We start from the raw sequence: 49,158 nt of genomic DNA, 5'->3' as shown, positions 1-49,158 counted from the left end.
ACTGGCGCCGCCGCCACCAGGCCCGATCCCAGGCCAGCCACTACCAGCGACAAGCCGCCCAGACATGAAGATCACGATCTACAGCTGGAGTATTAATCCGCGGCGCGGGGAACGGGAGCGGCGGCGGCCGGACACCGGCACGGATGGCATGCCGGCCCCCGCGGTGACCGGGCGGCGCGGACGCGGCGGAGGCGACATGGGGTTCGAGGGCGAGGCCTGGCGAGTGCGCCAGGTTCCGGCGCGGGCGGGCGGACGCGGAGACCGGGCAGATCCTGATCGACGACTCCGACTTCCCCTGGCTGTCGGGCCGGTTCCGCGCAGGCCCGGCCTACGCTGCCGTCCACGAGCTGTTCGCCCGCGAACCCGCCCTCGCGGAACGGGACGACGCGGAGCACTGGACGCGGTGGGAGGCGGCCTGCGCCGAGATCGAACGGCGGGTGCGGCTGGTGTCGCCCGACGGTCCGGTCGCCGAGTTCCTGCTGCGCATCAAGGGCGGCCGGGCCTGGTTCCGGTGGAGCGACGAGCCGTTCGGGCCGGAGCGGGCCGACGGCTGACCGCGGTCACTCCCGGCCGGTCAGCATGCCCTCGGCCTCGGCGAGGATCTCGGTGACCCGCAGTCCGAAGGCGGCGTCGCACGGATGCGGGCGCCCGCCGTCGGCGGCCGCGAGCAGCGCGTCCGCGGCCCGTCGCAGGGCGGGCACGGGCCCCTGCGCCGTCTCCGGAAGGAGCGTCACACCGGCCCCGCCGCGCAGCTCCACCGCGGCACCCGCCGCGGCCGGCGGCGCCGTCAGACTGAGCGTGAGCGTGCTGGACGCCCCGCCCGTGTGATCGAGGACCACGTGGACGGTGTCCCCGGGGCCCGGCGCGGCCGCCGCCACGCGCCGGACGTCACCCAGGACGGGCAGCAGGACCGACAGGGCGTGCGGCCCCACGTCCCACAGGGCGCCCTTCTCCCGCCGCCACGGCGAGTCGGCGAACGGGCTGTCGCCCCCGCTGAACACGGCGCCCAGCCACTGCGCCCGCGCCGTGAACCACCCCTCCAGCGCGGCCTGTTCGGCGATCCACGCCTCGGTCTCGGGCTGGAACCGGGTGGTGAAGAAGACCACCGAGGCGACTCCGGCCGCCCGCACGGCGTCCACCACCGCCCGGCCCTGCGCCACCCTCGCCGCGAGCGGCTTGTCGAGCAGCAGGTGACACCCTGCCCGTGCCGCCCGCACCGCCAGGTCGGCCTGCACGGAGGGGGGCAGCGCGACGGCGACGGCCTCCACGTCGGCCAGCAGGGCGTCGACGTCGTCGTAGGCCCGTGTGCCGTGCCGCTCCGCCAGCTCCTCGGCCGCGTCCGGGCGGCGGCCCCACACCCCCACGAGGTCCAGGTCGTCGTGCCCGGACAGGGCAGGCGCGTGCGCCATGTCCGCCCAGGGGCCGGTGCCGAGCAGTCCGATGCGCATCCCGTCGCCTCTCCACGGTGCCGGTCCCGACGGCGGCCCGCCGGTCTTCCCGCATGGCGGCCGGCGTGCGACAGCCCGGCCGAGGCCGAGGGTGTCACACCGACCGGGCGGACGGACAGGGCGGACGGTGGCGATGGCGCGGCGGGTCCGTGCGCGGCGGCCGCCGCGACGGCGTGGCACGGCGTGCCCCGCCCCAGGGGGACGCCGGTCGCCGGTCGCCGGTCGCCCGCGGGCTCGGCAGGGTCTGTCGTACCGCCGTGGTCCATCCGGGTGGTCTCCGCTCGGCTTGGCTCCGCCCGCCGCCCCGACCGGCTCGGTCCGCCGCCTGGCCCGGCCCCGGCTCGCCCCGTCGCTCGGCCCACCCGGCTCGGCTCGGCCCCGGCTCGCCCCGTCGCTCGGCCCACCCGGCTCGGCTCGGCCCCGGCTCGCCCCGTCGCTCGGCCCACCCGGCTCGGCTCGCCCGGCTCGGCTCGGCCCGCTCCGCCCCGCCGCCCGGCTCGGCCCCGGCCCGCCCCGCCGCTCGGCTCGCTCGGCTCGGCTCGGCTCGCTCGGCTCGGCTCGCCCGGCCCGGCTCGGCCCGCTCTGCCCCGCCGCCTGGCCCGGCTCCGCCCCGCCGCCTGGCCCGGCCCCGGCCCAACCCCGCTCGGCCCGGGCCGCTAGGCCCAGCCCGCCCCACCCGGTCAGGCTCCGCCCCGCCCCGCCGCCCTGCGATCCGGATCGGGCGCCTCTCCCTCAGGAGGCGGGCACCCCGCGCCGTACGAGGCCGGTGATTCTGCCGATCCCCGCGGCCGCCCCGCCCGTCGACAGTGGCACCGCCAACTCATCGGCGAGGCCCGTCCGGCGGATGTCCCGGGACGCGACCCCACGTGTTCCGGGCCGTGTGCGATCACCGGCCGGGGCGCTCGCCACGACCGAGAGGACCACCCCTCGTGCAGCAGAGCCCCCACACCCACGCCACTCCCCGGGCCCCACGTACCGCCTCCCGGGGCATCCGGCGGCGACTCGCCGGCGTGACGGCCGCCGTGGCCGCGGTCGTCGCGCTCGGCACCCTCACCGGCCCGGGCGCCCAGGCCGCCGACAACCCGTACGAGCGCGGCCCGGCGCCCACCGAGTCCAGCATCGAGGCACTGCGCGGCCCCTACTCCGTCGCCGACACCCGTGTCTCCTCGCTCTCGGTCACCGGCTTCGGCGGCGGCACCGTCTACTACCCGACCAGCACGAGCGACGGCACGTTCGGCGCCGTCGTGATCGCCCCCGGGTTCACCGCGTACCAGTCCTCCATCGCCTGGCTCGGCCCGCGCCTGGCCTCCCAGGGTTTCGTCGTCTTCACCATCGACACCAACACCACGCTGGACCAGCCCGACTCCCGCGGCCGGCAACTGCTGGCCGCCCTGGACTACCTCACCGAGCGCAGCTCCGTCCGCGGCCGGATCGACGACAGCCGGCTCGGCGTCATGGGCCACTCCATGGGCGGCGGCGGCACCCTGGAGGCCGCCAAGTCCCGGCCGTCGCTCCAGGCGGCGATACCCCTCACCCCCTGGAACCTGGACAAGAGCTGGCCCGAGGTCGGCACCCCGACGCTGATCGTGGGGGCCGACGGCGACACCGTCGCCCCGGTCGCCTCCCACGCAGAGCCCTTCTACACCGGCCTGCCGTCCGGCACGGACCGCGCCTACCTGGAGCTCAACAACGCGACCCACTTCTCGCCCAACACGTCGAACACCACGATCGCGAAGTACAGCGTTTCCTGGCTCAAGCGGTTCATCGACAACGACACCCGCTACGAGCAGTTCCTGTGTCCGCTGCCCCGCCCGAGCCTGACCATCGAGGAGTACCGGGGCAACTGCCCGCACCGTTCCTGACGCCCCGGCTCCCGCACGGCACCGCCCGGCGGCGGTCGCGGGCACGCCGCGGCCGCCGCCCCCCTGTGCCGCCGCACGGTCCCGGCCGGGACCGGTTGGGCGCCGGCACAGTGCGCGGACCGCTCACACGGCGCAGCACCGCAGGTGACAGCGCCGAAGCCCCGGCGAACCCGGGCGGACCGGTGCCTTCCGCCTCGGGTTACGCGCGCGTAACCTCCCGGGAATGACCGGAGAGACGACCGCACCCCCGGCCGTGCGGATCCACGGCCGGAGCACGCAACGCAAGGCGCTGAGCGCGCTGTTGGACGGGCTGCCCGCCCGCGGCGGCCGACTCGTCCTGACCGGCGAACCCGGACTCGGGCGGACCACTCTGCTCCAGTGGGCCGCCCACTCCTTCCGGGCCGGTCCCGTACTCCGCCTCGGGCCCGGCCAGGTTCCGGACGCGCACGTCGACGCCGAGCGACTGCTCGACACCCTGCGGGCGGCGGCCGGCGCGGCACCCCTGCTCGTCTGCGTGGACGACGCGCATCTGTGGGACCCGCCGGCCCGGACCGCGCTCGGCCGCGCGGCGCACCGCCTGCACACCGCGGGCCGGGTCGGACTGCTCCTCTCCGTCGCCGGAGACCGCGCCGTCGGCCCGGAGTTCGCCCACCTGCCCGTCGTCCGCCTGGACCCGCTGACCCCGCCGCGGGCCGCCGACCTGCTCGACGACATGACCGACGGCGCCACCGCTCCGGCCGTCCGCGAGCAGCTCCTGGCGGAGGCGGAGGGCAATCCGGCCCTCCTCGTCGCCCTCGTCCGCCGGCTGTCACCCGCCGAGCTGCGCGGGCACCGGTCCCTGCCCGGCCCGCTGGCGGACGCCGCGGCCCTCGCCGAGGCCGCGGGCGGCGCGCCGGACGCCCCGTCCGCCCACGCGCGGGACCTCATGCTGACGGTGGCGGCGGCCGTACGGGCCTCGGACGGACCGGACGTCGACGCCGCCCTGGTCCACGACGCACTGCGGCGCCTGCGTCCGGCACCGGGGCCCGGCCCCCGTACGGAACCGCTGCCCGGGCAACTCGTCCTGGCCGGCGACCGGTTCCGCTTCCACAGCCCGCTGGTCCGCCGTACGGTGCACGCCGCCGCCACGCCGGACCGGCGCCGCGCCGTGCACCGCGCCCTGGCCGACGTGCTGGAGAGCGGCGGCCACCGGCTCCCGGGGCTGCTGCACCGCTCCTGGTCACTGAGCGGCCCGGCACCCGCGCCCGCAACGGCGGACCGGCTCACGGCGTTGGCGGCCGACGGCACGGTGCCGGCCTCGAACCGGCTGCGCGCGACGGCGTACGCCCGTGCCGCCGAGCTGACGGCCGACGGAGCCGGGCGGGCGGAGCGGTACACGGCGGCGGCCGAGCAGGCACTGCTCGCGGGGCGCCCCGAGCGGGCCCGCCCGCTGCTCGCCGCGGCCCGAGGCTGCCCCGCTCCCGCCGCCGTTCGGGGGCGGGCCGAACTGGTGCGCGGCCTGACGGAACGCGGGGACGGTCCGGTCGGCGACGCCCACCAGTCCCTGCTGCTGGCCGCGTCCCTGCTCGCCGCGGACGCGCCCGCCGACGCCGCGACGGCCGTGCAGGCCGCCGCCGAAGCGGCCTGGGCGGCGGGCGACCTCCCGGCGTGTCTGGCCGCGCTCGCGCCCGACCCACCGCACCGCGCCGAGACCCCGGCCCAGGGGCCTCGAAGGAGCCGCGAGCACATCGCCGCCCGCCCCGCCGCGGCACACGTGGCCCCCGCCGTGCGTGATCACCGCGTCGGTATGCGGGCGCTGCTCGAAGGACGGCTCGACCGGGCCGGCGCACCACTCGGGCAGGTAGTGGAACGCGGCAGGACCGAGGACCGGCCCGAGGCGCTGCTGCGGTCGGCGGCGGCCGCGCTGCTGCTCGGGGACGTGGACGCCGCCCGCGGCGCCGGGGCCCGGGCCCTGGCCGCCGCCCGGCAGCTCGGGTCGGACGCGCTGGTGCCGCGGGCGCTGGAGTACCTCGCCTACGCCGAACTGCGGGCCGGACGGCACCCACAGGCGCGCACCCACGCGGAGGAGGGGCTGCGCACCGCACTGCGGGCCGGGCAGCGCAACACGGCGGCCCACCACCGGGCAGTGCTGGCGCTCGCGGCGTCGATCGAGGAGGAACCGGACGTCGTCGCCCGGCACGTCGCGGCCGCGCTGGCCACGGCCCGGCGGCACGGGCTGGCCCAGGCGGCCACCCTCGCGGAGTGGGCGGCGGCCCGCGCCGACCTCGGCCGGGGGCGGCCGTTCGACGCCGCGGACCGGCTCGGACTCCTGGTCCTCCCCGGGCCCGGGCGGGGGCACTTCGCGGTGTGGCGGCTGGCCGTGCCGTGCTTCGTGGAGGCCGCGGTCCTCGCCGGACGTCACGAGGAGACCCGTGAGGTCCTCACGGACTTCGCCGGATGGGCGGCGTTCGGCGCCGATCCGCAGGCCGCCGCCCAACTGGCCCGCTGCCACGCCCTCCTCGCCCCGCCGGATCACGCCGACGACCTCTACGGGCGCGCGCTCGCCCGGCACGACGAGGCGGGCGGCGACTTCGAACGGGCCCGCACCGCGCTGCTGTACGGCAAGTGGCTGCGCCGGCGCCGCAGACCCCGTGAGGCCCGGGGCCGGCTCGGCACCGCGCTGGCCGGCTTCGAGCGCTGCGGCGCCGGTGTCTGGGCCGCCCAGGCACGCGACGAACTGCGTGCTCTCGGGGCGGCCCCGTACGGCACCGGCGCCGCGACGCAGACCCGACTCACCCGCCTGACCCCGCAGCAACTGCGCATCGCGCGGCACGTCGCCGAGGGCGCCACCAACCGCGAGGTCGCGCTGACCCTCGCGGTGAGCACCCGCACCGTCGACTACCACCTCCGCAAGGTCTTCGCCGCACTCGGCGTCCGGTCCCGCCTGGAGCTGGCCCGCATGGTCGGGCAGGCGGAACAGGCCGAACACCACGAAAAGACCGGTGCACAACCCTAGGGACCGACCGGACGGTATGCCATCCTTCGGGGCAGGACGAGTCAGGGGGCAGGCCCGGCACGGCGGGACGGCCCGTCGCGGGGCGGCGCCTCCGCAAGCCCTGCCCCGGGGAGGACCGCGATGCAGCACGCCGTACGGTCACGAGCAGCGATCCGCACCGGGCTGACGCCCGTTCCACGACCGCGGACACCCGGCGTCACGTCGTTGATCGACGCCGACGCCCTGCGTGTCCTGCACCGGGCCGCCCGCGCCCTGCTCGACGACCTGCCCGACCTGACGGACCGGCTGGTGGCCCTCCTGGAGGAGCAGGAGCCCGCCTACCGGACGGCCGTCACGAAGGACCCCACCGCCACCTGGCAGGAGGCCCACCGTTCCCTGCGGCACAGCGTGGCCTCGCTGCTCGACCCGCGCGGCGCCCGGGACGCGGCACGGCGCTGCTCCTGGCGGATCGGCGCCGTCCGCGCCGAGCAGGGGCTCCCACTGGACGCCCTGCTGCACGCCTTCCGCCTGGGCGGCTCCCTGGTGTGGCAGCGGCTGGTCGAGGAGACCTCCAGGGCCGCCCCCGAGGACGTGCGGCTCCTCGTGCACGTGGCCGCCGACGTGTGGAACTTCGTCGACGAGCACTGCACCCTCGTCGCGGACGCCTACCGGCAGACCGAGTGGCAGATCGGCCGGCGCCGCGAGAACCGGGCCCGGCTGCTGGCGGCCGGCCTGCTCGACGGCACCGGCCGCATCGCCGACCTGCCCGAGGCGGCCCGGGCCCTGGGCCTGCCGGAACAGGGCCGGTACGTCGTCGTCGCCGTCACCGGCGGGCCCCCGGCCCGGTCCGACGCCGCCCGCGCCGCCGCCGTGCCGTCCTCGGCCCGCGTCCACTGGCACGCCGGTGCGGAGGTCGACTACGGCATCGTCCTGGCGGATGCCCACGAGTCGCTCCCGGACCCGCACGAGCCCGGGTCCGGGACGCATGTCTCCTTCCCCGGCCTCCGGATCGGCGTCGGCAGCCCGGTCGACGGACTCGCCGCCGTCGGGGACGCCCGCAGGCTCGCGGACACGGCCCTGGGAATCTGCCCCGCGGCCGGCGGCACGGTACGACTGGCCGACCAGCTCCCCGCCGCCCTGGTCGTCTCCACCCCCGAGCTGGGCCGGGCCCTCGCCGAGAAGGTGCTCGGCCCCCTGCTCCGCCTGGAACCCGCCGACCGCGAGGTACTGCTGGACACGCTGACCACGTGGCTCGACTGCGACGGTTCCGCCCAGCGCGCAGGTGAGCGCCTCTACTGCCACCGCAACACGGTCCTCAACCGCCTGCGCCGCTGTGAACAACTGACCGGCCGCTCCCTGGCCCGCCCGGCCGACGTCGTCGAATTCAGCCTGGCCCTGACCGCCCGGCGCGTCCTGCGCACCTGAGGACACTGCGGGCAGGACGACGCCCGAAGCCCCGCGTCACCGGCCCGCCGCCGGACGACGCGGGGCTTCCCGCGTGCCGGCCGCGGGGCACGGACGGTCGGTCGAGGCCCGCTCCGGGGGGAAGTGCCGGTCCACGGCTCCCGGGACAGCGCTCCGGGGAACGCGTACGGGCCCGCCCCCCTGCCGGTTGTCCGGCCCTGCGCCTCCGGCCGGGGTCCGGGCGGTGTGCTGCGGCGGGGGGTTTCCGGTCGGGGCCCGGGGCACCGGGCGGGTGTGCTGCGGCTGGGGCTCGCGGTTCGCACCGGCCCGGCGAGCCGCGGCCGGGGCCTCCTGCGGCCTCGGTGCCGCGTGGTGCGTTCTCGGGTGTGGGCTGGGTTTCGTGTGGTGTGGGCTCGGGTGGGCCTGGTGCTGTGTGGTGCGGTCTCGGGTGTGGGCTCGGTTTCGTGTGGAGTGGGTCCGGGTGGGCTCGGTGCCGCGTGGTGTGGGCTCGGGTGGGCTCGGTGCCGTGTGGTGCGGCCTCCGGTGTGGGCTCGGTCCCGTGCGGCCCTCCGGGGGCCCGGCCCGGCCCGGCGTGCCGCGGCCTTCGGTTCGGGACGCTCGGACGGTCCGCAGGATGTCCGGCCGGGGCGGCCGCCCGTACGGGGCGTCGTCCGGCGTCTCGTTCGCCACCGGTCATGGAGGCGCGAAGACGAGCCCCGCCGCCGTCCTTCCTGGGCATCCGCACAGACTCACCGGCCCCGGACTGGGACCCCGCAGCGATCCGGCCCGCGCCCCCTGTACGCCCGCCGGTGCCCGTGCTGTCGTGAGTTCCCCCCATTCACCCGTCACCGTGCCGTTCCGGCGCGGTCCCAAGGAGCCGCGATGCCCGCAGCACCACCGGACGGCGCGCCCGCGCTGCGCGTCGAGAGCCTCGACGTGACGTACGGGCGCGCACTGTCCGCCCTCCGCTCCGTGTCCCTGACCGTCCCGCACGGCGCCGTCGTCGCGCTGCTCGGCGCCAACGGTGCCGGCAAGACGACGCTGCTGCGGGCCGTCTCGGGCACCCTGCGCCTGCACCGCGGCGCGATCACGGCAGGCCGGGTCCGCTACGGCGACACGGTCCTCGACGGCCGTGACCCGGTCGCCGCAGTGCGCGCCGGAGTCGTACAGGTGCCCGAGGGCAGGCGGGTGTTCGCCGGACTCACCGTCGACGAGAACCTGCGGGCCGGCGGACTCGGCCTCAACCGGCGGGCCCCGGCCCAGGTCCGCGAGGCCCGGGAGCGCGTCTTCACCCTGTTCCCGAGGCTCGCCGAGCGCACCCGGCAGGCGGCCGGCCTGCTGTCCGGCGGCGAGCAGCAGATGCTGGCCATCGGCCGCGCCCTGATGGCGGCCCCCCGCCTGCTCCTCCTCGACGAGCCCTCGCTCGGGCTCGCACCGATGATGGTCGACCGCATCGCCGAGGTCGTCCGCGAGATCAACACCCAGGGCACCGCCGTACTCCTCGTCGAACAGAACGCCGGCATGGCGCTGTCCCTCGCCGAATACGCCCACGTCCTGGAGGTCGGCGAGGTCCGGCTGTCCGGCGAGGCCGCGGAACTCGCGCGCACGGACGCCGTGCGCCGCCTCTATCTGGGAGACACCACCGACGGCAAGGGGGCCGCGTGACCACCCCCGCCGCGCCCCCCGCGCTCGACGTACGGGGTGTGACCGTGCGTTTCGCCGGCCTCCTCGCGCTCGACGACGTCTCCTTCACCGTCGCCCCCGGCACCGTGCACGCCGTGATCGGTCCCAACGGCGCGGGCAAGTCCACCTGCTTCAACGTCCTGTCGGGCCTGTACCGGCCCACCGCCGGCACCGTACGGCTCGGCGACGCCGAACTGACCCGGCTCGCCCCGCACCGGATCGCCGCCCTCGGCGTGGCCCGGACCTTCCAGAACATCGTCACCACCCAGGGCACCGTCGCCGACAACCTGATGCTCGGCCGGCACGCCCTGTCCCACGCCGGGTTCGCCGCCGCCGCCCTGCGTCTGCCGCGCGCCGTGCGCGAACAGCGCGAACACCTCGTCAAGGCCCGCGAGATCGCCGAACTCACCGGCCTGGGCGCCCACTTCGACACACCTGTGGCCCTGCTGTCCTACGGCGACCGCAAACGCGTCGAACTCGCCCGCGCCCTCTGTCTGGAGCCCCGTGTGCTGCTGCTCGACGAACCCGTGGCCGGCATGAACGCCGCCGAACGCACCCGCACGGCCGAGGTCGTCCGGGAGATCCGCGCCGAACTCGGCCTGTCCGTCGTGCTGGTCGAGCACGACATGGGCCTGGTCATGCGGCTCGCCGACGAGGTCACCGTCCTCGACTTCGGCCGGGCCATCGCCCACGGCACCCCCGACGAGGTCCGGCGCGACCCCGAGGTGCTCCGCGCCTACCTCGGTACCGGCACCACGGGGGAGGACGCGGCATGACCGGCTTCCTCGACAGCCTTCTCAACGGCCTGGCCCTGGGGTCCGTCTACGCCCTGATCGCCCTCGGCTTCGTCACCATCTTCAAGGCCTCGGGCGTCCTGAGTTTCACCCACGGCTCGCTGCTGCTGCTCGGCGGGTACCTCCTCGCCGTCCTGCACGACGACATCGGCTTCGCCGGGGCGCTCGCCGTCGCGGTCCTCGTGACGGCGGCCGTGGCCGGCCTGCTGGACCGGGTGGTGCTGCAACGCGTGGGGGGTACCGATCCGCACGCCGCGCACGTCCAGACCATCGTCACCATCGGCATCGACATCGTCCTGGTCACCGACCTCGCCCGGCGCATCGGCGGCGACCTGCTGCCGCTCGGCGACCCCTGGGGCGCCGCCGTGACCGACCTGGGCCCGGTGACCGTCGCCGACAGCCGCATCGCCGCGATCCTGGTGTCCGCCGTCGCCATCGGCGGCGCCTTCGCCCTCTTCCGGTTCACCCCCTGGGGCCTGTCGCTGCGCGCCGCGGCCGAGGACGGCGAGGCCGCCGCTCTCATGGGCGTACGGCTCACCCGGGTACGCACCGTCGCCTGGTGCCTGGCCGGCGGCCTCGCCGCACTCGCCGCCGTCTTCCTGGTCGCCTTCCCCGCGCCGGGACTGGAGCGCACCACCGGGCAGATCGCGCTGAAGGCCTTCCCGGCCGCCATCCTCGGCGGCATGACCTCCCCGGTGGGCGCCCTGGTCGGCAGCATGCTGATCGGCCTCACCGAGGCCTTCGTCGCCGGCTACCAGTCCGACCTGCACGTCCTCGGCGAGGGCTTCGGCGACGTCGCGCCCTACGCGGTGATGGTGCTCGTCCTGCTGGTGCGCCCCGCCGGACTCTTCGCGGCGAAGGGAGCGGCCCGTGTCTGACCTCCGACGCCTCCGGCCGCTCCTCCTCAAACGCGGCCCACTCCTGCTGCCCGCCCTCCTCCTGTGCGCCCTGCCCTTCTACCTGGACGCGTTCTGGCTGCGCATCGGCCTGTTCTCCATGGCCGCGGCCATCGGCGCCGTCGGGCTCGGCCTGCTCAGCGGCACCGCCGGACAGCTCTCCCTCGGGCACGCCTTCTTCCTCGCCGTCGGCGCCTACGGCTACGTCTGGCTGGCGGGCGAGCCGGGCCCCGGTCTGCCGCCCGCCGTGGCCCTCGTCCTCGCCGTACTGCTCGCCGGCGCGGCGGGCGGCCTGTTCAGCCCCGTCGCCGGCCGGGTGAAGGGCGTCTACCTCGGCGTGGCCACCCTCGCCCTGGTCTTCCTCGGCCACCACGTGCTGCTCACCGCCGACTCCGTCACCGGCGGCTTCAACGGACGCTCGGTGCCGCCGCTGGAACTCGGCGGCCTCACCTTCGCCGAGACCGGCCCCGCACTCACCGTCCTGGGCGTGCCGTTCGGTGCCGAGGAGCGGCTCTGGTACCTGGGCCTCGCCCTGTTCGCCGTCACCTGGTTCACCGCGCGCGGACTGCTGCGCGGCCGACCCGGACGTGCCCTGGTCGCGCTGCGCGACAGCGAGACCGCGGCGTCCGTGATGGGCGTGCACGTGGCCCGGTACCGCTCGGCGGCGTTCGTCGTCTCGTCGATGTACGCGGGCCTCGCCGGCGTCCTGCTCGCGCTCTCCTTCCGCCGCGTGGTGCCCGACTACTTCTCCCTCGCGCTCTCCGTCGACTACCTCGCCATGATCGTCATCGGCGGTCTCGGCTCGGTGGCCGGAGCCACCGCCGGAGCCGTCTTCGTCACCGCGCTGCCCCTGCTGATGACCCGCTACGCCGACCAGCTGCCCCTGGTGGCGACGCCCGGGTCCGGCGGCGGGTCGATCGGCCCGACCGAGGCCTCCCGCTACCTCTACGGCGCGGCGATCGTCGTGATCCTCCTCTACGCCCCCGACGGCCTGCACGGTCTGGCCCGCCGTACCCGGGCCCGCCTGCGCCGCCGGCCACCCGTCACCGGCCCTCCCGGCACCGGACCCTCGCCCGGAGCCGCCCACGCCGGCCCCGCCACCACCGCCACCACCGCCACCACCGCACGAGCCAAGGAGCACACCCCGTGAACGTCACGCACCCCAGGCCCCGCACCACCCGGACCGCCGCCCTGGCGGCGGCACTGGCCGCCGTGCTGCTCGCGGGCACCGCCTGCAGCTCCAAGGCGGACGGCGGGAGCACCGACGACGCCGCCGACGGCATCAAGGCCGGCCCAGGAGTCAGCGACAAGACCATCAGACTCGGCGCGCTGACCGACCTCACCGGCCCCTACGCCACCCTCGGCAAGAGCATCGTGCAGGCCCAGCAGATGTGGGCCGACGAGACCAACGCCGCGGGCGGCATCTGCGGACGCCAGGTGGAGATCGTCGTCAAGGACCACGGCTACGACGTGCAGAAGGCCGTCACCGCCTACGCGGACATCGCACCGGACGTCGTCGCCCTGCCCCAGGTCATCGGCTCCCCGGTGGTAGCCGCCCTGCTCGACGACATCGAGCGGGACCACATGCTCACCTTCCCGCAGGCCTGGGCGGCCTCCCTGCTCGGCCGGGACTCCGTCCAGGTCCTCGGCACCACCTACGACCTCGACATGATCGCCGCTGTCGACTTCCTCACCCGCGCCAAGAAGCTCGCCAAGGGCGACACGATCGGTCACGTCTACTTCGAGGGCGACTACGGCGCCAACGCGTTGGAGGGCTCCAAGTGGGCCGCCGAGCAGGCCGGGATGAAGGTGGCGGGACAGAAGATCAAGGCCACGGACACCGACCTGACCGCGCAGGTGTCCGCGCTGAGCAAGGCCGGGGTCAAGGCGATCCTGATCAGCGCGGGCCCCGCCCAGACGGCCTCCCTCGCCGGCGTGGCCGCCGCCCGCGGTCTGAAGGTGCCGATCGTCTCCAGCGCGCCCGGCTACGCCCCGCAGTTGCTGAAGACACCCGCGGCGGCGGCGCTGGAAGCCATGGTCCACGTGGTCAGCGCCGCACCGGCGGTCAGCTCCGACCTCCCCGGCGTCAAGAAGATGGTCGCCTCCTACACCAAGGAGTACCCGGGTGAGCCCGTCGACTCCGGAGTCCTCTCCGGATACAACGCCGCCCAGCTGATGGGCACCGACCTGAAGAAGGCCTGTGAGGGCGGCAGCCTCACCCGGCAGGACGTCGTCAAGGCGCACCGTTCGCAGAAGAACGCCGACACCGGACTCGGCACCCCGCAGAACTTCACCTACGTGACCACTCCGGCGAGCCGGTCCACGTATGTGCTGAAGCCCGACGCCGAGGCGGCCGGGGGCCTGGTCGGCGTGGAGGAGGCCCACCAGGCCCCCGGGGTCGACGCGTACCTGGCAGCCCGCGGCTGATCGACGTGAGTGACCGTCAACTCCACTGCGCCGCAGTGGGGTTGACGGCCGCAAGATCCGCCCCCTGGTTTGGCTGACCACCGGGTCCGTAGGATGTACTGTCTGTCATGCCAGTCCAGTTGGCGCCCGTACGGAGCTGGGGGAACGATGCAAGCCGACAAGCAGCTGTCCACGGAGATCGACGCCAATGTGCCAACAGCGGCACGTATGTACGACTTCTATCTGGGCGGCAAGGACAACTACGCGGCGGACCGGGCGGCCGTCGGCGAACTCGACAAGGTCGTCCCCAGCACCCGCAGGCTGGCACTGAACAACCGGCGCTTCCTGCAGCGGGTCGTCCGCACCCTCGCCGAGGACTACGGCATCCGCCAGTTCCTCGACCACGGATCCGGCCTGCCCACGCAGGACAACGTGCACCAGGTCGCCCAGCGCGTCGCCCCCGACTCCCGCGTCGTCTACGTCGACAACGATCCGATGGTGCTGGTCCACGGCCGGGCGCTGCTCGACCAGAACGACCAGACCGCCGTCATACACGCCGACATGCGTGCGACGGAGGAGATCCTCCATCACCCGGACACCGAGCGCCTGATCGACTTCTCGCAGCCGGTCGCCGTGCTGTTCAACTCGGTCTTCCACTGCATCCCGGACAGCGACACCGACGGTCCCAAGGCGGTCGTCCGCCGGGTGACCGAGCGGCTCGCGCCGGGTAGCTTCGCCGTGATGTGCCAGCTGGTCAGCGAGGACGCCGAGGTGCGGGCGTCCGTCACGGACTTCATGGACAAGGCGACGCAGGGCCACTGGGGCCGGGTCCGGGAGCCGAAGGACGTCGAGGCGCTCTTCGAGGGCATGGACATCCTGGAACCGGGTCTCGTGGAGGTCTCCACCTGGCGCCCGGACACCGAGGTGGCGCCGCGCCAGCTCACCGACGAGTGGATCGAGTTCGGCGGGGTGGGCCGTCTGCGCTGACGGGCCGATCACCCGCGCAACGGAGGAGGGGCCACGCGCATCGTGCGTGGCCCCTCCTCCGTCGCCGCTTCGCCGCTACTTGTCGGTGTAGCGCGTCGCCATCGTCTCGCGCAGGCGGTCCAGCGACTCGCGCGGCGTCAGCGCCTCGTCGGCCAGCCGGTCGAGCGCGACCCGGTACTCCTCGGTCTCGTCCCGGTCCTCGAGGAAGTTGGCGCTCCTGATGTGCTCCAGATAGACCACGTCCGGCAGTTCGGTGCCGCCGAAACGCAGATAGGTGACCGGGATCGCGGGCGCCGACGCGTTCGTCACGTCCAGCGGCACGATCTGCAGCGTCACACGGGGCTGCTCCGCCATGGTGACGAGATGCGCGAGCTGCTCGCGCATGACCTCCCGGCTGCCCAGCACGCGCAGCAGGACGGACTCGTCGATGATCGCCCACAGCTGCGGCGCGTCGTCGCGCCGCAGCAGCTCCGTTCGGTGCCGGCGCAGCTCCACGCGCCGACGGACCTCACCGGCGGGCGCGTTCGGCAGGCCGCGCTCGACCACGGCCTCGGTGTAGGCCTCGGTCTGGAGCAGTCCGGGGACGTACTGGATCTCGAATGTCCGGATGGTGGTCGCGGCCTCCTGGAGACCGACCAGCCGGTCGAACCACTCGGGCATCAGCCGCTTGTCGTACCGCTGCCACCAACCCGGTTCGCCGGCGCGCTGCAAGAGCTTGAGCAGGACCGAGGCCTCGTAGGCGCCGGTGCCGTACTGCTCCAGGAGCGCGCGGACGTCGGTCTCCGTAGGGGGCCTGCGGCTCTTGCCCGACTCGATGCGCGAGAGCTTCGCGGCACTGAATCCCAGCTCGCGTGCGGCCTGGTCCTGGGAGAGGCCGGCGTCCTCGCGGAAGCCCGCCAGCTGCACTCCGACGAGCATCTTCAGCAGAGTAGGAGCCGGCTCGGCCCGGTCAAGGTAGGGCTCGAGACGGGAGATGCGATGCGACGCGGCGGACATCCTGACTCCCAGCAGACCGGCAGACTTGAGGGAAAGACTATCTCATCCCATCGGTGCCTGCCGCATCCGCCTGTGGAAATCGGGTAGTTGAGTTCCGCTTCGCTGCCGTCGCGTCTTCCCGGCGGGCGTTCCGCCCCCCTCCCGTCCTACAGCAGGTGGTCGAACTCGCCCTCCTTCGCCCCGGCCAGGAACGCGGCCACCTCCGCGGGGGTGTACACGAGTGCGGGACCGTCCGGATCCCGGGAGTTGCGCATCGCGATCCCTCCGTCCACGAGGGCGACCTCGACGCAGTTGCCCTCGGCGTTGCTGTGCCGACTCTTCTTCCAGCAGGCGTCCAGCAGACTTGCCTGCACTCCGTTGCGCACTGGTGGCACCGCGGTCTCCTTGCCGTTCGGGGGAGCGGACCGAGTCCCGTCGGTCCCCGAGCGCTCCCATCCGACTTTTTTCGCGCAATTTCTCGTGCAATTGCACGCGAGCGCTCTCAGCGTGGATAATAGCCGTGGCGTCAACCCCTCGGTCGTCGCCCCGTTCTGACGTCGCATCAGGGAGATGCTGTGCCGTCACCTGCGCATCCAACGCTCCGGTCACCCGGCGAACCCGTGTCGGAGGCGGACGCGACGAGCCGTTCCGGAGGGCTTCCGCACGTGGTGCGGGAGACCTGCGACCGGATCGACCGGACCTTCTCCGCGCCCTGTGCGGCGGGTCCCGTCCCGGGAGACCGGCAGGCCTCCGCCGTGCTGCCCGTGGCGTGCAGCAGGGAGGGGTTCGCCCGGGCCCGCGCCTTCACGCGGGACACCCTGCGCGGGTGGTCCCTCGACCACCGCGGTGACGACGCGGTCCTCGTGATCACCGAACTCGTCTCCAACGCCGTGACACACGCGGTGCCGCCGGCGGCCGCCGGCACGCCGGAGGTCGGGCTGGGACTCGTCCTCGGCCCCGGCCACCTGACGCTGACGGTCTCCGATCCCGGGGACAACGCGCCCGTGTTCCATCCGTCCGACCACTCCGCCCTCCAGGAGCACGGACGCGGCCTGTGCATCGTCGACGCACTCGCGCAGGAGTGGGGCTGGACCCCGCGTCCTCCGCTGGGCAAGACGGTCTGGGCCAAGTTGTCGACCCGCCCCCTCACCTGACCCGACTGCCGCGGAAGGGCCCCACACCATGCGCAGCGCTCCGACACCGAAGCCGAGCATCCAGCGCACCGACTGTCAGCCGCAGCCGCCCGGCTCGCCCCGCACCACCGGCCTCCTCGCCGGGCTCGACGGCGTGCCCTGGAGCGAGATCCAGGACTCCACCGGCTCGGCCGCGGCCATTCCCCGGCTGCTGCGCAAGGTCGCCCGGGGCGACGCCGAAACCGCCCGCGCCGCCCTCGGTGACCTGCGCAAGCGCATCTGCCAGTACGGATTCGTCGTCGAGCAGGCGACCGCCGCGACCGTCCCCTTCCTGTGGGAGCTGGCGCAGCGGCCCCAGGTGAGCTGCCGGGCGCAGATCATCCAGCTGCTCAAGAACATCGCCGACGCCCGGCAGTGGGAGACCACCGCCACCGCCTACCCCAAGCTGCTCAACCACCGTGAGAACCCGGTGGCCTGGGAGCGCGCGGCGCGGCAGGCGGTCCGCGCCCGGCGGGGCGAACTGGAGCGGCTGCTCGCCGACGACGACAGCGAGATCACCCGCGCCACCACCGAACTCGCCCGCACGCTCGGAGACTGAGACCCGCGCCCTCGACGTGGGAGAAGGCGCGGGTCAGCCTGTGGACCAGCACCGGGATCATCATGTTCATCCTGGTGGTCAACTACCCGCTGCACCCGCTGTACGTCCGTCTCCTGTACGGCAGTCTGGGCCGCATGGGCACAGCCCTGCGCTCCGCGTTGTGCACGCGCGTGCAGCAGCTCTCCATCGGCTACCACTCGCGGGTCAGCGCGGGCGTCCTTCGGGCCAAGGTGGTCCGCGACGTGGAGACGGTGGAACAGATGGTGCGGCAGACCGCCGAGACCGGACTCGGTGCGTTCACCGTGCTCACCGGCGGCCTCGTCATCATCGCCGTGCGCACCCCGGAGTTCCTGCCGGTCTTCCTCGTCGTCGTCCCCGCCGCCTCCCTGCTCGTGGCCCGGCTCCGCGCCCGGCTGCGCACCCGCAACGAGCGCTTCCGCCACGAGGTGGAGACCCTGTCCTCGCGGGTCACGGAGAAGACCCGGCTCATTCCCGTCACGCGTGCCCACGGCCTGGAGGGCAAGGCACTGCGCCGCATGGACGGCACCCCGGACCGGCTGCGGCATCGCGGTGCCCGTCCTCGGCTTCGCCAGCGCCGCCGCGATGGGTGTCCTCGGTGACGCCTGGCTGATCACGTCCGTCACCCTCACCGCCGTGGCCGCCGGTCTCCTGGTCGCTTTCGTCCTGCCCCGCCAGGATGAGCTCCTGGAGCGGCTGGCCGACCGGCAGCCCGTCGAACGGGCCGCCGCCCGGCTCGCCATGATCACCGGCCTGTTCAACCTGCTGTGGGCCACGGTGACCGTCCTCATGATCGTGCGGCCCGGCTCCACGACCGGCGCCTGAGTCGCCGTTCACATCCCGGCGGAATGCGCACCGCCGCGTGAACGGGCGCCTAGACTGCTCAGTCGCGCCTCCGGACGGGGGCGGACGACACGAAAGGCGCGTTGACGGGTGTTCCAGGATTCCCCCATCTACGACCGACTCGTCGCCGAACGCGGTGACGTCCCCGAGCAGGTGCGGCGGGACGCCGAGCGTGTGAGCAGGGAACTGGAGGTGGTCATGCGGCCGTTGCACGCCCCCGGACACCTGCCCGGCGCCGAACGCCGGCCGTCCCCGGGCGCCGGCTGGCAGCGCACAGCCCTGCTGCCCGGCCCGCGCCCGCACTGACGGACCCCGTCGCGGCGGGCCGCTCCGCGACGCGTGGCCCCCGGCGGGCGCACCCACCTCACCCCACGGCCGCCGTGCCGGGACCGGCCGCGTCCACCGGGTCGGCCCCGCCGGGCCGGGCCAGCCACTGGGCGATGGTGCGGGCGATCGGCTGGCCCGTGTCCACCTCGACGAAGCCGAACTGCCCCGACTGGTTGCACTCGAGGAACCACCAGGTGCCGTCGCCGTCCTCGGCGAAGTCGAAGGCGCCGTAGGCCAGTCCGGCCGCCTGGAGGTAGGCGCGGATTCCCTCGGCGACACGCGGCGGCACCTCGGCGTGCCGCCACGGCTCGTCCGAGGCCGCGAAACGGACGTCCACCTCGTCGGGGTCCAGGCTCGCGAGCGCCGTCTTCCGGGCGGCCAGCAGCGCCTCGCCGACGGCGGTCAGCCGGATGTCGGCACGCTTGGCGACCCGGCGTTGCAGCAGCGTCGGGCCGTGGGCGACGGCGGAGAAGTCGGCCTCGGGCGGCACCCGGCTGGTCGGCACTGCCAGGGGCGGGTCCTGCGGGTGCGCGCCCGAGACCGGCTTGACCACCAGGTCCGGGTAGCGCTCCGCGAACTCGCGCGCCGCCCGGGGAAACGTCGTGATCAGAGTCGCCGGAACGGGCAGCCCGCACTGCTGGGCGAGCCGCAGCTGCCAGGGCTTGTACCGGGCCCGGTACGCGGCGTCCGGCTGGTTCATCCAGCGTGCGCCCGAGCCGCGGAGCATGCCGTAGAGCGCCTGCCCGGCCTCCTCGGTCAGCCACGCGGACGGTTCGGCGGCCCGCGTGGCCGCGCCGCCCGGCCTGCGCACCCAGACGGACCGCAGCCCGCCGATGCTCACCAGACGTCCCCCGGACGACAGATGGCCCCGGAAGGAGCCGTGCACGAACTCGCCGGAGAGCGCGACCGAGTCGGTCAGATCGGCGGGGTCCAGGCGGACCACCGGCACTCCCGACGCGTTCAGATGCACCACCACCATGTCCGCGGTGACGTCCTCTTCACTGGTCAGGATCAACACGGTCATTCTCGACGGCCCGTGTTCAGTCGTCGAAGTGAGTCTTCGACCCCGCGGTGGAGGTCGTGGTCCCCAGCTCTCTCAGCAGCGCGTGGTCACAGGCGGCCACCCGCCCGTCGTGGAGCACGTTCAACTGCAGCCCGGAGTCGTAGACGTACGGAGTGGTGGCTTCCAACTCCACTGCGGGCCGTGCGTAGTTGAGCGCGAACGGTTGCATCGTCTCTCCCTAGTCGGTGCTGCGCCGATCAGGTGACGATCCCTTGACGCCGTCACCTGGTCCGCCGACTTCCTTCGGCTTCCAGAGACTTATACGAATCGAACGGGTGAATGGTTTCCTCACGCAGCGTAATCACCGGGCGGGTCGGCGGGCCGTCGCCGGTCCGCGGTCCCGCGCCGGCCGCCGATCGCGCCGCGCGTGGAGCGCAGGGCGAGAAGCAGCACACCGATGTCGTCCAGGTAGACCGGGTCGGGCAACAGGTCGGCCGGGAGCACCAAGTAGAGGACGGCGCCCCAGAAGACCCAGCGCGGGCCCGTGGGGAGCCCGGCTCGCCTGAGATCCCGTCGGGTGCGGACCAGACGCACCAGGACGGCGACCGCCCCCGCGAGGACGACCGCCGCGAGCAGCGCCGCCACGACGATCACTGTGGTCGTATCCACGGAGCCCCTCCTCCGGCGCGCGGTACGCGCCTCCCTACCCGGATGCCCGCTCCGGGCGGCGGCAAGACCGGCGGGCGGGGTCTCTCATCCCTGTGGCCCACTCCAGTGGCACGGCGTGGTGGACGTGCCTAGTAATGGCAGCACAGCGCGAGTCGCTTGTCGGGGACGCAGGGCGGCCGCACCCCCACCACACGGAGAGATCATGACCACTGGCTCTTCATCACCCCGCTCACCCGAGTACGCCATATCCGCCCTGGACCTGCCCACCGGGGAAACGGCCACGACCACCGGCAGGGTGCGGCCGCCCGGCGCGAGTCCCGGGGCCCGGGCCGCCGGTCGGCGCTCGCCGGACCGGGAGGGCGACGTCTGGGACGTCGAGCTCGGCGACGCCGACCTTCCCGAGCTGGAACCCGACCCCGAACCCCACCTCACCGACCCCGACTTCGCCAGGTCCGGCCCCTACGAGCCGGGTCCCCGCGAGCCGGGCCGCCCTCGCGAGCCGGGCCCCCGTGAAGCCGAGGCCCACTCCCGCGCCGACGACCACGACGCACCGCAGTCGTACGGTGACCCCGTCGGCGACCTGGTGCGCGCCGCCGTGGCCGACCGGCCACTGGAGGAGGTCGTCGACCTGATCACGACGCTGGAGCAGTCCCCGCAGTACGCGCAGGCGACGATCGACGCGCTCCGCGGCGTCGGCGTGCACCGGTCCGTCGAGGACGTCACCCGGCTGGTCGGCCTGCTGACCCGGCCGCCGCGCCACTCGGACAGCGCGGACGAGGCGATCCGGGCCGCGGCGGAGTGCCGCTCCGTGGAGGACGTGACCCGGCTGATGGCGCTGCTGCACCGCACGCCCCTGGAACCGCACTGCGGACAGGAGGCCGTGCGGGCCGCGGCCACCGGCCGGCCCGTCGACGAACTGGTCGAACTGATCGGCCGGCTCGCCGAGGCCGGGCACGTACGGCCGGAGCGGCCCGACGCCCGGCAGCTGCGGGCGGCCGAGGACGGGACCGACGAGGACGACGGACGCAAGCCCGCCGCCCGACCGGCGGGACTGACCGGCGCGTTCACCGGAGGGGACCGCCGCGGCCGCGAGCGCCGCAAGCCGGCCCGTCCGTCCCGCCGGGAACGCGACCGCGGCAAGGCCCGTGCCCCGCGCGAGCGTGACGGCCGTGCCGCGCGCGAGCGCGACAAGGTCCGTGCGGCGCGTGAGCGTGACCGCGCGGCACGCCGGGGCGCAAGGGGTCCGGCCTGGCCGGCCTGGCTCACCGTCGCGGTCCTGGCCGGGTGCGGTGTGGCCTACTTCCCGCTGCACCGCGCCGACGCCTCCGCACCGGCCTACGGAGTGGCCCTCGGCCTGTCTGCGGTCTGCCTGGTGCTGGCCCTGCTGCTGACCGTGCGGCCGGCCGTACCGCTGCTCGCCGCGGCGGTCGTGGGACCGGCGGCGCTGGCCGCCGCCAAGCTCTACGGCAGCGCCACCCCCGCGGCGCGGGTCTCCCCGGTCACGGATCTCACGCTGGCCACCGCCTGGGTCGCGGTCGCGGTGGCCGTGGTGGCCTCGCTCGTCGCGCTGACGGCGCTGTGCGTGCGGGTGGCCTCCCCGGCCTCGGCCCGGCGCGGGCCGGCCCGCCGGGTGGCCGTGGCGAGCCGCACCGCCGCGGACTGAGTGCCGCCTGCCCGAGCAACCGCCGCGGACTGAGTGCCGCCTGCCCGAGCACCCCGCGTGGTCCGCGCCGGAAGAACGTCCGGCGCGGACCACGCGACCGTTCTCAGACCCCCAGCGTGCCCGCGGGATGCCCGTGTTCGAGCAGAGCGGTGAGCACCCGGTCCGGAGTGAGCGGCAGCTCCCGGAAACGGATGCCGGTGGCGTGATGGACGGCGTTGCCGACGGCCGCCGCCGAGCCCACGATCCCGATCTCGCCGATGCCCTTGCTGCCCATGGGGTTGAGGTGGTCGTCCTCCTCCTCGATCCAGTGCGCCTCCAGATCCGCGACGTCGGCGTGCGCGGGCACGTGGTAGGACGCCAGATCGCGCTCCACGAAGTCGCCGAACTCCGGGTCCATCGTGCTGCCCTCGGTCAGCGCCATGCCCAGGCCCATCGTCATGCCCCCGATGAACTGGGAGCGCGCGGTGCGGGCGTTGAGGACGCGCCCCGCGGCGAAGACGCCCAGCAGCCGGGTCGCCCGTACCTCACCGGAGACGGTGTCCACGGTCACCTCGGCGAAATGGGCACCGAACGCGTGCCGGGCGAAGGGACTTTCGGCGTCCGCGGTCCCGGAGGTGTCGGCCTCGGCCACGACCCCCTCGTCGGGCAGCGGCCCCGAGTGCTCCGCCAGCCGGCCGGCCAGCCGGACGCACGCCTCGTGCACCGCCGACCCCCAGGACGCGGTGCCCGAGGAACCGCCCGCCACCGGGGCGAAACCGATGCCGCTGTCGGCGACTTCGACCCGCACCCGGTCCAGCGGGACCCGGAGGGCGTCGGCCGCGATCTGCGCGAGCACCGTCCGGGCGCCCGTGCCGATGTCGGTGGCGTTGACCCGCACCAGGAAACCGCCGCCGGGCAGGGCCCGCGCCGAGGCGACGCACCCGGAGACCAGGACGGGGTAGGTGGCCGCGGCGACCCCGCTGCCGATCAGCAGGGGCCCGGCGGCGCGGGACCGCGGACGGGGATCGCGTTCCTCCCATCCGAAGCGACGGGCCCCCTCGCGCAGACACTCCGCCAGATGCCTGCTGCTGAAGGGCTTCCCGCTGTCCGGCTCGGTCTCCGGTTCGTTGCGGATCCTCAGCTCCACCGGGTCGGCACCGAGTGCGGAGGCCAGTTCGTCCATCGCGGACTCGAGGGCGTACATGCCGGGGCACTCGCCCGGGGCGCGCATCCAGGACGGTGTGGGCACGTCCAGCGCCACCACGCGGTGGAGCGTACGCAGCGCGGGAGTGCCGTACATGACGCGGGCGGGGACCGCCGCCTGCTCCACGAACTCCTTCACCCGCGAGGTGTGCGTCGTCACCTCGTGCACGAGGGAGGTGAGCCGGCCCTCGTCGTCGGCGCCGAGGCGCAGCCGGTGCAGGGTCGGCGCGCGGTGCCCGACGACGGCGGGCAGACAGCGGCGCGGCAGCGCGACGGTGACCGGCCGCCCGGTCTCGCGCGCCGCCATCGCGGCCAGCACCACCTCGGGACGCGGCGTGCCCTTCGAGCCGAACCCGCCGCCCACGTGCTCGGCGCGCACCGTGACCCGGTCCTCGGGCAGCTCGAACACGCGCGCCAGTTCCTTCTGCACCGCCGTGGTGCCCTGGCTGGAGGAGTGCACGGTCAGCCGGTCGCCGTCCCACTCGGCCGTACTGGTGTGCGGCTCCATCGGGTGGTTGTGCAGCGGCGGCACCCGGTACTCGACGTCCAGCCGGGCCGCCGAGGAGGCGTAGGCGCCGTCCGGGTCGCCGTGCCCGGCGACGGCCGGAAAACCCCCGTTGGCCGACTCGGGGACGTACGCCTCGGGGTGCGAGGCGGTGAGCGTCACGTCGTGGGGTTCGCTCTCGTACGTGATCCGGACGGCGGCGGCACCGGCACGGGCCGCCTCCAGCGTCTCGGCCACCACCAGGCCCGCGAACCAGCCCCGGTGCGGGACGTGCGGGCTCTGCAGCACGGCCAGCGTGGGGTCGTCCGGGTCCCCGAGCCGTGGCGCGTTCTCGTGGGTGAGCACCGCGAGCACGCCGGGCAGGGCGAGCGCGGGTGCGGTGTCGACGCCGGTCACCCGGCCGCGCGCGACCGTCGCCGGTACGGGCCAGCCCTGGGCTCGGCCCGGCGCGTACTCGGCGGCGTACCGGGCGGTGCCGGCGACCTTCTCCCGCCCCTCCCGGCGCTCGGCCGGAGCGCCCAGGACGGCATCGGTGGCGGTCATGGAGTCCTCCTTGTGGACGCCGGGGTTCAGGTCGTGGCGGGCGGGGCGAGCCGGCCCAGTACGTCCAGGGCCAGCCGGCGGGCCAGCGGCACCTTGTAGGCGTTGTCCCGCAGCGGTTCGGCGGCGGCCAGCTCCAGGTCGACGGCGTGCTCGAACGCCGCCGTCGTGGGCGCCGCGCCCACCAGCGCGTCCTCGGCCCGCCGCGCCCGCCAGGGCCGGTGCGCCAGTGCCCCGAAGGCGATCCCGGCCCGCTCCACCACCCCGTCCGACAGGTGCAGTACGACGGCGACGGAGGCCAGCGCGAAGGCGTACGACGCCCGGTCGCGGGCCTTGCGGTACGCCGAGGGCAGCCCGGCCGTGGCCGCGGGCAGGACCACGCCGGTGACCAGCTCGCCGGGCTGGATCTCCGTGTCGCGCTCCGGGTGCAGGCCCGGCAGCCGGTGGAAGTCGGCGGCGGGCACGCTCCGGGTGCCCTCGGGGCCGTGCAGCTCCACGCGCGCGTCGAGGGCGGCCAGCGCCACCGCCATGTCCGACGGGTGGGTGGCGATGCACTGGTCGGAGTGGCCGAGCACCGCGTGGTCGCGGTGCACGCCCTCCAGGGCGCCGCAGCCGGTCCCGGGCTCCCGCTTGTTGCACGGCTTGGACAGGTCCTGGAAGTAGGGGCAGCGGGTGCGCTGGAGCAGGTTGCCTGCGCAACTGCCCGGAGGCACCGGCCAGCAGCGCCTGGGACAGTGCGGGGTAGCGGTCGCGCACCACGGACTCGGCCGCGAGGTCGCTGTTGCGGACCATCGCGCCGACCCGCAGCGAGCCGTCGGCCAGCTCCTCCACCCCGTCCAGCGGCAGCCGGGTGACGTCGACGAGCGCGGCGGGCGTCTCCACGCCGAGCTTCATCAGGTCGACGAGGTTGGTGCCGCCGCCGAGGTAGCGGGCGCCCGGGTGGGCCGCGAACGCGTCGGTGGCCTCCTCGACGCTGGCCGGGCGTACGTAGGCGAAGGGCTTCACGGGATCACGTCCTCGACCGCGTCGGCGATGCGCGGATACGCACCGCACCGGCACAGGTTGCCGCTCAGCCGCTCCCGGATCTCCTCCCGGCCCAGCGCGACGGGCTCCCCGGAGGGCGCCGCCGGGTCGGTGACGCGGGACGGGTGCCCGGCCGCGGCCTCGGCGAGCACGCCGACCGCGGAGCAGATCTGGCCCGGGGTGCAGTACCCGCACTGGAAGGCGTCGCGGTCCAGGAACGCGCGCTGCATCGGATGCGGTTCCCCGCCGTCCCCGGCGAGACCCTCGACCGTGGTGATCTCACGGCCGTCCAGGGCGACCGCGAACAGCAGGCAGCTGTTCACGCGCCGGCCGTCCACCAGGACCGTGCAGGCACCGCACTGTCCGTGGTCGCAGCCCTTCTTGGCGCCGACGAGCCCGAGATCCTCCCGCAGCAGGTCCAGCAGGACGCGGCGGTGGTCGACGGTGAGGGTGTGCGGTTCGCCGTTGACGCGGAGCGTGGTCTCCGAGCGGGAGGACTCCGGTGGGCGGGAAGCGGTGGCGCTCTCGTGCTGGCTGTCCATGGCGTCGGTGACCTTCCGGGACGGGCCGTGCTCCTGTGCCGTCCGCGTATCCACCCCGCGCCGGATGACACGTGAGGGTGCCCTCAGCGGAGCGGTGTCCGCGACCGCCCCGCCTGCGGAGCCGTCGAACCCTCCCGGCGTGCGGGTAAGCCGCCGGAGAGGACGTCACCGGCGCGCGGCGCCCGGCAGCCGTCAGCCGCCGGTCCCGGCCTCGGTCCCGCTCCCGGCCCGGGTCCCGGTGGACGGTCCGGTCGCGTCCCGGCCGGCGGGGTCCGGACGTGACATCCGGGCGGACGCCCTGAACCTGTCCAGCGTGCGGGTCAGACCCCGCAGCGAGGACGCCGTCGGTGCCTCCGACGGCGGTGGCCCGGCCGGTGCAGCCCCGGCGGACTCCCGGTACACGGCCAGGGCCTCGGCGGCGCGTTCGGCCGCCTCCCGGTACAGGTCCCGGGACCGGGTCATGGCCTCCAGCGCCTCGGAGTACATCGCGACCAGCTTGCGCTCGCGCTCCAGCTCCTCCCGCAGCGTCAGCAGCCGCCAGTCCTCCCGCAGGGAGTCCAGGGCCCCGGCCGCGTCGCCGGGCAGCGGCCTGGGCAGTGCGGCGAAGGACGTCACCGCCGTGAGCAGGCCGGTGGGCTCGGATCCGTCCAGGAAGACGGTGCGGACGGAGAAGTCCACGGCGGCGTAGTCGGCAGGGGCCGGGGTGCCGGGCAGCACCACGGCGCCGCCGCGCGGCACCTGGACGCCGAAGTCCTCCAGAGCCCAGTTCACGACCCGGAGCTGCTGCGGCGCGGCGCGGTGCTCGACGACCCGGTGCCGCAGTCCGGGCGGCAGCCGCTGCGCCAGCGGCACGCGGCCGCGGTGGTCGGGCGTCATCGCCTCGTGCACGACGACGTGGATGTTCCAGGGGCTGCGCCCGGCCGCCTTGAGCAGCCGGCGTACGGCTCTGTCGTCGTCCGGCAGGGTGTTGATGCCGCGCAGCCGCAGTCCCGTGGCGGCGTCCCGGTCCCAGGTGACGTCCGGGTCGTCGGGCCAGAACATGGTGGCGGGGGAGGGCCAGGCCACGTCCCAGACCTCCTCGGCCTCGGCGAGCAGCGTCCACTCCTGCCCGCCCGCCGAGCCGGGCTCCAGGATCAGCCTGGCCCGCACGGTCACCGCCCCTGGAGCCTTCCAGCGCGCCTCGAAGATCCGGAAGCCGGGGGTCCCGTCGGTCCGCGGCCCGGAGGCCGGGGCCGCCGCCGGTTCGTCGGGCGGCTCCAGGAAGTCGTCGACCACGTGGTCGTCCTTGAGCCGCTGCAGCGTGCGGCGGACGGTGTCCTCGGCCGCGGAGCCGACATGGCGGCCGCGAGCGGCCCACAGCGTGGGCGGAGTCGTGGGGCGAGCGGTGGCGGAGGTCGGCATGAGTCCATCGGGAAGCAGGGGCACGGACGAAGGCAAGTATCGTCGCCGCAGGTCAGCCGAGAGCACCCGGGGTGCGCCGACCGGGCGTGCCGCGGCGCGGTGCACGGTGCGGTCGGCGGGGCACGAGTGCTTCCCGGGCGAGGGTGGGCAGGAGCGACCCGACCGACCGTACGGCACGAGAAGGAGCGACGGATGAACCTGGACCTCGGTGGACGCACCGCACTGGTGACGGGCTCCTCGCAGGGGATCGGGGCGGCCATCGCCGCCGGGCTGGCCGGGGCCGGCGCCACCGTGGGCGTCAACGGGCGCGACGCGGGCCGCCTGGAGGAGAGCGTCGTGAAACTGCGGGCCGAGGTGCCGGACGGGGTGTTCGTGCCGGTCGCGGCGGACCTCGGCACCGAGGAGGGCGCCGAACAGGCCCTTCGGGCACTGCCCGAGGTCGACGTCCTCGTGAACAACCTCGGCGTCTTCGGCGCCGCGCCCGCGCTGGAGATCAGCGACGACGAGTGGCGCCGCTACTTCGAGATCAACGTCCTGGCGGGCGTCAGGCTGACGCGCGCCCATCTCCCCCGGATGAGGGAACGCGGCTGGGGCCGGGTGCTGTACATCGCGAGCGACTCCGCCGTCGTGATCCCGGCCGAGATGATCCACTACGGCGTGTCGAAGACCGCTCTGCTGGGGGTCGGGCGCGGCTTCGCCAAGGAGGCGGCGGGCAGCGGCGTCACGGTGAACTGCGTCATCGCCGGGCCCACCCGCACCGAGGGCGTCGAGGACTTCGTGTACCAGCTGGTCGACCGCGACCTGCCCTGGGACGAGGCCCAGCGCGTCTTCATGCGCGAGCACCGCCCGCAGTCCCTGCTCCAGCGGCTGATCGAGCCGGAGGAGATCGCCAACCTGGTGGTGTACCTCAGCTCCCCCCTCGCGTCCGCGACCACCGGGGCGGCCGTCCGAGTGGACGGCGGGTACGTCGACTCGATCCTCCCGTAGCGCCGCGGCGTCACTCGTCCTGAGCCGCGCGCCGTCGGTCCGCGTCGTTCCAGGCCCGGGTGTCGCGCGGCTCGACGTACGGTTCGTCGTCGGGCGGGTGGCCGCCGTCGATGACCCGCTGCCGGGCCAGCTCGGCGTCGAACTCCAGACCGAGCAGGATGGCCAGGTTCGTGACCCACAGCCACACCAGGAAGACGATGACACCGGCCAGGGTGCCGTACGTCTTGTTGTACGACCCGAAGTTGGCCACGTAGAACGCGAACCCGGCGGAGGCGGCCAGCCAGATCAGCAACGCCACCACGCTGCCGGGCGAGATCCACCTGAAGCCCTTGAGCCGGGCGTTCGGAGTGGCCCAGTACAGGATCGCGATCATGAACGTGACGAGCACGACCAGCACCGGCCACTTGGCGAACGACCACACCGTCAGCCCGGTGTCGCCGACCCCGAGCGCGGTGCCGGCCTGCTGGGCCAGACCTCCGGTGAACACGACGATGAGCGCGCTGACCACCGCGAGCACGAGCAGCACCACGGTCAGGGCCACCCGCAGCGGCAGCACCTTCCACACCGGGCGTCCCTCGGGGACGTCGTAGACCGCGTTGGCGGCGCGGATGAACGCGGCCACGTAACCGGACGCCGACCAGACGGCGCCCACCAGACCGACCACCGCCAGCACGGAGCCCAGGCCCGCCTTGGCCTGCAGTTGCTCCACGGCGTTCGTGATCACGTCCCGCGCGGAACCGGGCGCGAGATTCTGCAGGTTGTCCAGGATCTCCTGGGTGGCGGACTGCCCGACGATGCCGAGCAGCGAGACCAGCACCAGCAGGGCCGGGAACAGCGACAGGATCCCGTAGTAGGTCAGGGCGGCGGCGCGGTCGGTCAGCTCGTCGTCCCTGAACTCCGCGATCACGCGCCGCGCCAGCGCGGACCAGGAGCGTCCGGGCAGCTCGGTGGGGGAGTCCGGAGCGGCTTCCTCAGTGGCGGCGTCGGGACCGTAGCCCTCGTCCGCCGGCCTGTCCGCCGCCTTGTCCGTCGCCTCGTCCGCCGGCCTGTCCGCCGCCTTGTCCGCCGGATCGTCCTTCGTGTGCTTCCCGCGATGGGGGAGGTGCAGTCGCGCCATGCCCTGCGGGTTGCCCGTCTCGGCGTATGCAAGCCTGCCCCGTGCGCGTGATGCGGGCAGCGTGTGCGCCGGGCACCCGAGGCGGGGCCGTCCCACCCCTGGTCCGGGCGGCGCGCCGTCCTCACCATGGACCGCGCGGGCAGGCACGCCCACCGTCCGCGCCGGGGCGGTCCCGCCCGCGCCGCCCGTCGTCACGGCCTCGCACCGGGCCCGCACCACGACCCCTGGAGCGGCCGAAATGCCGCAGTATGCCGCAGCGCGCGCACGTTCCCCTGGAAAATGCCAAAGCGCTCACCGGATGCGTGCACTTTCCGTAGTCTCGGCGTCACGTTCGCGGTACAGCCGTGCAGGGGAGGGGATCCGGCGTGCCCGGAATCGACGAGAGTCTGCTGGAAGCCATGCGACTGCCCGGCGCGCGGGGCGCGTCGCTGGTCGACTGGATCAGCGGGCTCGCCCTCGGCACCGTCGGTGAGGCCCCGGGCGGCGACTGGGAGGCGACGGCCGCCGAGACGGCGGAGCTGGGCCGGCACGTCGCGGAGAGCGGCTCCCTGACGGCGGGCGGCGTCCCGGGAGCCGCCGTCGGGCCCGGGAAGGAGCCGCCGGTGGAGGACCTGATCGCCACCACCGGCGACGCCTACCACCTGCTCAGGTTCGTCAGCACCCCGTTCGACAGCACCGTCTTCCTCCACCTGTGGCTGGACCGCAACGACGGAAACCTCGCCCTGGCCCGCATCCGGCTGGCCGAGATGGCGGATCGTCTGGTGCTCGGGTGACCAGGGTGACAACCACCTGGACCACGTGCGAGACGACGTCGGACGCCCTCGCCGCCCTCGCGGCCGAAGGGGCGACCGGTGCCCTGTCGGGCGAGCGCGGCATCGTCTACCTCTCCGCCGGCCGTGTCGTGCACGCGGAGTCGGCCTTCACCCCCGACCTCGGCGCGCTGCTCACCCGCAGCGGTGCCGTCCCCCCGGACGGCTGGTGGGAGGCGGTCGACCGGGGCGGAACACAGCACCGGGTCGGCCACCGGCTCGTGGACAGCGGCCGGCTCACCGCCGGCGCGCTGGAGGTCTGCCACCTGGGCGCGCTGTTCGACGCCGCCTACTTCGTCCTCGCCCACGACACGCGCGCGCGGCGCTTTCGGCCCGGCGCCGTGCACTGGCTCGGCGCGGTCAGGGCCGTGCCGGTGGACGCCGTCGTACGGGAGTCCGGGCGACGGCGGGCCCTGCTGGACCGCATCTGGCCCGACCCCGCCATCGACACCGTCCCCCTGGCCCGGGTGCCGGGCACCGACACCGCCGACCTGCCCGTGCGGCGCGGCCGCACCCTCACGCAGGTCGACGGCGTCCGCACCGCCGCGGAGATCGCCTCGGCGCTCGCCTGCCGCACCTACCACACCCTCGTCGAACTGCGCCGCCTGGCCGCCGACGGCCTCGTCCGTGCCGCGCCACCCCCGGCGCCGCCCCTCCCAGCGGGCCCGCAACCGCGCACGGTGGTGTGGGACGACCCCGACACGGCCCTGCTGCGACGGCTTCGCGACGCCTTGGAGGCCCTGTGATGCGCGCGCGCCGCCGACGCGACGAAAGGAGACTGCTCATGGCCGTCGAGAGCGACGTCCTGGACGAACTGCACCGACTGCGCAACCGCGTGCCCCAGCTGACCGGGTCGCTCGCCGCCACCGTGGACGGGCTCGTCCTGGCCCACGACGCGCCCGGCACCGAACCAGAAGGCCTCGCCGCGCTGACCGCCGCCGCCCTCGGCGTGGCGCACCGCATGGCCGAAGCCACCGCGCGTGGCGGGTTCCGCGAACTGCTCCTGCGCGGGGACGACGGTTACGTCGCCACCTACGCCGCCGGTCCGGCCGCGGTGCTCACCCTGCTCGCCGACGGCCGGGTCAACGTGGGCCGGCTGCATCTGGAGGGGCGGCGCAGCGGCGCGCGGATCGGGGAGCTGGTCGCCACCCGTGCCGGACAGGCCCGCGGTCGTCCCCCGGCCGCGGAACACGTCGCGACGCTCCCCGCGGACACGGCCCGGCCCATCGGCACCCTGCCGGTGCGCACCCCGCAACGGCCCGCACACCCACCAGCCCCCCAGGTCGGCGGCCACCGCCGGCCCACCTGACCCACCGATCGCGCACCGATCACGTCCGGAAGGGAAACCACCATGGCCAACCTGGAGACCTCGCTCAAGGAATGCCTCAGCTCCATCGACGGAGCGACCGCCGCCGCGCTGGTCGACTACACCAGCGGGATGGCCCTCGGCACCCTGGGCGGCGGCAAGGACTTCAACCTGGAGGTCGCCGCCGCCGGCAACACCGACGTCGTGCGGTCCAAGCTGCGCACGATGGAGCACCTCGGTCTGAAGGAGGAGATCGAGGACATCCTCATCACCCTGAACACCCAGTACCACATGATCCGCCTGCTCAAGGGCCGCGGCGGCAACGGGCTGTTCCTCTACCTGGTGCTCGACGCGAGCCGCGCCAACCTGGCGATGGCCCGCCACCAGCTGCGCCGGATCGAGAACGAACTGGAGGTCTGACGCCGACCGCACGTTCACCCGTCGCGGGCCCGGCGGGACACCTCCCCGCCGGGCCCGGCCGTCGCGGCCGCCCCCGGTCCGGTTCGCCTACGGACTCGGCTGAGACCCGTCCGTCACCGAGAGGGCCGCCCGGCGCCCTCGCGAGAGGACGCCGGGCGCCGGCCACCGGGGCTCAGGCGCCGCTCTCCCGGAGCATGTCCTCGCGCTCGACGTACTTCACGCGCTCACGCCCCTGCGGCTCGCCCAGAGCCTTCTCCGCGGCGTCGAGGCGGTACCAGCCGTCCCAGGTGGTGAAGCGGACGTTCCGCTCGGCGAGGAAGGCGTCCACGGCCTCCGGAGCGGGCGAGGCGGGCGTCTGGAGACGGCCGTTAGCGTAGTCGTCCAGCAGGTTGGACACCGTCTCGTTGGCGTCGCCCTTGGTGTGGCCGATCAGACCGACCGGACCGCGCCGGATCCAGCCGGTGACGTACGTCGAGTCCAGGTGCTCGCCGGACTCCTGGACGACCCGGCCGCCCACGTCCGGGACGGTGCCGGAGTCGATGTCCCAGGGCAGCTTGGGGAGCTGGTCGGACAGGTAGCCGACGGCCCGGTAGACGGCCTGGACGTCCCAGTCCTTGAACTCGCCGGTGCCCCTGACGTTGCCCGTGCCGTCCAGCTCGGTGCGCTCGGTGCGCAGACCGACGACCTTGCCGTCCTCGCCGAGAATCTCCGAGGGCGACTCGAAGAAGTGCAGGAACAGCTTGTGCGGCCGGTCGCCGACGTCGCGGATCGCCCAGTTCTCCAGGGTCTTGGCGACCATGTCGGCCTGCTTGTTGCCGCGCCGAGTGGCGATCGAGCTCTCGTCGTAGTCGATGTCCTCGGGGTCGACGACGACCTCGATGTTGGGGGAGTGGTCCAGCTCCCGCAGCTCCATCGGGCTGAACTTCGCCTGCGCGGGTCCGCGACGGCCGAAGACGTGTACCTCCAGCGCCTTGTTGGCCTTCAGGCCCTCGTAGACGTTCGGCGGGATCTCGGTCGGCAGCAGCTCGTCCGCGGTCTTGGCGAGGACGCGCGCGATGTCCAGGGCGACGTTGCCGACACCGAGGACGGCGACCCTCTCCGCCTCCAGCGGCCAGGTGCGCGGGAAGTCGGGATGGCCGTCGTACCAGGCGACGAAGTCGGCCGCGCCGTACGAGCCGTCGAGGCCGATGCCGGGAATCGACAGATCGCGGTCGGCCGTCGCGCCGGTGGCGAAGATCACGCCGTCGTAGAAGGCGCGCAGGTCGTCCAGGCTGACGTCGGTCGGGTAGCCGACGTTGCCGAAGAGGCGGATCTGCGGCTTGTCGAGCACCTGGTGCAGGGCCGTGATGATGCCCTTGATCCGCGGGTGGTCGGGCGCGACGCCGTAACGGATGAGTCCGAACGGGGCGGGCATGCGCTCGAAGATGTCTATGGACACACCGGGTTCGGCGGCCACCTCGGACTTCAGCAGGGCGTCGGCGGCGTAGATCCCGGCGGGGCCGGATCCGACGATGGCCACCCGCAGAGGGCGGGGCATGGTGGGGTTCCCTTCGAGCGGTGACAGATCGACTCTCGGGGAAGCCTAAGCTAAGGCAAGCCTAAGTCGGTACGCGGGTCCGCTCTATGAGGTCATAAGGATGCCTTATGGGATCTCGCGGTCCGGTTTCGGGGTCCGCTCGGGCTCCGGCGGGCCCGGGGCGGGCCCGCGGACCGGCACCGCGGGCCGGGCGGGGGCCGGGGCGCGGGTTTGAAGCCCCGGTCACGGGTGACGCAGGCGTGGGACGCGACGACGCGTCCGTCTCACGAGGGGAGCCCGAGTGCAACGTCCGGACGACGGCCTGGACCCCAACCGGTGGCGGGCTCTGTGGGTGACCCTGGTCGCCGGTTTCATGACCCTGCTGGACGTGACGATCGTCGCGGTGGCCCTGCCTTCCATGCAGCGGGGACTGCACACCTCACCGGCGGCCGTGCAGTGGGTCGTCTCCGGTTACGCCCTCGCGTTCGCCCTGACCCTGGTGACCGCGGGCCGGATCGGCGACGCGTTCGGCAGGCGCCGCGTCTTCCTCGCCGCCCTGGCCGCCTTCGTGCTCTGCAGCGCCGCGGCGGGAGCCGCGCCCGGCATCGAACTGCTGGTGGCCGCCCGGCTCGCCCAGGGGGTCGCCGCGGGCAGCATCGCGCCGCAGAACTCGGCACTGATCCAGCAGCTGTTCCGGGGTGCGGAGCGCGGGCGCGCGTTCGGACTCTTCGGTGCCACCGTCGGGATCTCCAGCGCCGTGGGCCCGGTGGCCGGGGGACTGATCCTGGCGCTGGCCGGTCCCACGGGCTGGCGGTGGATCTTCTACGTCAACGTGCCGGTCGGCGCGCTCGCGCTCCTCCTCGGCTTCCGCCTGCTGCCCCGGGTGGCGCCCGGCGGCCGGGGACGGCTCGACCCCGTCGGAGTGGCGCTCCTCGGCGCGGGCATCCTGGCGCTGATGCTGCCGCTGGTCCTCGCCGAGGGCGGCGGCCTGACCCGGGCGTGGTGGCTGTTCCCGGCGGGGGCGCTGGTCCTGGTCGCCTTCGCGCGGTGGGAGCGCCGCGTCGCCCGCCGAGGCGGTCAGCCGCTCCTGGAACCGGGCCTGCTCACCGAGACCCGCGGCTACGCCACCGGAGCGGGGCTGGCCGCCCTGTACTTCGTCGGGTTCAGCGGTGTGTGGCTCGTCTTCGCGCTCTTCTTCCAGAACGGGCTGGGCTACTCGCCCCTCGTGTCCGGCCTGGCGGTGACCCCGTTCGCCGTCGGATCGGCCGTCGCCGCGGCCGTGGCGGGCCGGCTGGTGGAACGGCTGGGCCGGCTTCTGACGGTCTGGGGGCTGGTCGCCGTCATGGTGGGTCTGGGCACGACCGCGCTGCTGCTCTGGCTCGCGCCCGCCGGCCTGGCCGCCTGGCTCGCCGCCCCGGCCCTGCTGCTCGGCGGGCTCGGCAGCGGCTGTGTGATCTCCCCGAACATCACGATGACCCTCCGCGACGTCCCGGTGCGGATGGCGGGCGCCGCCGGGGGCGCCCTGCAGACGGGGCAGCGGCTGGGCGGCGCCGTGGGCACCGCCGCACTGCCGGGGCTCTTCTACCTGACGCTGAACGCCACCCACGACGACTACCACGAGGCGGTGGCCCTGTCGGTGGGCACCGGTGTCGCCGCCATGCTGTGCGCGCTGACCGTCGCGGTCCGCGACTGGTGGCGGGACCGCTCCGGCGGCGACCGGCACCGCCCGCCGGAAGCGTCCCACAGCCACACGCACGCCGGTCAGCACTGACCCGCTCCCCGCCGCCGCTCTTCGGACGCCCTCAGCGGCGCTTGCCGAACCTGCGCAGCATCTTCTGCGCCTGCGCGCGACGGCGCGGGTCCGCGGCCGCCCGGCGCACCTGCTCGGTCGCCCGACGGCCCTGGGGGCTGCGTGCGAACTGCTTGATCCGGTTCAGTACTCCGGCCATGACGTTCCTCCGAGTCGACGACGAACTTGCTGTTCTGTCCGTGCTCGTACCCGGGCGGCCCCCCGGCACCCCTGTCGGCCGTCCGCAGGTTTGCCTCCGCCGGGCCGGGCGACCCGCAAGGGCAGGACCTGGCAATCGCGAGCGAACGCCGAGAGGTGAACACTGTGGCCGGCAATGAGAAGTCGAAGGCCAAGACGGAGCAGGCCAAGGGGAAGGCCAAGGAAGCGGCCGGCCGGGCCGTCGGCAACGAGCGGATGACGGCGGAGGGCCGCACCGAGCAGTCCAAGGGTGACGCCCGGCAGGCCAAGGAGAAGGGCAAGGACGCGTTCCGGCACTGACACCGGAACGGATCCGGCGGCACACGGGCCGCGGCACCCGGCGTACGGCCGGCTCCGCGGCCCGCGTCGTGCCCGGTGGCCCCGGTCGGAGGCCGATGGCCTCACCGAGGCCGCGGGGGTCAGCCGATGTGGTAGCCGTCCCCGTACACGTGCCAGTCCAGCGGTGGTTCGAGGTCCAGGTTGCCCTCGTTCAGGAAGACGCGCTGCGCGGTGTCGACCCGGCTGGTGTCGCTGTGTGCCTCCTCCTGCCTCATGGCCCACACCCGCTCGTCGAGGAAGGCGTGCAGGTAGGCGACCTCGTCGCCGCCCCGGGCCGGCGGCAGGGCCCGGCCGAGGGCACGCCGACGGATGCTGCCGAAGCTCAGGCGGTCGCCGCCGTCGCCGTGCATGACGATCGCGTCGTAGTACGCGAACTGCCCCAGCGTGCGCAGCCCGTCCTCCTTGCCCCGCCGTACGGCCGGGCCGAAGTAGACCCGGTCGCGTTCGTCGTCCTGTGCCCGGCGGAACTCCGGGTCGCCCGCGGCCCGCCGCCAGTCGTCAGGGAAGCCGGGGTCGAGGCCCTCGTGCGAGTCGGAGCCGTCCACCCGGCGCAGCGCCGGCAGGTAGGGCGCGAGCACGTTGCCGGGACTGCGGTCGGCGTACAGCTCCACCAGGCCGAGCATGTCGCCGGTGCCGGAGCAGAAGCCGACGATGCCCGCGGTGTAGCCGCGGCCGTCACCGATGTCCTCGATGTACCGGTACTGCGCCTTCCAGTCGAGCGAGGAGTTCTCCGCGCTCGACACCAGTTGCATGGCGATCTCCTTCTTCGCCGGGTCGTCGAGCCCCGCCGCGCGCGCGGGTGTCGCCGCGGCCCGCGAGGGGGTGAAGAGGGGGACTGCCGCCAGGGACGCGCATGCCATGGCGAGCACGGTACGGCGCGAGGTGCCTGGGGGGCGCGCCGGGTCGGGGAACGGGTGCCTCACGGAATCTCCAGGGTGTGGTGGGGGGTCGGGAGTGCCGGGCACTGATAGGAAAGTTTCCTACCAGACAATCGGCGTACCGGGCACCCTCCACGCGCGCAATTGGTACGGACCGGGGGCCACCGCGCCCCTCGCGTCCGTCAGGACACCGGCTGCTCCGCCCAGATGACCTTGCCGGCCGGCGTGTAGCGGGTGCCCCAGCGCTCGGCGAGCTGCGCGACCAGGAACAGCCCGCGCCCGCCCTCGTCCGTCATGGCCGCGTAACGCAGATGGGGCGAGGTGCTGCTGCTGTCGAACACCTCGCAGATCAGGCTGCGGTCGCGCAGCACCCGGACGTGGACGGTCTCGCCGCCGTAGCGGATCGCGTTGGTGACCAGCTCGCTCAGGATCAGCTCCGTGGTGAAGGCCAGCTCGTCCAGCCCCCACTCGTCCAGTCGCCGGGTGACCTGTGAACGCACCTCGGCGACCGCCGCCGGATCGTTCGGGACCTCCCACTCGGCGACCTGGTCGGGGCCGAGGGCGCGGGCGCGGGCGACCAGCAGGGCGATGTCGTCGCCCGGCCGGTCCGGGAGCCGGGCGTCCAGGACGGTGCGGCAGGTCTCCTCGGGCGACTCGCCGGCGCTCTCCAGAGCCCGGCGCAGCTGTTCCAGGCCGACGTCGATGTCGTGCTCGCGGTCCTCGACCAGCCCGTCGGTGTAGAGCACGAGCCGGCTGCCCTCCGCCAGCCGCAGTTCGGTCATCTCGAACGGGAGTCCGCCCAGGCCCAGCGGAGGACCGGCGGGCACCTCGGGGAACTCCACGGTGCCGTCGGGCCGGATCAGGGCGGGCGGCGGGTGGCCCGCCCGGGCGATCACACAGGTGCTGGAGACCGGGTCGTAGATGGCGTACAGGCAGGTCGCGCCGGTGACCGGGGCGGCGCTGTCGTCGGCCGCCTCGTCCTGGTCGATGCGGCCGACCAGCTCGTCGAGGAGCCCGAGCAGTTCGTCGGGCGGCAGGTCGAGGGCGGTGAAGTTGTGCACCGCCGTCCGCAGCCGCCCCATGGTGGCCGCGGCGTGCAGCCCGTGCCCGACGACGTCGCCGACCACGAGCGCGACCCGCGCCCCGGACAGGGGCAGCACGTCGAACCAGTCCCCGCCGACCCCCGCCTGCGCGGGCAGGTAACGGTAGGCGACGTCCAGGGCGTTCTGCTCGGGCATCCGACGGGGCAGCAGACTGCGCTGGAGGGTCACCGCCATGCTGTGCTCGCGGGTGTAGCGGCGCGCGTTGTCGATCGAGACCGCGGCCCGCGCGACCAGTTCCTCGGCGAGGGCCAGCTCGTCCAAGTCGAACGGCTCGGGCTTGACCGAACGCCAGAAGCTGACCACGCCGAGCACCAGGGTGCCCGCGCGCAGCGGAACGGTGATCAGCGAGTGGACGCCGTACTCCACCACCTGCGCGGAGCGTTCGAAGTCCTGTGCCCGCCAGCCCGGGGCCTCGCCGAGGCGGGGCTCCAGGACGGGCCGGCCGGTGTGCAGGGCGCGGCCCTGCGGGGAGGAGTCCACGTAGCGGATCCGGCGGCCCACCGGGTAGAGCAGGACCTCCTCGCTGATGCCGCTGAGCGCCGTACGGCGCAGCGGCGTCGCGCCGTCCGGCTGGCCGCCGGCCAGCACGGTGTCGAACAGGTCCACGCAGACGTAGTCCGCGAACCGGGGCACGGCCAGCTCGCCCAGCTCCTCGGCGGTGCGGGTGACGTCCAGGCTGGTCCCGATGCCCACGCCGGCGGCGTACAGGATGTCCAGGCGCTCGCGCGCGGTCTCGGCCCGGCCGGACAGCGCCCGCAGCTCGGTGGAGTCACGGAGCGTGGCGACGCTGCCGGCCGGACCGCCCCGCACGTCCGTGGGCCGTTGGTTGATCGCCAGCAACCGGTCCTTGACCAGGCGCACCTCGTCGGTGGCGGCCTGGCCGGAAGCCAGCAGCTCCGCCGTGTCGGACGGCAGCCCGAGGTCGCCGACGTGCCGGCCCTCGGCGTCGGCGGGCAGGGCGAGCAGGCGCCGCGCCTCGTCGTTGGCGAGCAGCAGCCGGCCCTCCGCGCCGACGATGAGCACGGCTTCGCGGACGCTGTGCAGGACCGCGTCGTGATGTTCGTACATCCGGGTCATCTCGTGGGGACCCAGGCCGTGCGTCTGCCGCAGCAGCCGACGGCTCACGAGGGCCGTGCCCCCCGTCGCCAGGGCCAGCCCGACGGCCGCCGCGCTCAGCACGAGCGGCAGCTGCCGGTCGGCGACACCGCCCACGTTCTCCGTCGTGATGCCGGCCGACACCAGGCCCACGACCGTGCCGTCGGGTGCCTCGACGGGCACGATGGCCTGCACCAGCGGACCGATGGTCCCGTCGATCTCCTCGGTCACCGTCTTCCCCGCCTGCGCGGGGGCGATGTTGCCGACGAACTTCTTGCCGATGCGATCCGTCTTGGGATGGGTGTAGCGGATGCCGTCGGCATTGGTGACGACCACGAAGTCGACGCCCGTGGCCTTGCGCACCGCCTCGGCCCGGGGCTGGAGCACCGCCGTGGGGTCGGGACTGCGCAGCGCCTCACGGATGCCGGGGGAGTTGGCGAACGTCGCGGCCACGGAGACGGACCGGTTGCGGGCCTCCACCGTGCTGTCGTGCCGCACCTGCAGCACCAGCGAGACCGCCGCGGCCACCACGAGCAGCAGCACGATGACCACGTTCATGACGAAGACCTGACCGGCCACGCTGCGCCCGGACAGCGCCCAGCGCAGCGCCGAGGCGTGCCGCCCCGCGTCCGCTCCCCGCCGTGACCGGTCCGCGTCCTGCCGGTGTCGGGCGTGCGGGCCGCCGGGACGACGGGGTGACCGTTCTCCCGATCGACCCATCAGTCGGACCATGTGCCCATGTCTACACTGCCGGGCCCCAGGAGGCGAGGGCCGCCCCCCGTGACGGAGCGGCAGGCCGGTCCGGGCCGCTCGGGCGCTCTCACCGGGGGTTCCCGGGGCGTGCGCGGCGGGTGGCGAGCAGCAGGGCGATGTCGTCGGGGCGGTCCGTTGTGTGGCGGGCGGTCACGATGAGCCGGTCCGCGACGCCCGCCAGCGAGCGGCTTCCCGGCCGCGCGGCGGGTGCGCCCTCCCTGGCCAGGGCCAGCCGCAGGGCGGTGATGCCGTCGTCGATGTCGGTGCCGGGCCGCTCCACGAGACCGTCCGTGTAGAGGGCGAGGACGGCACCGGGCTCGACCCGGAACTCGGCCAGCGGATAGGGCGCGCCGGGCTCCACCCCGAGCACCATCCCGCCGGGCAGGTCGAGGGTCTCGGTGCGTCCGTCCGGGTGGCGCAGCAGCGGTGGCGGGTGTCCCGCGCGGGCCGCGCGGGCCTGTCCGGTGGCCGGGTCGAGCCGGATGTAGCAGCAGCTCGCGAACAGGCCCGGGTCCAGGTCGGCCAGCAGGTGGTTCACACCGCTCAGCACCTCGTCGGGCGGACGGTCGCCGAGGGCGAAGGCGCGCACGGCGCTGCGCAGCTGCCCCATGGTGGCCGCGGCCTGCACACCGTGTCCCTGCACGTCCCCGATGACCAGGGCCATGCCGTCCCCGGAGGCCACCACGTCGTACCAGTCCCCGCCCACGTCCATGCCCTGGGTCCCGGGCAGATAGCGTCCCGCGGTCTCCAGCAGGGGGTGCGCGGGCAGCCGCCGGGGCAGCAGCACCTCCTGCAGCCCGCGGGCGAGTGCGGTCTCGGACTCGTAGCGCCGGGCCTTCTCCATGGCGTGCGCGATGAGTCCGGCCAGGGCGGTGAGCACCGTGCGCTCCTCGGTGCTGAAGCCCCGGGAACGTTCGAAGCCCAGGATGCAGGAGCCGACCGGGCGCCCGGAGGCGATCAGCGGCAGGAACGCGCGGGCGCCCTCGGTGGCGTCCAGCGGGATGCCCGGGTAGGCGTCGGCGAGTGCCTGCATCGAGTCGAAGAAGAGCGGCCGGCCGCTGGTCAGCGTCTCGACCCCGGGCAGCCGGGCGTCCAGCGGCACCCCCTCGAAGGGTGCGAGGAAGCCGGGTGGGAAGCCCGTCTCCCAGGCCAGATGCAGGTGGCGGTCCTGGAGCAGGTAGATGGCGAGCCGGCGGCCGCCGAACGCCGACAGCAGCTCCCGTACGACCACGGCGGACACCTGGCGGGCGGTGACGGCCTCGGTCAGGGCCACGGCCAGCACGATGGGGCGGTACTCCGGTGCCGTCGTGGCGATCGGCGGCGCGGGACCGTCCGCCTCGGACGCGGTCTCGGGCCCGCCGTGCTCGGCCGCGGCGGGCCGGGGCCCTCCGTGGCCGGGCGTGCCGTCCCCGGGCGTGAGACCGGCGGACGACTCGGCCACCCGGTTGGCCGGGCGGAGCGTGACCGTCAGGAAATCCGGCCCCGGGTACACGCAGACGGCGAGCCAGTCACCCTCGTACGGCCGCGGTGCCGTGCCGCGGGTGTCTCCGGGCGGCCGCCGGACGTGGAAGCGGACCGGCTCGGGGGAGAACAGCGCGCCGCGGAGATGGTCCTCGTAGGCGGCCTGGCCCAGCCAGGGCACGGCCTCCCACAGGGAACGGCCGAGCAGCCCCGCCCGTGGCCGGCCCAGCAGCCGGGCGGCGCGCGGGTTGGCGTAGACGACCGTGCCGAGCCGGTCCACACAGAAGACGCCCTCCGGCAGCAGGTCGGCCGCGGCGTCGGCCACCGTGCCGGTGAACGGGTCGCGCACGGCGCCCCGCACCGGGCCGCCCCCGGGTGGTGCGGAAGGCGGTCGCCACAGCTCCACCAGGCGCAGCGCACCGTCCGCGGTACGCACGTACAGGGGCAGCTGCGGCGGCCTGCCCGCGGCCGTGTCCCGCAGGGCCGCGGCGACCCGCTGTCCGTCGGCGGGGGCGAGGGCGCCGGTGAGCGTCTCCTCCGTCGCGCCTCTTCCGGCGAGGCCGGCCGTGAGGCCGAGCAGGGCGCACAGCGGCCCGTCGAGCGTGACGGCGCCGGTGGTTGGATCCCAGCCGAAACCTCCGGCGCGCCGCGGAAGCCGCCCCGAGGCGGGCGGCCGCACGCACAGCGGTTCGCCCTCCCAGGCGACCGGCGAGGCGCCGGGGTCGGCGTCGAGCCGCTCCAGGGCCGCGCCCAGGTCCTGCGCCAGCCCGGCCATCCGGTCCGCGCCCTCCAGCACCTCGGCAGCGTCCGGGGCCGGGGGGCGCAGCACGGTCAGGACGCCGTACGTCTCGCTCGCCCCGGCGACGGGCACGTACAGGGACCCGAAGGGGAAGGGCAGGCCGGCCGCGAACTGCGGGTACCGGCGCATGGTCTCGGTGGCGTTGGGCAGCACCACGCGCACGCCCAGCCGGTAGGCGTCGGCGACCGGAAACGGGCTTTCGGCGTGCAGGCGCCACCAGGGGCGGAACAGCGGGCCGGGCAGCCCGGCGAGGACGGCCAGCCGCAGCAGGCCGGGGGTGGGGGAGCGCAGGTAGACGCCGCCCACATGGCCGCCGGCCGCGCCGATCGCCCGGGTGGACGCGTCGATGAGCAGCGCCGTCAGCCGTCCGGGCATCCGGGCGGTGTTCTCGGCATTCTCGGCGCCCGTACTCATCGGCCCCACCTCGTCCGTGCGCCGCCGCGCGGGCGACACAGCAAGAATGCGCCACCACCCCCGGGTCGCGCACGCGGTGGGGCCGCACGGGTGACCGCGACGGGGCCGTTGACCTCGCGGACGGGAGTCCGTAACCTCCTCCGCGACATTCGGAAAGAGTGCCGAAACTTTCGAACGCTCCCCGGCCGTACTCGGCGGCTATCGACGGTGCCCGGCGATCTCCGCCCTTCCGAACGGCCCCGCACACCGATTCAAGGAACGGGATGACATGAACATGACCTTAAGGCGCCTGTCGAGAGCGGCCACCGCGGGTTTCGCGGCCGCGGCCGCGCTGACGGCCGCGGCCCACTCGGCCGAGGCCGCCGACACGCTCGGGTCCGCGGCGGCCGGCCAGGGCCGCTACTTCGGGACCGCCGTCGCGGCGAGCCACCTCGGCGAGGCCGACTACGTCTCCACGCTGGACCGCGAGTTCGGCTCGGTGACGCCCGAGAACGAGATGAAGTGGGACGCCACCGAGCCCAGCCGCGGCAACTTCTCCTTCGGCGCCGCCGACCGGATCGTGGACCACGCGCAGAGCCGGGGCATGGACGTGCGCGGCCACACCCTCGTCTGGCACTCCCAACTGCCCTCCTGGGTCGGCTCCCTGGGCGCCTCCGACCTGCGCACCGCGATGAACAGCCACATCAACGGCCTGATGGGCCACTACAAGGGAGAGATCCACAGCTGGGACGTCGTCAACGAGGCGTTCCAGGACGGTGGAAGCGGCGCCCGGCGCAGCTCGCCCTTCCAGGACAGGCTCGGCGACGGCTTCATCGAGGAGGCGTTCCGCACCGCCCGCGCCGCCGACCCGGCCGCCAGGCTCTGCTACAACGACTACAACACCGACGGCGTGAACGCGAAAAGCAACGCCGTCTACAACATGGTCAAGGACTTCAAGTCCCGCGGCGTGCCCATCGACTGTGTCGGTTTCCAGTCCCACTTCAACAGCGCCTCCCCGGTCCCGTCCGACTACCGGCAGAACCTCCAGCGCTTCGCCGACCTGGGCGTCGACGTGCAGATCACGGAGCTCGACATCGAGGGCTCCGGCTCGGCCCAGGCGGCCGACTACACCAAGGTCGTCGAGGCCTGCCTCGCGGTGGACCGCTGCGCCGGCCTCACCGTCTGGGGTGTCACCGACAAGTACTCGTGGCGCGGCAGCGGCACCCCGCTGCTGTTCGACGGCGGCTACAACGAGAAACCGGCCTATGGCGCCGTCCTGTCCGCCCTCGGCGGCTCCGGCGACCCGGGCGACCCCGGCGACCCCGGTGACCCGGGGGACGGCACCGCGAGCTGCACGGCCACGTACACCAGGACCGCGGAATGGAGCAGCGGCTACAACGGCCAGGTCACCATCACCGCGGGCAGTGAGCCGATCAGCTCCTGGACCGTGACGGTCACTCTGCCCGCGCAGCAGTCCGTCCTGTCCCTCTGGAACGGCACGCCGACCCGGAACGGCAACGTCGTGACGGTGCGGCCGAGTTGGAACGGCGCGCTGTCGGCCGGCGCGTCGACCGGTTTCGGGTTCACCGTGGCGAAGAACGGCAGCGACGCCGCCCCCTCGGTCGGCACCTGCACCGCCTCCTGACCCCCGGTCCGTACGACCACGTTCGGCGCCGTCCCTGTCCCGCACCGACCGGGACGGCGCCGTTTCCGGCGCGGTCGGTCCGGTCCCGTGCGGAGAACGGCGCGCCCGGCGGAAGTTGGGGCAAAGGAATCGTGGAAAGCCTCCTGGTGCGTATCGTGAGAGCCGGGACCTTCGCTCCCTCGACTCGGCCCCGGACCGGACGGTGAGGCTCGGCATGACTCCGGCACACGGACCCGATACCGCGGATGCCTCCGTCGTGTCCGCGGTGGTGGAGTTCAGGGGCGGATCGGCGATGATCCCCGCCTCCAGGGACGTCGTGCACGGCTTCGTCGCACGACTCGCCGAGAAGGGCGTGGACCTGGCGGACACCTTCCTGGACGCCGCCCGTCTGGTCGCGAGCGAACTGGTGACGAACGCGCTGCGACACGCGCCCGGCCCCTGCCGGCTGGAGCTGACGCTGGTGGGCGACCACGTGGAGATCGCGGTGTCGGACACGGGGGAGGGCTTTCCCACGTTCCTGCCCCGCGATCCGCTGCGGGTCGGCCGCCACGGCCTGGAGATCGTGACGCGGCTGTGCGGCGAGGTCATCACCAAACCGCACGAGGCGGGGAAGACGGTGTACGCGCGCCTGCCGCTGCTCTGACCGCTTCAGGCGGCCAGGGCCTGTCCGGTGCTCGGGTAGCAGGGAATCAGCGCGTCGACCCCCACCAGCCGCAGCACGCGTTCGACCGCGTCGCGCGGAGCGGCGAGCCGGAACCAGACACCGCGGGACTGCTGGTGGCAGGCAATACTCGATACCGCCAAATACTCTCGCGCCGGAACACTGAGAGTGACTTTCCTTGGTCAGCGACTCGGGGGTCCTGCGCCCACAGGCCCTCAGGATTGCTACGAAGATCGGAAGCGCTGCGTTCAGCGGGTCAGACAGCTCCGGTCAGACCAGCCGCGTCGCCGATGGCCCTGAGGTCGTCTGTCCACGGTGAGCCGACCATCAAGGCGTTGAAGGCAACCACTCCGAGGTAGAGGAAAAAGAAGGCGACGTAGGGTGATGCCTTCATGGGATCCCCCTCAATGTTGTATGTCGGGGTGAGGAACAGCCGTATGTCGTCGTCCGACTCTTCTCAGAAGCACCCCGTTGCCGTGAGGGTGGCGTGTGAGAGCTGTGTTTCGCTGAGTCAGGACTCAAGCAGCCCGCCGCCAAGCCGGTCAAGCAGCTTCTTCATGAGGTCGAACTCGTTGGTTGGGTTCCCTGGGATGTCGGCGTCTCGAACGGCGTCAGCGGCCCCCGTGTCGTACTGGTATCCGGCTGCGTCCGCAGCCCTTCGAAGGCCGCCATGCGTGTACTGAAATGCCCTGTTCATTGGCTCCACGGCATCATCGCCGTCCTGGACGAGCCACTGAAGGTGGCCCACCCCTCTCTGTCAGCCTTGGGTGAGACCTCCCGCTTCGTCGGTTCAGCCTGGGAGGGCACGACACGAGGGCCATCCCCCTCATGATCAGCACCGGCCCCATCGGGTTCTCGCGTGCTGGGCTCTCCCCGGCTCTGCGTACCTCGGCGGCTCCGCCCCGCCAGGTTCGGAGCCGGTGGGCAGTCGGGAGGCGTGGATGCCGGTTTCTCGCGCCCTCCCCGAACGACAACGCCGGCTCCCACGACCTCAGACCAGGTCGTGGGAGCCGGCGTCGCGCACGGCCCCGAATCGACCGACAGCGTCCGCTTCGGCGTCCAGGGCGACGTGCGTGAACAGCAGCGGCGGGGGCGAGTACGGGGCCTGCCGCGTGGCCTCGCCGGTGCCCCCCGGGTCGCGGGTGCTGCCGCCGTTGAACCACCAGGCGGCCCGACGGCGGGAGAGCGGACGGCGGGCGGTCCGGTCGGGTGCGGTCAGGGAGCGAGCACGACCGTCTTGCCGGACAGCCGACCGGCGCCGGCGTCCTCATGCACGGCGGCCAGCTCGGCCACCGGGCGGTGGGCGGCGACGTGGACCCGCAGCTTGCCGGCATCCACCTTGGCGACCAGCTCGGTCAACTGGGCTCCGTCGCTGCGGACCCACAGGCTCGCGCTGCGCACTCCCCGGGCGGGGTCCTCGGGAACCGGGCCGGCCGTGCTGGCGGCGACCCCGCCGTCGGCGACGTACTTCGTCAACTGCGCGAGCTCCTCCGGGGAGAGGCGCACATGGTTCACCACGACCTGGAACGGACCGCCCACGGCGGCTGGGCCCGCTGCAGGGTCGAGCGGGCCGACGACCCGGTCCGCGCCGTAGCCCCGAAGGCGGTCGGCGTGCTGCGGCCCGTCCACCGCGGTCACGTGCGCTCCCGCGTCGACGGCGAGCTGCACCACGAGGCTGCCGACCGCGCCCCCCGCCCCGTTGACCAGGACGGTCTGACCGGACTTCAGCTCGGCGAGCTCGAACGCCGTCTGCCAGGCCGCCAGGCCGGTCAGCGGCAGCGCCGCGGCGTCGACCAGTTCGGTCGTCCGGGGCGCCGGGGCCAGGGACTTAGCCGGGACGAGCGCGTACTCGGCGGCGCCGCCGGCGGAGTCCAGGGGCAGCATCGCCACGACCCGGTCGCCGACCTCCACGCCGGCCACGTCCGTGCCGAGTTCGGCGACGGTGCCCGCCAGGTCGATCCCCGGTACGTACGGGAGAGTGATCGGGATCATCTCGGCCAGGAAACCGGCGCGGATGTGGTCGTCGACCGGGTTGAACGACGTGGCCGCCACCCGCACCAGCACCTGCCCGGTGCCGGGGACCGGGCGGTCGACGTCCTCGTAGCGCAGGACCTCGCTGCTGCCGAACTCGTGGAAACGTATTGCCTTCATGGCACTTTCCTCCAGGGTGTATCGATGACGTCGCCAGGGATGAGGCGATCGGACGGGAAGGCGGAGCGCGTCGAGGCGCTCAGGTCAGCTGAACCGACCGGGTGGAGTTGCCCATCACCATGCGGTCGATGGCGCTCACGGCGCTGCCGGGGTCATCGGCGGCGCCGACTGTGAGCAGCAGCGGGACGAAGTGGTCGGCCGTCGGATGGGCGACCGCGGCGCCGGGGGCCTTGTCGCGGTAGTCGGCGAGGGCGTCGACATCGCCCCGGGCGAGGGCGTCAACGGCCCATTCGTCGAAGGCCGTGGTGTCGGCGGCGAGTTCCGGCCGGCGGAAGACGCTGAAGCTGTGCGTCATGAAGCCGGAACCGAGAACGAGGACGCCTTCTTCGCGCAGGGGCCGCAGGCGCGTCCCGAGATCGAGCAGGGCGCCGGGGTCGAGGCTCGGCATCGACAGCTGTACGACCGGGACGTCGGCCGCGGGGTACATAGCCATGAGCGGGATGAAGGCGCCGTGGTCGAGGCCGCGGCCGGCGAACTCGTGCACGGGCGTTCGGCCCAGCAGGCCGGTGAGTCGCCGAGCGAGGTCGGTGGCGTCCGGGGTCGCGTAGGGAAGGGTCTTGTAGCGGGGGTGGAAGCCGCTGAAGTCGTAGTGGAGCGGGGTGTCGGCCGCGGCTGCGGATATCGCGACCGGTGCCCGTTCCCAGTGGGCCGAGATGGCGACGACGGCCCGAGGCTTGGGCATCGACCGGGCCCAGTCGAAGAGGTCGCCGAGCCACTGTGGATCGTCGAGGGTGAACGGCGCCCCGTGGCTGACGAAGAGGCTGGGCAGGGGGCCGTCGGAGGGGTTCCACACCCGTTGCTCGCGCGCCTGTGGCAGGACCCGGGCAAGGAGGTCGTCGTACGCCGCGGCCGGTGTTCCCGACGGGAAGGCGGAAGTCAGGTCGTTCGGGGAGGCCAGGCTGCTCGTGGTGGTCATCGGAATCGTCTCCTTCACTTGCCTTAGCAAGTACTTTGACTTGCTTAGGCAAGTCAGAAGGTAGCCCACCAAGAGTTGCCCATGCAAGTGATACGAGTTGCCCGGGCAAGTATGATGGGGCTCATGGATACCCAGTCACCCTGGCTCGACGACGACCAGCAGGACCTGTGGCAGGCGCTGCTCACGGTCGTCATCGCCCTCCCGGCGGCCCTCGACCGCCAGTTGCAGCGAGAAGCGGGCATCTCCAACTTCGAGTACGGGGTTCTGGCCCAGCTGTCCATGGCCGACGAGGCCACCATGCGCCTCAGCGATCTGGCCCGGGTCTGCAACAGCACCCAGCCCCGCCTGTCGAAGGTGATGGACCGCTTCGAAGCCCGCGACTGGGTCGCCCGCCGGCCCGACCCCAGCGACGGCCGATACACCCTCGCCGCCCTGACCGACGCCGGCCGGCAGAAGCTCGTCGAGAGCGCGCCGGAACACGTCGCGCAGGTGAAGCGGCTCGTGTTCGACCCGCTCAGCGCCGCTCAGCGCCGCCACCTCGAGGCCGCACTCACCCGCATCGCCGCCACCGTGCGCCAAGAGCTCGAAGGAGGCTGAGCGCCGTCCTCGGGCGGGGCCTTCTGTCAGCCCGCGACGCCGAGGTCTCGCGGTGGCGGCCCGGTCGCCGGTCCGCACTGTCTGTACGGCGGCGGCGAGCAGGGCGCCGTCCGGGGTCGGCGGGCCTTCAGGGGCACGCTCCGGTGGGGTGGCGCGGCGGGGCCGGTGGGCGGCCGCCCGGGTGACGAGGGGGGCCTGGAGATGACCGCCGCCCCCGGCCTCACCCTCACCGCGGCATCCTCGACTCCGTGAGGAGCGACCGCGCACCAGGATCGTCGCCGTCCGGCCGTCCCTCGCCCGCCGGGGCGCGTTCCGTCCGCGAGGGCGCGTTCCGCCCACGGAAGAGAGACACGCCGTTCCCCGGTCCGATCCGACGTGGGTCTCAACGCCTCAAGGATCAGGGGGAACGACGTGTCTCACGTTTCCGTGGAACCCATACCGCTCACAGATGCCGCAGGAGAGCACAGAGTGGATCTCTGTACGGTGTTGGACGGTCTACTTGGTGCCCTCGCGCGTGCCGTCGAAGTCGGTCGGGAGCGGGTGCACAGGCGGTGACTCCGCTGTCCAGCAGCCCGGTTAGCGCCTCCAAGCCGGAAATGGCCAGCTTGTCGAACTCTTCTATCTGGTTGGGTTGCATACGCAGGATGGTGCCTCCCCCGGATTCCAACAGCAACGAAAATGCCGCAGCTACTCAGGACCCGTCATTGCCTGGGCCGCTTTGAGACGACTGGCAACGTAGCTGGCCCGGTCTCCCCCGTTGAAGGTGTGCCAGGTGTGTGCTGTGCCGTCGGCAGAGCCGAGAATGTCGGCGAGCATCTTCCAGTGAACGGCACCGACCAGGGCAAGCCAGGCGCCGTTGCGGGCCTTGCTGACACTGGGGACGCCCAGGCGCTTCAGCCGTTTCTGCAGAGTGCTGGAGTGCATGGGCTGGTCGGGGCGAAGTCCGGGGAAGAGGAAGGGCGTCTCCCGTGTCCTGAGCGGCGCCGCCAGCGGGCGTCTCTCGTTGATCAGCTGCTGTAGCAGTGCCGACAGCCGGGGTCGCAGCCAGAGGGGATCTCGACCGAGCTGGAGCCCGAGGACGCCGGGTTCTTCCGGGTGGACCCGGACGTGGTCGGTGGTGAGCTTGACCAGTCGGTCGGTTCGTTGCCCGTATTGCAGAACAAGGCAGCCTGCAACACGGTCGAGGATGGGCTGGGTGAACCGCCCCGGGTTCGGTAGAGATCTCAGATTGTGGTGATGACCTGGGGTTTCGTGAGTTCGGTGTAGTAGTTGGCTTCGTATTCGACGGG

43 protein-coding genes and 5 pseudogenes are annotated in these 49,158 nt (G+C 73.9%); 26 read left to right on the top strand and 22 right to left on the bottom strand.

Going from position 1 to position 49,158, the window contains the following annotated elements; translation table 11 throughout:
- The first annotated feature begins 196 nt into the window (after positions 1-196).
- A pseudogene (locus tag ACGFYH_RS32300) lies at positions 197-554 on the top strand (hypothetical protein).
- Between the two features lie 6 nt (positions 555-560).
- Here the strand turns inward: ACGFYH_RS32300 and ACGFYH_RS32295 are convergent.
- On the bottom strand, positions 561-1,448 hold the full coding sequence (locus ACGFYH_RS32295) for a Gfo/Idh/MocA family protein (protein ID WP_393806722.1): 888 nt from the start codon (positions 1,446-1,448) through the stop codon (positions 561-563).
- 929 nt (positions 1,449-2,377) lie between these two features.
- Between ACGFYH_RS32295 and ACGFYH_RS32290 the strand changes: the two genes are divergently transcribed.
- The 9 genes from ACGFYH_RS32290 to ACGFYH_RS32250 all read left to right on the top strand — a co-directional run bounded on the left by ACGFYH_RS32290 (position 2,378) and on the right by ACGFYH_RS32250 (position 14,454).
- Entirely contained in the window at positions 2,378-3,310 is a 933-nt protein-coding gene (locus ACGFYH_RS32290) for an alpha/beta hydrolase family protein (RefSeq protein ID WP_393806721.1), read from the top strand.
- Between the two features lie 223 nt (positions 3,311-3,533).
- On the top strand, positions 3,534-6,305 hold the full coding sequence (locus ACGFYH_RS32285; protein ID WP_393806720.1) for a LuxR C-terminal-related transcriptional regulator: 2,772 nt from the start codon (positions 3,534-3,536) through the stop codon (positions 6,303-6,305).
- A gap of 120 nt (positions 6,306-6,425) precedes the next feature.
- Positions 6,426-7,709, top strand: coding sequence for a PucR family transcriptional regulator (locus tag ACGFYH_RS32280; protein ID WP_393806719.1), 1,284 nt, complete (start codon positions 6,426-6,428; stop codon positions 7,707-7,709).
- 861 nt (positions 7,710-8,570) lie between these two features.
- Positions 8,571-9,353, top strand: coding sequence for an ABC transporter ATP-binding protein (locus tag ACGFYH_RS32275; RefSeq protein ID WP_393806718.1), 783 nt, complete (start codon positions 8,571-8,573; stop codon positions 9,351-9,353).
- Positions 9,350-10,147 carry an ABC transporter ATP-binding protein gene (locus ACGFYH_RS32270; protein ID WP_393806717.1) on the top strand — a complete coding sequence of 266 codons (798 nt, stop codon included), beginning with the start codon at positions 9,350-9,352 and terminating at the stop codon, positions 10,145-10,147. Before ACGFYH_RS32275 ends, ACGFYH_RS32270 begins: the two co-directional genes overlap by 4 nt.
- Positions 10,144-11,043 carry a branched-chain amino acid ABC transporter permease gene (locus ACGFYH_RS32265; protein ID WP_393806716.1) on the top strand — a complete coding sequence of 300 codons (900 nt, stop codon included), beginning with the start codon at positions 10,144-10,146 and terminating at the stop codon, positions 11,041-11,043. The genes ACGFYH_RS32270 and ACGFYH_RS32265 overlap by 4 nt, the downstream gene beginning before the upstream one ends.
- Positions 11,036-12,211, top strand: a complete 1,176-nt coding sequence (locus tag ACGFYH_RS32260; RefSeq protein ID WP_393806715.1) for a branched-chain amino acid ABC transporter permease — start codon at positions 11,036-11,038, stop codon at positions 12,209-12,211. Before ACGFYH_RS32265 ends, ACGFYH_RS32260 begins: the two co-directional genes overlap by 8 nt.
- On the top strand, positions 12,208-13,488 hold the full coding sequence (locus ACGFYH_RS32255) for an ABC transporter substrate-binding protein (RefSeq protein ID WP_393806714.1): 1,281 nt from the start codon (positions 12,208-12,210) through the stop codon (positions 13,486-13,488). The genes ACGFYH_RS32260 and ACGFYH_RS32255 overlap by 4 nt, the downstream gene beginning before the upstream one ends.
- Positions 13,489-13,635: 147 nt before the next feature.
- Positions 13,636-14,454, top strand: a complete 819-nt coding sequence (locus ACGFYH_RS32250) for an SAM-dependent methyltransferase (protein ID WP_393806713.1) — start codon at positions 13,636-13,638, stop codon at positions 14,452-14,454.
- A gap of 75 nt (positions 14,455-14,529) precedes the next feature.
- Here the strand turns inward: ACGFYH_RS32250 and ACGFYH_RS32245 are convergent, their stop codons facing one another.
- Positions 14,530-15,450: a helix-turn-helix domain-containing protein gene (locus tag ACGFYH_RS32245; protein ID WP_393806712.1), complete on the bottom strand. Its 921-nt coding sequence runs from the start codon at positions 15,448-15,450 to the stop codon at positions 14,530-14,532.
- Between the two features lie 146 nt (positions 15,451-15,596).
- Positions 15,597-15,824, bottom strand: a complete 228-nt coding sequence (locus ACGFYH_RS32240) for a DUF397 domain-containing protein (protein ID WP_055421265.1) — start codon at positions 15,822-15,824, stop codon at positions 15,597-15,599.
- 180 nt (positions 15,825-16,004) lie between these two features.
- Here ACGFYH_RS32240 and ACGFYH_RS32235 point away from each other — a divergent pair, with 180 nt between their 5' ends.
- The 5 genes and pseudogenes from ACGFYH_RS32235 (at position 16,005) to ACGFYH_RS32215 (ending at position 18,327) form a co-directional block, all read left to right on the top strand.
- Entirely contained in the window at positions 16,005-16,583 is a 579-nt protein-coding gene (locus ACGFYH_RS32235; RefSeq protein WP_393806711.1) for an ATP-binding protein, read from the top strand.
- 28 nt (positions 16,584-16,611) lie between these two features.
- A complete protein-coding gene (locus ACGFYH_RS32230) occupies positions 16,612-17,160 on the top strand; it encodes a hypothetical protein (protein ID WP_393806710.1) in 549 nt (182 codons plus the stop codon).
- A 38-nt stretch (positions 17,161-17,198) separates the two neighbouring features.
- Positions 17,199-17,738, top strand: a pseudogene (locus tag ACGFYH_RS32225) (ABC transporter transmembrane domain-containing protein); the annotation flags it as partial.
- Positions 17,716-18,003 (top strand): annotated as a pseudogene (locus ACGFYH_RS32220) (hypothetical protein); the annotation flags it as partial. The pseudogenes ACGFYH_RS32225 and ACGFYH_RS32220, both read left to right, overlap by 23 nt.
- 108 nt (positions 18,004-18,111) lie before the next feature.
- Complete coding sequence (locus ACGFYH_RS32215; RefSeq protein ID WP_393806709.1) at positions 18,112-18,327, top strand: hypothetical protein; 216 nt, start codon at positions 18,112-18,114, stop codon at positions 18,325-18,327.
- Between the two features lie 58 nt (positions 18,328-18,385).
- On the opposite strand, the gene tgmB is transcribed toward ACGFYH_RS32215, so the two are convergent.
- From tgmB to ACGFYH_RS32200, 3 genes are all read right to left on the bottom strand, one after another.
- Complete coding sequence (gene tgmB / locus ACGFYH_RS32210) at positions 18,386-19,372, bottom strand: ATP-grasp ribosomal peptide maturase (RefSeq protein ID WP_393806708.1); 987 nt, start codon at positions 19,370-19,372, stop codon at positions 18,386-18,388.
- Positions 19,373-19,388: 16 nt separating this feature from the next.
- Positions 19,389-19,580, bottom strand: a complete 192-nt coding sequence (tgmA, locus tag ACGFYH_RS32205) for a putative ATP-grasp-modified RiPP (RefSeq protein ID WP_393806707.1) — start codon at positions 19,578-19,580, stop codon at positions 19,389-19,391.
- A gap of 119 nt (positions 19,581-19,699) precedes the next feature.
- Positions 19,700-20,020 (bottom strand): YkvA family protein, encoded by a 321-nt coding sequence (locus ACGFYH_RS32200; protein ID WP_393806706.1) that lies wholly within the window; start codon positions 20,018-20,020, stop codon positions 19,700-19,702.
- Positions 20,021-20,222: 202 nt separating this feature from the next.
- Between ACGFYH_RS32200 and ACGFYH_RS32195 the strand changes: the two genes are divergently transcribed.
- Complete coding sequence (locus ACGFYH_RS32195) at positions 20,223-21,683, top strand: hypothetical protein (RefSeq protein WP_393806705.1); 1,461 nt, start codon at positions 20,223-20,225, stop codon at positions 21,681-21,683.
- 103 nt (positions 21,684-21,786) lie between these two features.
- Here ACGFYH_RS32195 and ACGFYH_RS32190 read toward each other — a convergent pair whose 3' ends face one another.
- The 4 genes and pseudogenes from ACGFYH_RS32190 to ACGFYH_RS32175 form a co-directional block, all read right to left on the bottom strand.
- On the bottom strand, positions 21,787-23,913 hold the full coding sequence (locus tag ACGFYH_RS32190) for a xanthine dehydrogenase family protein molybdopterin-binding subunit (protein WP_393806704.1): 2,127 nt from the start codon (positions 23,911-23,913) through the stop codon (positions 21,787-21,789).
- Positions 23,914-23,939: 26 nt separating this feature from the next.
- Positions 23,940-24,915: pseudogene (locus tag ACGFYH_RS32185) on the bottom strand (FAD binding domain-containing protein).
- Entirely contained in the window at positions 24,912-25,475 is a 564-nt protein-coding gene (locus tag ACGFYH_RS32180) for a (2Fe-2S)-binding protein (protein WP_393806703.1), read from the bottom strand. Before ACGFYH_RS32180 ends, ACGFYH_RS32185 begins: the two are co-directional and overlap by 4 nt.
- 192 nt (positions 25,476-25,667) lie before the next feature.
- Entirely contained in the window at positions 25,668-26,876 is a 1,209-nt protein-coding gene (locus tag ACGFYH_RS32175; protein ID WP_393806702.1) for a hypothetical protein, read from the bottom strand.
- A 192-nt stretch (positions 26,877-27,068) separates the two neighbouring features.
- On the opposite strand from ACGFYH_RS32175, the gene ACGFYH_RS32170 reads away from it, so the two are divergent.
- Positions 27,069-27,863, top strand: coding sequence for an SDR family NAD(P)-dependent oxidoreductase (locus tag ACGFYH_RS32170; protein WP_393806701.1), 795 nt, complete (start codon positions 27,069-27,071; stop codon positions 27,861-27,863).
- 10 nt (positions 27,864-27,873) lie between these two features.
- On the opposite strand, the gene ACGFYH_RS32165 is transcribed toward ACGFYH_RS32170, so the two are convergent.
- Positions 27,874-28,980 carry a YihY/virulence factor BrkB family protein gene (locus tag ACGFYH_RS32165; protein ID WP_393806700.1) on the bottom strand — a complete coding sequence of 369 codons (1,107 nt, stop codon included), beginning with the start codon at positions 28,978-28,980 and terminating at the stop codon, positions 27,874-27,876.
- 365 nt (positions 28,981-29,345) lie between these two features.
- Between ACGFYH_RS32165 and ACGFYH_RS32160 the strand changes: the two genes are divergently transcribed.
- The 4 genes from ACGFYH_RS32160 to ACGFYH_RS32145 are packed head-to-tail and all read left to right on the top strand — an operon-like array spanning position 29,346 to position 31,515.
- The gene (locus tag ACGFYH_RS32160; protein WP_393806699.1) at positions 29,346-29,753 is read left to right on the top strand and encodes a hypothetical protein; all 408 of its coding nucleotides are present in this window, start codon (positions 29,346-29,348) and stop codon (positions 29,751-29,753) included.
- On the top strand, positions 29,750-30,535 hold the full coding sequence (locus ACGFYH_RS32155) for a hypothetical protein (protein WP_393806698.1): 786 nt from the start codon (positions 29,750-29,752) through the stop codon (positions 30,533-30,535). The genes ACGFYH_RS32160 and ACGFYH_RS32155 overlap by 4 nt, the downstream gene beginning before the upstream one ends.
- Positions 30,536-30,573: 38 nt before the next feature.
- Positions 30,574-31,098, top strand: coding sequence for a roadblock/LC7 domain-containing protein (locus ACGFYH_RS32150; RefSeq protein ID WP_393806697.1), 525 nt, complete (start codon positions 30,574-30,576; stop codon positions 31,096-31,098).
- 42 nt (positions 31,099-31,140) lie between these two features.
- Complete coding sequence (locus ACGFYH_RS32145) at positions 31,141-31,515, top strand: hypothetical protein (RefSeq protein WP_351401801.1); 375 nt, start codon at positions 31,141-31,143, stop codon at positions 31,513-31,515.
- 172 nt (positions 31,516-31,687) lie between these two features.
- On the opposite strand, the gene ACGFYH_RS32140 is transcribed toward ACGFYH_RS32145, so the two are convergent.
- Complete coding sequence (locus ACGFYH_RS32140) at positions 31,688-33,052, bottom strand: FAD-dependent oxidoreductase (RefSeq protein ID WP_393806696.1); 1,365 nt, start codon at positions 33,050-33,052, stop codon at positions 31,688-31,690.
- A gap of 280 nt (positions 33,053-33,332) precedes the next feature.
- Between ACGFYH_RS32140 and ACGFYH_RS32135 the strand changes: the two genes are divergently transcribed.
- Positions 33,333-34,802 carry an MFS transporter gene (locus tag ACGFYH_RS32135; protein ID WP_393806695.1) on the top strand — a complete coding sequence of 490 codons (1,470 nt, stop codon included), beginning with the start codon at positions 33,333-33,335 and terminating at the stop codon, positions 34,800-34,802.
- A gap of 31 nt (positions 34,803-34,833) precedes the next feature.
- On the opposite strand, the gene ACGFYH_RS32130 is transcribed toward ACGFYH_RS32135, so the two are convergent.
- A complete protein-coding gene (locus ACGFYH_RS32130) occupies positions 34,834-34,980 on the bottom strand; it encodes a hypothetical protein (protein ID WP_393806694.1) in 147 nt (48 codons plus the stop codon).
- Between the two features lie 164 nt (positions 34,981-35,144).
- On the opposite strand from ACGFYH_RS32130, the gene ACGFYH_RS32125 reads away from it, so the two are divergent.
- Entirely contained in the window at positions 35,145-35,318 is a 174-nt protein-coding gene (locus ACGFYH_RS32125; RefSeq protein WP_393806693.1) for a CsbD family protein, read from the top strand.
- A 119-nt stretch (positions 35,319-35,437) separates the two neighbouring features.
- Here ACGFYH_RS32125 and ACGFYH_RS32120 read toward each other — a convergent pair whose 3' ends face one another.
- The 3 genes from ACGFYH_RS32120 to ACGFYH_RS32110 all read right to left on the bottom strand — a co-directional run bounded on the left by ACGFYH_RS32120 (position 35,438) and on the right by ACGFYH_RS32110 (position 41,860).
- Positions 35,438-36,280, bottom strand: coding sequence for a chitosanase (locus ACGFYH_RS32120; RefSeq protein WP_393806692.1), 843 nt, complete (start codon positions 36,278-36,280; stop codon positions 35,438-35,440).
- A 137-nt stretch (positions 36,281-36,417) separates the two neighbouring features.
- Entirely contained in the window at positions 36,418-39,153 is a 2,736-nt protein-coding gene (locus ACGFYH_RS32115; protein WP_393806691.1) for a SpoIIE family protein phosphatase, read from the bottom strand.
- A 100-nt stretch (positions 39,154-39,253) separates the two neighbouring features.
- Complete coding sequence (locus ACGFYH_RS32110; RefSeq protein WP_393806690.1) at positions 39,254-41,860, bottom strand: SpoIIE family protein phosphatase; 2,607 nt, start codon at positions 41,858-41,860, stop codon at positions 39,254-39,256.
- A 268-nt stretch (positions 41,861-42,128) separates the two neighbouring features.
- On the opposite strand from ACGFYH_RS32110, the gene ACGFYH_RS32105 reads away from it, so the two are divergent.
- Both ACGFYH_RS32105 and ACGFYH_RS32100 read left to right on the top strand, forming a co-directional pair.
- Positions 42,129-43,484, top strand: coding sequence for an endo-1,4-beta-xylanase (locus ACGFYH_RS32105; RefSeq protein WP_393806689.1), 1,356 nt, complete (start codon positions 42,129-42,131; stop codon positions 43,482-43,484).
- A gap of 214 nt (positions 43,485-43,698) precedes the next feature.
- On the top strand, positions 43,699-44,127 hold the full coding sequence (locus ACGFYH_RS32100) for an ATP-binding protein (protein WP_393806688.1): 429 nt from the start codon (positions 43,699-43,701) through the stop codon (positions 44,125-44,127).
- Positions 44,128-44,132: 5 nt separating this feature from the next.
- Here ACGFYH_RS32100 and ACGFYH_RS32095 read toward each other — a convergent pair whose 3' ends face one another.
- The 5 genes from ACGFYH_RS32095 to ACGFYH_RS32075 all read right to left on the bottom strand — a co-directional run bounded on the left by ACGFYH_RS32095 (position 44,133) and on the right by ACGFYH_RS32075 (position 47,272).
- On the bottom strand, positions 44,133-44,288 hold the full coding sequence (locus tag ACGFYH_RS32095) for a hypothetical protein (protein ID WP_393806687.1): 156 nt from the start codon (positions 44,286-44,288) through the stop codon (positions 44,133-44,135).
- A 113-nt stretch (positions 44,289-44,401) separates the two neighbouring features.
- On the bottom strand, positions 44,402-44,539 hold the full coding sequence (locus ACGFYH_RS32090; protein ID WP_393806686.1) for a hypothetical protein: 138 nt from the start codon (positions 44,537-44,539) through the stop codon (positions 44,402-44,404).
- 117 nt (positions 44,540-44,656) lie between these two features.
- Positions 44,657-44,893 (bottom strand): hypothetical protein, encoded by a 237-nt coding sequence (locus tag ACGFYH_RS32085; RefSeq protein ID WP_393806685.1) that lies wholly within the window; start codon positions 44,891-44,893, stop codon positions 44,657-44,659.
- 467 nt (positions 44,894-45,360) lie between these two features.
- Positions 45,361-46,296 carry an NADP-dependent oxidoreductase gene (locus ACGFYH_RS32080; RefSeq protein ID WP_393806684.1) on the bottom strand — a complete coding sequence of 312 codons (936 nt, stop codon included), beginning with the start codon at positions 46,294-46,296 and terminating at the stop codon, positions 45,361-45,363.
- Between the two features lie 79 nt (positions 46,297-46,375).
- Positions 46,376-47,272 (bottom strand): DODA-type extradiol aromatic ring-opening family dioxygenase, encoded by an 897-nt coding sequence (locus ACGFYH_RS32075; RefSeq protein WP_393806683.1) that lies wholly within the window; start codon positions 47,270-47,272, stop codon positions 46,376-46,378.
- 123 nt (positions 47,273-47,395) lie between these two features.
- Here ACGFYH_RS32075 and ACGFYH_RS32070 point away from each other — a divergent pair, with 123 nt between their 5' ends.
- Positions 47,396-47,869: a MarR family winged helix-turn-helix transcriptional regulator gene (locus tag ACGFYH_RS32070; protein WP_393806682.1), complete on the top strand. Its 474-nt coding sequence runs from the start codon at positions 47,396-47,398 to the stop codon at positions 47,867-47,869.
- Between the two features lie 687 nt (positions 47,870-48,556).
- Here ACGFYH_RS32070 and ACGFYH_RS32065 read toward each other — a convergent pair.
- Positions 48,557-49,158, bottom strand: a pseudogene (locus ACGFYH_RS32065) (hypothetical protein); the annotation flags it as partial.

Origin of the sequence: Streptomyces sp. NPDC048392, from assembly GCF_043200575.1 — a bacterium.
Lineage (GTDB): Bacteria > Actinomycetota > Actinomycetes > Streptomycetales > Streptomycetaceae > Streptomyces.
The sequence above is the reverse complement of the archived record's forward strand: the minus strand, read 5'-3'. Positions and strand labels throughout refer to the sequence as shown.

Excerpts from the sequence above, each read along its gene's own strand:
- ACGFYH_RS32195 (WP_393806705.1), top strand. The coding sequence starts at position 20,223 with ATGACCACTGGCTCTTCATCACCCCGCTCACCCGAGTACGCCATATCC.
- ACGFYH_RS32100 (WP_393806688.1), top strand. The coding sequence starts at position 43,699 with ATGACTCCGGCACACGGACCCGATACCGCGGATGCCTCCGTCGTGTCC.
- ACGFYH_RS32230 (WP_393806710.1), top strand. The coding sequence starts at position 16,612 with ATGCGCAGCGCTCCGACACCGAAGCCGAGCATCCAGCGCACCGACTGT.
- ACGFYH_RS32180 (WP_393806703.1), bottom strand. The coding sequence starts at position 25,475 with ATGGACAGCCAGCACGAGAGCGCCACCGCTTCCCGCCCACCGGAGTCC.
- ACGFYH_RS32265 (WP_393806716.1), top strand. The coding sequence starts at position 10,144 with ATGACCGGCTTCCTCGACAGCCTTCTCAACGGCCTGGCCCTGGGGTCC.
- ACGFYH_RS32190 (WP_393806704.1), bottom strand. The coding sequence starts at position 23,913 with ATGACCGCCACCGATGCCGTCCTGGGCGCTCCGGCCGAGCGCCGGGAG.
- tgmA (WP_393806707.1), bottom strand. The coding sequence starts at position 19,580 with ATGCAACCGTTCGCGCTCAACTACGCACGGCCCGCAGTGGAGTTGGAA.
- tgmB (WP_393806708.1), bottom strand. The coding sequence starts at position 19,372 with ATGACCGTGTTGATCCTGACCAGTGAAGAGGACGTCACCGCGGACATG.
- ACGFYH_RS32090 (WP_393806686.1), bottom strand. The coding sequence starts at position 44,539 with ATGAAGGCATCACCCTACGTCGCCTTCTTTTTCCTCTACCTCGGAGTG.
- ACGFYH_RS32145 (WP_351401801.1), top strand. The coding sequence starts at position 31,141 with ATGGCCAACCTGGAGACCTCGCTCAAGGAATGCCTCAGCTCCATCGAC.
- ACGFYH_RS32110 (WP_393806690.1), bottom strand. The coding sequence starts at position 41,860 with ATGAGTACGGGCGCCGAGAATGCCGAGAACACCGCCCGGATGCCCGGA.
- ACGFYH_RS32170 (WP_393806701.1), top strand. The coding sequence starts at position 27,069 with ATGAACCTGGACCTCGGTGGACGCACCGCACTGGTGACGGGCTCCTCG.
- ACGFYH_RS32175 (WP_393806702.1), bottom strand. The coding sequence starts at position 26,876 with ATGCCGACCTCCGCCACCGCTCGCCCCACGACTCCGCCCACGCTGTGG.
- ACGFYH_RS32295 (WP_393806722.1), bottom strand. The coding sequence starts at position 1,448 with ATGCGCATCGGACTGCTCGGCACCGGCCCCTGGGCGGACATGGCGCAC.
- ACGFYH_RS32280 (WP_393806719.1), top strand. The coding sequence starts at position 6,426 with ATGCAGCACGCCGTACGGTCACGAGCAGCGATCCGCACCGGGCTGACG.
- ACGFYH_RS32080 (WP_393806684.1), bottom strand. The coding sequence starts at position 46,296 with ATGAAGGCAATACGTTTCCACGAGTTCGGCAGCAGCGAGGTCCTGCGC.
- ACGFYH_RS32275 (WP_393806718.1), top strand. The coding sequence starts at position 8,571 with ATGCCCGCAGCACCACCGGACGGCGCGCCCGCGCTGCGCGTCGAGAGC.
- ACGFYH_RS32285 (WP_393806720.1), top strand. The coding sequence starts at position 3,534 with ATGACCGGAGAGACGACCGCACCCCCGGCCGTGCGGATCCACGGCCGG.
- ACGFYH_RS32245 (WP_393806712.1), bottom strand. The coding sequence starts at position 15,450 with ATGTCCGCCGCGTCGCATCGCATCTCCCGTCTCGAGCCCTACCTTGAC.
- ACGFYH_RS32150 (WP_393806697.1), top strand. The coding sequence starts at position 30,574 with ATGGCCGTCGAGAGCGACGTCCTGGACGAACTGCACCGACTGCGCAAC.
- ACGFYH_RS32165 (WP_393806700.1), bottom strand. The coding sequence starts at position 28,980 with ATGGCGCGACTGCACCTCCCCCATCGCGGGAAGCACACGAAGGACGAT.
- ACGFYH_RS32140 (WP_393806696.1), bottom strand. The coding sequence starts at position 33,052 with ATGCCCCGCCCTCTGCGGGTGGCCATCGTCGGATCCGGCCCCGCCGGG.
- ACGFYH_RS32250 (WP_393806713.1), top strand. The coding sequence starts at position 13,636 with ATGCAAGCCGACAAGCAGCTGTCCACGGAGATCGACGCCAATGTGCCA.
- ACGFYH_RS32070 (WP_393806682.1), top strand. The coding sequence starts at position 47,396 with ATGGATACCCAGTCACCCTGGCTCGACGACGACCAGCAGGACCTGTGG.
- ACGFYH_RS32075 (WP_393806683.1), bottom strand. The coding sequence starts at position 47,272 with ATGACCACCACGAGCAGCCTGGCCTCCCCGAACGACCTGACTTCCGCC.
- ACGFYH_RS32105 (WP_393806689.1), top strand. The coding sequence starts at position 42,129 with ATGAACATGACCTTAAGGCGCCTGTCGAGAGCGGCCACCGCGGGTTTC.
- ACGFYH_RS32115 (WP_393806691.1), bottom strand. The coding sequence starts at position 39,153 with ATGGGTCGATCGGGAGAACGGTCACCCCGTCGTCCCGGCGGCCCGCAC.
- ACGFYH_RS32130 (WP_393806694.1), bottom strand. The coding sequence starts at position 34,980 with ATGGCCGGAGTACTGAACCGGATCAAGCAGTTCGCACGCAGCCCCCAG.